This is a genomic window from Acidaminococcus nyctereutis, assembly GCF_052216985.1.
Classification (GTDB): domain Bacteria; phylum Bacillota; class Negativicutes; order Acidaminococcales; family Acidaminococcaceae; genus Acidaminococcus; species Acidaminococcus fermentans_A.
Window position 1 is genome coordinate 227,845 of the sequence record NZ_JBQOUY010000001.1, and the last position, 57,671, is coordinate 285,515.

Consider the following 57,671-nt stretch of genomic DNA (forward strand, 5'->3'; position numbering starts at 1 on the left):
ATTTTACATTCCACTCTTTATTATCGTTATATAGGTTTCTCTTTGCTTGCCTTACTTGTGCTAATTGTTCGTTTTTACCATCTATATTAGTCACGCTCCCAGAAGGTACAATCTGCAAAGTGTTGGCAACATCTTCCGCCGTTGTCTTTTTCCCCTGCCGGGTCCACTCTTCCGCCAGACGCTGGCACATACGAGCATTTCAATCCACGCCCCCTTGCGGGGGCGACCTGACAAACGAGTCAGCTTGATTTTCTCTTGCTTTCCCGTATTTTTTCGCGAAGGTAGCCTTATCGCTCTCATACACCACAATTTCTTGTGCTGTTTCTTTCTGTTTGCTTCCCCTTCGCGCTTACAGCACCATGGGCTTCGGGATCATAGGTCCTTTTGCCCCCCAGATGCTGGATTTTATTCTGATACGTGTTTCCCAGGTTGTAGAACCGCAAACTGTCGTGGTCTTTGTCGATGAGGGCCTCCAGTTCTCCTTTCAGAAGAATGAACTGGGCCTGGTCCAGCAGGCATTCGAACACGGAATTCTGCACCCGCTGTCCGTGGACCACGCAGCATTTGGCCACTTTCCGCAGCCGAGCTCTCCCAGCCGGAGTTTCGGTATTTACATCAACTGTATAAAAGAGCCGAACAGGAAAAATGCCGGACCAGCGCCTCCAGACTCCGGAGCACCGGAGTCATATAATTCACAGGGAACATCTGGACCACGTCAAACAGCAGCACACTGTTGGCCATATTGTAGAGCTTCCGGCACCGGGAAGATCGATTGGCAAACAGAGATGCAAAGAACTGGACATTGGTGGTGACAAGCACCGGGGCGTCCCAGTTTTCCGTAGCCAGCCGTCGGGTATCCATCTTTTCGTCCGTGTCTTCATACTCTACCTGGCTGTGGTGTTCAATGACGTTTTCCTCTCCCAGGTAGGACCGAAGGATGTCCGCTGTCTGTTCAATGATGGACGTATAAGAAATCACATAAATGATGTGACATTTCCCACAGATTTTGGCCTTTTCCAGCGCCCAGGCAAAGACGGAAAGGGTCTTGCCCCCGCCGGTGGGAACGGTCAGGGTATAGATCCGGTTTTCCTTATTCTTCCCCATCTGGATGCACCACCGAAGGATTTCGCACCGCTTCCGATTCAGATCATTTTGCGGATGGAAGAATCCCTTTTCCTTCAAGGCGGAAAAGAACCGTTCATGGAGCTGTTCCAGAGAAGCAAAACCGCCCCTCTTCACCGCGCCCCTCTGCATATAGGCTTCTGTGTCCAAAAAGTCTCCATCCACCAGACAGGAATAGAGCATCCGCAACCAAAGCACTTGTCCAATGGCATCGGGCTTCCCATCGTTCTGATAATGTTGGGCCACCTGCTCGATGGCTTTGACCGGTTTCGGTGCTTCCAGCTCCTGTTCCCAAGCAAAATAATCAGGAACTTTTTTCTTCAATCGGGCCGAAAGAGTATTTCCTCCCGGCAAATCTGCCTGTGATCCAAAATCCGGCAATTCTGCATGATGTCCGGCAATACAGAAAGCTTCCATTACAGATGTAGAGGTTCCATTTTTGCCAAAAGCTGGACCCCCGCCGTAGAATGGTCCACTCGGCCATGTGTCTGCCCCAAAAGGTATTTCTGGAAGTCCGCACTGTACTTACCTGCGTCATGGTACAGCCCGCACTGCCGGGCCGCTTCCTTCATTTCCGGAGTAGGAGCAAACTCCTCCGCCAGCCGGGCCACCTGCTGGAGATGGTCCAGCAGGAGCTGAGGCGGCCGTTTTCCCTCTGGATCCAGATGGGCCAAATATGGTTTTCTATCCAACATTGCCTGTTGCAACTCCATCCCCTCCTTCTGTTCTTTTTACTATACCATATCCTGTGGGTAAAAAACTCCCCGATGCACACCATCCAGCAAATGATGGACCCTTCGTCCTCTTCCTCCTCTGCAAAAAAGCTGCGGCCTCACCTTCCCCTTCCAGGACGGTATGATCCGCAGCTCTTTTCTTGTTTACCGGTTCCGTTCTTTCATGGCCCGGTCGATATCCCGTTTAGCAGCCCGGTCCGCCATGGCCTGGCGCTTGTCGTAGAGTTTTTTCCCGGTGGCCAGGGCCAGTTTGCATTTCACCAATCCGTGGCTGAAATACAGCTGGAGGGGGACCAGGGTGAATCCTTTTTCTTTGGTCTTTCCGATCAGCTTCTGGATTTCCCTTTTGTGCATCAGCAGCTTCCGGTCCCGGAGAGGATCTACATTGAACCGGTTCCCCTGTTCGTAAGGACTGATGTGGAGGTTGTAGATGTATACTTCACTGCTCTTGGTCACGGCTGCATAGGAATCCTTCAGGTTGGCCTTCCCCTGGCGGAGGGATTTCACTTCCGTCCCGGTAAGGACCATGCCGGTTTCATAGGTTTCGTGGATGAAATAGTCATGCCTTGCTTTCCTGTTTTCTGCGATTACCTTCACTGGCTTTTCCATGTTTCCGATCCCTTCTTCTCCGCCGTCGGCGGTTGTTTTTCTTCTTTCCGCTTTTTTCTGCTCCTGCCGCAGTCCCCTGGGGCAGGAGCTGGCTCAGCCCGGCCCCGTTTTGTTTCTGGGACCCGCTCTTTTTCTTTTTCCTGCGGCCGCTCTTCTTCCCGGTCTCTTTCCGACCTTCGCTCTTCCGGCCAGTGGTCTCATTCCGCAGTCTTCCCGTAGCAATGCCGGTCTTGGTCTTCTTTTGCCGTCCCAATTCCCGGCGCATCTGGTCTGCCGCTTCCGGTGCCAGGCCGGCCAGGACGAAATCGATCTTCCGCTCGGAGACGTCCACCTGGAGGACCTGGATTTCCACCTGGTCACCCAGCCGGTACCGATGGCCTAGATGCTGGCCGATCAGAGCATACTGGCCGTCCACATAATCATAGTAATCATCCGTAAGGCTGGAGATGTGGACCAGCCCTTCCACTCCATTTTCCAGTTCCACAAAGAAGCCAAAGGAAGAGACTCCGGAAATGGTCCCGGCAAATTCCTGCCCCACGAACTGGAGCATGTATTCAGCCATCTTCAGATCCACCGTCTGCCGTTCCGCATCGATGGCAGCCCGTTCCCGGATGGAACAGTGGGAGGCCACCAGGCTCAGCCGCTGGGTCCTCTCTTCCGCCTGCTGCCGGCTCAGCCGTTCACCCTCCAGCTGCCGGCGCAGGAGCCGGTGGACCATCAGGTCCGGATAACGGCGGATAGGAGAAGTGAAATGGGTATAGAAGTGTGCCGCCAGACCGAAATGGCCGATATTCTCCGTCTGGTAGAGGGCCTGACGCATGCTCCGGAGCGCTACGGTAGAAATCAGCTTTTCTTCCGGCTTCCCAGACACTTTGTCCAGGGCCCGCTGGAGTTCCTTAGGACGCATCTTCTCTTCTATTTTCAGGGTGACTCCGAAGAGAGCCATCAGCTTGGCCAGGTTCTGGATCTTTTCTGGATCCGGCAGGTCGTGGACCCGGTAGATGAAGGGCCGTTTGTGTTTGGCCATAAAGCCGGCTACTGTTTCGTTGGCGGCCAGCATGAATTCTTCGATGAGCATCTCGGCCACGGACCGTTCCCGCTTCACGATGGCCACTGGATGTTTCTCTTCATCCAGGAGCACCTTTTGTTCCGGCAGTTCGAAATTGATGGCGCCCCGGCGTTCCCTCTTTTTATGGAGCACCTGCTGGAGCTGAGCCATATTTTCCAGCATGGGAACGATGTCCGCATATTTCTCCCGCAGGTCCTCATCCTGATCCACCAGGATGGCCCTCACATCAGGATAGTTCATCCGATGATGGTTGTTGATCACGCTGGGCGCGATGGTGAAGGAAATGATCCGGCCGGTCTTCCCGTCGATGAGCATCTCACAGGCCATGGTAAGCCGGTCTTCCCCTTCGTTCAGGCTGCAGATGCCATTGCTCAGTTCCACCGGCAGCATGGGCAGCACCCGGTCCACCAGGTAGACGCTGGTCCCCCGTTCATAAGCTTCCTGATCCAGCAGGGAATGAGGCTGCACATAGTAGCTCACATCGGCGATATAGACCCCCAGGAAGTAATTGTCTCCCTGTTTTTCCACATAGACGGCATCGTCAAGGTCCTTGGAATCCACCCCGTCGATGGTGATGATATTCCATTTCCGCCGATCCAGCCGGTTCTGGATTTCCTTCTTTTTGATTTTCTGTTCCACTTTCTCCGCAGCCGCCTGGACAGGTGCCGGGAATTTGGTGGGCAAGTCGTTGTCCTTGATGATGGAAAGGATTTCCAGGCCGATATCCCCGGGTTTCCCCAGGATCTCCACGATCTTTCCTTCCGCGTTCCGCCGTTCATCCGGCCAAGTAGTGATTTCCACCACGACTTTTTCTTTGTCACGGGCTCCGTTGAAATCTTTCCGGCGTACATAGATGTCCCGGCCCACTCGTTTGTTGTCCAGGATCACGAAGCCGAATTCTCCCGATTTGCTGAAGGTCCCCACCAGTTTATGATGGGCCCGGTCCAGGATCCGGATGATCTTCCCTTCCTGCCGGTCGTCGAAGCCGCTCTTCATCACCCGGGCCATGACTGTATCTCCGTCCATGGCGCCGCTGAGGCTGCTGGCCGGGATAAAGAGATCCCCGTCAGCCGTTTTCTCCTCCGGGATCACAAAGGCAAAGCCCTTGCTGGTCACCTGGCAGCGGCCTACCACCAGACCCATGGCCGCCGGCAGTCCATAGGTATTGAACCGGGTCTTTACCACCTGTCCCCGGTCTTCCAGGTCTTTCAGCACCTGCCAGAACAGCTTCAGGTCATCGCCTTCCAGCGCCAAGGCTTTCAGCAGTTCTTCCGCTCCCACAGGGGCCACCGGATGTTCCTTCATATATCCTAGGAGCCGTGTTTCCAATTCCGTATTCGTCATGCTTTCTCCTCATACATCAGCTTGCCGTCCGCTTCCGCTGCGATGCTCCCGTCCTCCCGGACCACCTGCCCGGTCATTTCCAGCAGCTGCCCTTTCCTCCGCTTCACTTTGGTGATCACTTCGATCCGTTCCCCGATGCGCACCGGCTGCCGAAAGCGGACTTCCAGCCGAGCCGTGTAGGCCACTTTGTGTTCATACATATAAGGATAATTCCCCATGGTCTCGTCCAGCAGGGTGGATATCAGTCCTCCGTGCATCCGGCCATCATAGCTTTGATGGACCGGCTGGGGCACGAAGCTGGTATAGCAGCCTTCCGCATCAGTGCGGAAATGCAGGTGGAGCCCCATAGGGTTGTCCTTCCCACAGCCGAAACACATGGTATCTCTCGTTCTTTCCATTTTCTCTATGCCTCCAAAAAAGCCTCTATGGCCGTATAAATGGTTTGTCGGCCTTTGTATAAAGTTATGACGTGACGGGCCTGAGGGATCCACAGCAGCTGTTTTTCCTGGGAAGCTGCTTGATCAGCAATGTATTGGGCGCTTTCCGGCCGTACCGTATGGTCTGTTTTGGACTGGATGATCAGCAGGGGCTGATCCACCTGGGACAGATATTTCCCTTTGACGGCCTTCAGCAGCCGGACCAACTGATGGACGGCTTTGATAGGCATACAGCGATAGGCCACATTGTACCGTTCCGGAGCATCGATGGTCCTCGGATGTTTGGGGATGACCCAGTAGGGCAGCCGGTCCGCCAGCCAGAGGAAATATACACGCCAGTCGTAGAGGTAGATGGGAGTGGAAATCACCACCAGCTTGTCCACATCCGTTACCGCCCCGGCATACAGGCTCAGCAGCCCTCCCATGGAAAGGCCGATGACCGTCACTTGGGAACAGCAGGCCCGGAGATGGGCCACTCCGTCCCGCACCTGTTTTTCCCATTGTTCTGCTTTTACATCCAGCAAATCATGGGGATCCGTCCCGTGGCCCGCCAGAAGCAGTCCTTCCACCGTATATCCCTTCCTTCTGAGCTGTTCTCCCAGTTCCCGCAGCTCAGAAGGACTGCCGGTGAAGCCATGGATCAGCAGGACCCCTTTATGGTTTCCACCTTGCCAAAAGAACGGTTCTGCTCCAGGCAGTACCATGGTCTCTCCCCCTTCCCCATAGCAAAAATGGCATTACCCGACCCAGGCAATGCCACTGTGAATTGTGTGAACGTTCTTCAATTGCTTACTGCAAGCGGGCGATTGCCACGTTGATGACAGCAAAGATCAGACCCAATACTACGGTGATCCGGGCCAATGCTTCATCCATATCGGTGGGTTTGCCACCGAACAGGGACTCGCCACCCCCCATTCCGCTGAAGCCGGCGCTCTTCCCGGACTGGAGCAGGATGGAACCGATCATCAGGATGCTCACGATCACATCAAGGACCATCAATATATCTAAAGCCACAGGTATTCCCTCCACATATCAGATTCTTTTATTTTACACCATACCATTGGATTTTGTCCAGAGTTTCCGGGACACTCATGGAATCCGACTGGCTGTCCGATTCGTTTTTTTATTCTTCAAATAAAAGGCCTGTCCAATCCAGGTAATTCCTTTTTTGATGGTTCATTCTTCTGCAGTTGGACTTCCCGCCCTCTCTAGCACCTCGCTGGCAGTCAGGGTCATCTGCAAATACTCCTCCGCCTCTATTTTTTTCTTTCCGTCCACAATCCGGGCATATTCCTCGAACTCTTCCACCATCCGGTTCCTCCGTTCCGGGGGAATCCAGCTTTGGATGTTCTCTTTCTTTTTTCCAGCACCAATGCTGAACTGATCCCGGTCCGGACCCTGGAGAAACCTCCAGACCAGCCTGTCCGGATGGATGGGTTTTCCTTCCACCTTCAGCCAGCCTTTTTCACCCTGGATCTGGAGAAAGGAAGGACTGTCCGAATCCTTAGCAGCAGTAAGCACCGCCTGGAACCCAGGATACTGGAGGAGCAGCACCCCGGAGGTGTCCACCCTGTTCCATCCCCGGTTGGGGGCATAGGCCACTTTTTCTGGCCGGCCGCACAGACCCACAGCAAAGGCGATGTTATACACATCCAGGTCGTACAGAGCCCCGCCGAAAGCCGCCGGATCAAAGGCTGGCAGCACTTCTTTCTGCAGGTACTGGTCGTACCGGCTGGAATACTGGGAATAATTGCACTGGATCAGCCGGATAGGCCCCAGTTTCGGCACCAGTTCCCGGATTTTCCGGAACAGAGCTCCGTGCCACAGGGGCATGGCTTCCAAAAGAAAAAGTCCCTGTTCCCGGGCCAGTTCCGCCAGGTCCTGCGCCTGGGCAAAAGAGGGGCAGAAGGGCTTTTCCAGGATCACGTTTTTCCCGGCCAGGAGGGCTGCCCGGGCGTATGCATAATGGACCTGGTTCACTAGGGCGATGTACACCGTATCCACGCCTCCCTCCCGGAACAGGGATTCCAGGTCCGTGAACACCTGGGAAATCCCATACTCCCGGGCCAGGGCTTCTCCCCGCTGCCGGCTGTATTCCCGGCACCACAGGGCCTTCACCCGGATCCCCGGCACCGCCTCCATGGACGCCAGGGCCACGGGAACAATGGCTCCGGACCCCAATACTCCCACGTCCATACCAATCGCCTCCCTGCTCCGTTAGAAAGTCACCCCGAAGGTGATCACGCCGTCCTTGTAATCCACCTGGATCTTCCCGCCCAGCAGCCGGGTGGCTTCTTCCGCCATGGAAAGGCCGATCCCGTACCCGGCCTTCTGGCTGTTGTGGCTTTCATCCCCCCGGTAGAACCGTTCAAAGAAATGGGAATAGTCCACCTGGGCACCGTTCTTGTAATCATTGGACACAAAGGCCCGGAAGCCCTGCTTCCCATGGGGTTCCAGCACTGCCCGGATGGTGCCGCCCTCATCACAGTATTTGGCCGCATTGTCCATGAAGATGGTGAAGATCTCGTAGAGATACTTGGGATCCGTCTCCCCCTGGAGATTCGGGTGGATTTCCTTCACCAGGGTTTTCTTTTCCCCTTCCACCACCGGAGCAAAGGACTGGACCGCTTCTTCGAAGGTCCGGCTGATGTCCACTGGTTCCCGTTTCAGCAGCTGCTGGTTCTTTTCCCCCATTTTGGCCAGCATGATCAGCTCGTTGATCAGACGGGTCACCCGTTTCACCTGGAACAGGATGTTGTCCGTCCACTGGCTTTTGCCGCTGATCAGTTCCAGAGCTTCCGCATTGGCGGAAATAATGGCAATGGGGGTCTTCAGCTCGTGACCGGCGTTGGTGATGAACCGTTTCTGGCTGGCCACGTTTTCCACAAAGGGCCGGATGGCATAATTGCTCAGGAACATGAGGATCATCATGTACAGCAGGATGCACACCAGGCCGAACCGGAGGGAATACCGCATAAAGGCATCCACGGCTCCCACATCCCGGGTGCAGTCCATGACCACCACCAGCCGGCCGCCCCCGGGCCGCTCCGTAACGCTGTAACAGTAGCTGGCCCGTTTGTTCTTGAACACGCCCTGGGCCTGGGGACCATCCGCCAGTGTCCGGGCGATTTCCAGAGCCTGGAGTTCGTTGAAGGCGGAAATGTTGGACAGGTTCAGCCGCTGGATCCGGCCGTCATGATCCAGGATTACGCTGAAATACCGGGTCTGGTGGGCAAATTCCGGAGTATCATTGTACCATTCCGGGTCGCTGAGCCAGCTTTCCGTACTGGTCCCCGGCTGATGGGAGGGCATGATTCCATCGTTCTGGACAATGGCAGTCAGCAGAGTGTCCACTTCCGACCGCATTTTCATATAGGTAATGCCGTTGATCAGCCCCAGGGCCCCGGCCAGGATGATCACCACGGCCACAAAAGCCAGCAGCAGGAATTTCCGCCGCAGACGATGGATCATATCCATAATGGACCTCTTTTAATTGGCCAGGGCCGGAGCCTGGAGCACAAAGGCCCCGTCCGGATGGCCGTCGATGGTAAGATTGCCGCCGATGGCCTTGAGCTTTTCCCGCAGGTAGGATACGTAGATCCACACGATTCCCTGATCTTCCTGCTTTTCGTCCTGCCAGATCCGGTCAAAGAGCATCCGGGTTTCGCAGGGTTTCCCCGGGTGCTGCATGAAGTACTTCATCAGCTGGGTTTCCTTGGGAGAAAGCCGGACACTGCTTTTGCTGGACAGCTCCCCTTCCGCACAGTTCAATGTCACCGTACCGGCCTGGAGGGTATTCCGGTTGAAATCTTCCTGCCGCCGGGTCAGGCTCCGGAGCCGGGCCAGCAGTTCCCCCATGGCAAAAGGTTTGGTCAGGTAATCATCGGCCCCTGCGTCCAGTCCCGTGATCCGGTCGTCCACTTCGGCCTTGGCCGTGAGCATGATCACCGGGGTCCGGTCCCCTTCCTGCCGGAGTTCCGTCAGGGCGGTGATCCCGTCCTTTACCGGCATCATGATATCGAAGATCATGGCATCGTAGATGTTCTGGCGTGCCTTGTCCACAGCAGCCTGTCCGTCATAGACCGGATCCACCTGGCAGCCGGAATGTTCCAGCACGGCGCACAGGGCCATGGACATGGCTTTTTCGTCTTCTGCAAGCAATACTTTCATGGATGATTGACTCCTTTCCCTGGGTCAGTGGTTCAGGTTTCCCGGATCAGTTTCCGGATGGTCTCCATGGACAGGTCGCAGGCGGCCAGCTCATCGGCGCACCGCTTCAGCTCCTGGCCGATCAGTTCCGGGTTCCGGATGGATTTTTTGTACTTCATCTCGTGTTCCAGGCTGGCCCAGGAATCCATGGCGATGGTCCGGAGCTGGACTTCCGCATAGAAGATTCCCGGGGTGTTCCCTTCCACATCCGGGAAGGGCTCCTCCAGCCGGAGGATCAGATGGTAGGACCGGTAGCCGTTGGGTTTCACATTGTGTACGTAGTCTTTTTCCTGGATGACCGTGCAGCCGGGAATGGCCCGGATCAGCCGGAGATTCCGGTCGATGTCGCTGAGGAAGCGGCACACGATCCGCAGGCCGATGGCATCGTAGACTCCATGGAGAGCCGATCGGGCATTGACGGTCAGGCCTTTCCGCTGGCACTTTTCCGCCATGCTTTGGGGGTCCTTGATACGGTAGATCAGGTGTTCATAGGCATTTTCTTTGGTTTCTTCCATTTCTTTCTGATTGTATTGTTGGATTTGTCGGACCAGCTGTGCCTGTACTTTTTCCAGTACCGGCCGCCAGTCCTCATAGCGGCTGCCCATGGTTTGGTTCAAGTTGATTCCTCCTTTATATCCGATTTTCTCACTCTTCTCTGATTATTGTATCACAGGAATATGGAATTTCTATGAAGATTGGAAAGAGAAAACCTCCTGCCCTGTCAGCGGGCAAGAGTCGGAGGCCCCGATACCAGCCAGTGGCGGAGCTTCACCTTCACCTGTTCCAGCTGACGGGCACTCTTCGGATTCACCGGCTGGAAGCCAAGCAGTTTGGCGAAATATCCCTGCCGGCAGATGATTTCCCGGCTGGGACCATAAGTGACATCAAACAACTGGCATAAGCATCCCGTAAAAAAGTCCAGGGCGGTCTTCTTATATTCAGTATGTACCAGTTTCCCCGCCAGGGCCTCTTCCAAAACTTTGGGAGAAATGGCTTGACTGACCAAATCCTCCAGGGACACCTGCCATACCTGTTCAGGGTGGTCCAGATACCCTGCATAGACTCGGAACAAGTCGATTTTATCTGCATCCCGAAGCAAAAGGGCAAAATCCCGGGCTCTTCCGGTGACCCCGGCCGGGACGGCATATCCGTTGTGCCACAGGATGGACAGCTCCAGGATCCGGTCCCGTTCCGGTTCCGGCTGGGGCAGGAAATCCCGGATGTGCCCTTGTTCAAAGAGATACCACACCCCGTACCGGGCGTGATCCATGGATTTATAATCGATGAAAGTATGGAACCGCCGGGCCTGCTCGAACCGGCCGATATCGTGGAGCAGCCCCATCACCCAGGCCAGCTCCTGTTCTCTTTCCGTCCATCCCAGTTCCCGGGCCAAATTCTCGCACAAGCCGCTGACGATCCGGGAATGGCGCTGCTTGCTGAGGATCCCCGGAGTATCCGGATCGAACTGGGAAACATATCGGTCAAAGGCCGCAGAAACAGATAATTTGTCAAGCATGTGTATTTCCTTTCGTAAAAAAGGTGTGCTGCACGCTCCATGCAGCACACCTTTTTGTCATCCGGCTGCTAACCGTTGACAGCTGAACCGTTGACAGCTTTTTATCTGATGTTGTAGAACACATCCATTCCGTTGTACTGGGCGGCGGCTCCCAAATCTTCTTCGATCCGCAGCAGCTGGTTGTACTTGGCCACCCGGTCAGTGCGGCAGGGTGCCCCGGATTTGATCTGTCCGGCGTTGGTGCCCACCACTACATCCGCAATGGTGGTGTCTTCCGTTTCACCGCTTCGGTGGGAAACGATGGCGGTATAGCCAGCCCGTTTGGCCATTTCAATGGCATCCAGGGTTTCGGTCAGGGTCCCGATCTGGTTCAGTTTGATCAGGATGGCATTGGCTACGCCCATTTCAATGCCCTTCTTCAACCGTTCCACGTTGGTGACGAACAGGTCATCCCCCACCAGCTGGACTTTTTTGCCCAAAACATCGGTGAGCTGTTTCCAGCCGTCCCAGTCATCTTCCGCCAAACCGTCTTCAATGGAGACGATGGGGTATTTTTCACACAGGGAAGCGTACCATTCCACCATTTCAGCGGAGGTCTTCACGACCCCTTCCCCTTTCAGGTTGTACTTGCCGTCTTCGAACAGCTCGCTGGCAGCGGTATCGATGGCCAGCCGTACCTGTTCACCGGGTTTGTAGCCGGCTTTTTCGATGGCTTCCACGATCACCTGCAGGGCTTCTTCGTTGCTTTCCAGGTTGGGAGCAAAGCCGCCTTCATCCCCTACAGCCGTAGCCAGCCCTTTGTCCTTCAGGACTTTCTTCAGGGCCTGGTAGATTTCCGCGTTGATCCGCAGGGCTTCGGCAAAGCTGTCAGCGCCTACCGGCATGATCATGAATTCCTGGATATCCACGTTGTTGTCCGCATGGGCACCGCCGTTCAGGATGTTCATCATGGGAACCGGCAGTTCTTTGGCGTTGACCCCGCCCAGATACTGGTACAGAGGCAGCCCGATGGACAGCGCTGCAGCCTTGGCCACAGCCAGGGATACCCCCAGGATGGCGTTGGCCCCCAGACGGCCCTTGTTGGGCGTACCGTCCAGACGGATCATGGCTTCATCGATTTCCACCTGGCGGGTGGGATCCAGACCGATGATGGCGTCGGCAATGGTGTCATTCACATTGTCCACAGCTTTGGAGACCCCTTTGCCGCCGAAACGGTCCTTGTCTCCGTCCCGCAGTTCCACCGCTTCGTGGACCCCGGTGGAAGCGCCGGAAGGGACAGCGGCCCGGCCTACGGTACCGTCATCCAGCAGTACATCCACTTCAACCGTGGGATTGCCCCGGGAATCCAGGATTTCTCTTGCGCACACATTTTCAATGATTGGCATTGTTTTCACCTCGTTATGGTTGAGCCTGGGGAATAGATTCCCCAGGCTGGTCACTAGTCTCTAGTCACTAGTCTCTAGCCGATGGAAATCAATTTTGGCAAATTGATTTTGCACAAGCAAAACAGCGTAAAAGCTTACTTCCGTATCAGCAGGGAATGGCCGGTCATGGCCTCGGGTTTGGGCAAATCCAGGAGCTCCAGCAGGGTGGGAGCGATATCGGAAAGGCCTCCATCTTCCACTTGGGTCCCCGGCTCCGCCCCCACTACCAGGAATGGCACCGGGTTGGTGGTATGGGCGGTCATTGGAGCATGGGTCACCGGATCTTCCATTTCTTCCAGGTTCCCATGGTCTGCGGTGATGCACAGGGCACCGCCTTTTTGCAGCACTTTGTCCGCCAGGCTGCCCACACATTCGTCCACAGCCTCCAGGGCCTTCACCGCTGCCTCCAGGGAACCAGTATGGCCCACCATGTCCGGATTGGCGAAGTTCAGGATCACCAGATCATACAGATCCTTATCCAGGGCCTCCTGGAGCTTTTCCGTCACCAGATAGGCGCTCATCTCCGGCTGCAGGTCATAGGTGGCCACTTTGGGAGAAGGCACCAGGATCCGGTCTTCGTTGGGGAAGGGCTGCTCCCGTCCTCCATTGAAGAAAAAGGTCACATGGGCATATTTTTCCGTTTCTGCAATGTGGAGCTGATGGAGTCCGGCTTTGGACACCACTTCCGCCAGGGTATCCCGAATTTCTTCCGGTGGGAATGCCACTGGTGCCTGGATGCTCTTTTCGTATTCCGTCATAGTGACGAAATGGACGGGCAGCTGGTCTTCTTTCCGGGGAAATCCCTGGAATTCCGTATCCGTAAAGGCATGGGTCAGCTCCCGGGCCCGGTCCGGACGGAAGTTGAAGAAAATCAGGCTGTCGCCTTGTTCCACGGTGCCGTCCACTCCAGACACCCGGAAGGGCACCACGAATTCGTCGGTCTGCCCAGCTGCATATGCGGCTTCCAGGCCTTCCGCCGCACTGGCAGCTTCCTGGCCTTCGCCTCCCGTCATGATGTCATACACCTTCTGGATCCGGTCCCACCGTTTGTCCCGGTCCATGGCATAATACCGGCCGGAAACTGTGGCGATCCGTCCCACCTCCAGCTCCTGACAGGCTTTTTCCACCTGTTCCAGGAAAGGCGCCGCACTTTGGGGCAGAGTATCCCGTCCATCCAGGAATGCATGGACATAGACTTTCTCCACACTCTGATTCTTGGCCATGGCCAAAAGGCCCAGCAGATGGTCAATATGGCTGTGGACCCCGCCGTCACTGAGCAGGCCCAGGAGATGGAGTTTCTTTCCGTTGTCCCGGGCTTCTTCCATGGCCTTCACCAGCACCGGATTGGTTTCCAGGCTGCCGTCTTTGACGGCCCGGGTGATCCGGGTCAGGCTCTGGTAGATGATCCGCCCGGACCCGATGGATAGATGCCCCACTTCCGAATTCCCCATCTGGCCATCCGGCAGACCCACCGCTTCTCCGGAACACTGGAGCTGGCTGTGGGGATACCGGTTGAAATAAAAGTCCAGATGAGGGGTCCGGGCCCGGGTCACCGCATTGGTGGGGCTGGAGGGAGCGATCCCCCAGCCGTCCAGGATCATCAGCATTACAGGTTTCTTTTTCATGACTGCCTCAGAACGTGTTGGCAATGGCGCAGAATTCCTGGGCAGACAGGCTGGCCCCGCCTACCAGTACGCCATCGATGCCGTCTTCATGGAAGGCATGGGCATTTTCGCTGGTCACACTGCCGCCGTAGAGGATCCGCACCCGGCGGGCCGCCTCTTTGCCGAATTTCTCCGCAACCGCTTTCCGGATCAGATCCGCAGCTGCCACCGCATCCCGCACTTCGGCGCTCTTGCCGCTACCGATGGCCCATACCGGTTCGTAAGCCACCAGCAGATGCTGGATCTGCCCATCAGTGAGCACGTTCAGTACTGGAGTCAGCTGGCTCAAGATCTTGTCCTTGGTAGAACCGTTTTCGTGTTCGTCGGCGTCTTCGCCCACGCACAGCACTGGATCCAGATCATTCCGGAAAGCAGCCAGGACCTTCTTCACCACGATATCGTTGGTTTCGTAGAAGAATTTCCGCCGTTCGCTGTGGCCTACCAGTACGTACCGGGACCCGATCTCTGCAATCATGGGGCCGGATACGGCGCCGGTGTAGGAACCTTCATCTTCATAGAAAATGTCCTGGGCCCCATAGCCGATGCCGTCTTCATCCACCATGGCCGCTACGCTTTCCAGAGCGGTGAACGGCGGGAACAGCACTACTTCGGCCCGGGCCATTTCCGTGCCATGGGCCACCTGGTGAGCCAGTTCCATGGCTTCTTCCACGGTCTTGTGGCATTTCCAGTTGCCGGCCACGATTGGGGTCCGGAGGTCATCCAGGGCAGCCAGACCCGGCAGCACTTTTCCTTCCAAGTATTCCAGGGAAGCACCGCCACCAGTGGACACATGGCTCATCTTATCGGCCAGGCCCATCTGTTTCACCGCAGCAGCACTATCACCGCCGCCTACGATGGTGATGCCGTCAGAAGCGGCCATGGCTTCCGCCACCCGCCGGGTCCCTTCTGCATAATTGGGCATTTCGAACACGCCCATGGGACCGTTCCAGACAATGGTCTTCATGCCGGCCAGGGTCTGGGCATACAGTTCCGCCGTCTTGGGGCCGATATCCAGGGCCATGTATTCCGGATTCAGGGCATCCAGGTCTTCCGCTTCATGGTCCGCTTCATTGGAGAAGCTAGCCGCCATGATCAGGTCCACTGGCAGCAGCATCTTGGTCTTCTGGGCCGCCGCTTCCGCTAACAGATCCTTAGCAATCCCCAGGCTTTCTTTTTCTACCAGGGATTTGCCCAGATCATAGCCCTTGGCAGCCAGGAAGGTATTGGCCATACCACCGCCGATGAGGATCACGTCGGCCTTTTTGATCAGGCTGCGGATGACAGCGATCTTGTCTGCCACTTTGGCCCCGCCGATGATGGCAGCAAAAGGACGCTGGGGTTTATCCACTGCATTGCCCAGATAGGCGATTTCCTTTTCCAGCAGGAAACCAGCCACGGCGGGCAGATAATGGGTGATCCCTTCCACGGAAGCATGGGCCCGGTGGGAAACCCCGAACCCGTCATTGACGAATACATCTCCCAAAGAAGCCAGTTCCTGGGCAAAATGGGGGTCGTTCTTTTCTTCTTCCGGATGGAACCGGAGATTTTCCAGCAGCAGGATGTCCCCGTTCCGCAGCTGGGCTGCTGCAGCTTGGGCTTCCTTCCCCACGCAGTCCGGGCAGAACTGCACCGGGCGGTGGATCAGCTGGCTCAGGGCTTCCGCCACAGGTTTCAGGCTGAACTTGGGGTTCACCTTGCCTTTGGGACGGCCCAGGTGGGCCAGGAGGATCACAGCGGCCCCCTGGTCCAGCAGGTAATGGAGAGTGGGCAGGGATGCTTCGATCCGGATGAAGTCCGTGATCTCTCCCTTGTCGTTCATGGGGACATTATAATCCACCCGGACCAACACTCGTTTGCCGGTCAGTTGGATGTCTTTGACAGTTCTCTTATCCATGGTTCCGCGCACTGCCTTTCTCTTACAGGCCTTTTTTAGCTACGAACAGAGCCAGTTCCACCAGACGGTTGGAATAACCCCATTCATTGTCGTACCAGGAAACCACTTTGGCCACGCGAGGGCCTACCATCATGGTGGACAGTCCGTCTACGATGGAGCTCAGAGGGCAGCCGCTGTAATCTTTAGAAACCAGGGGCAGTTCGTTATAGCCCAGGATCCCCTTCATGGTGGTTTCAGAAGCGATCTTCATGGCTTCGTTGATCTCTTCCTTGGTGGTGTCCTTCTTCAGGGTCACAACCAGGTCGGTGAGGGAGACATCGGGAGTCGGGACACGGATGGCCATGCCTTTCAGTTTCCCTTCCAACTGCGGCAGGACCAGACCGATGGCTTTGGCAGCCCCGGTAGTAGTGGGGATGATGGAGCAGGCACCGGCACGGGCACGGCGCAGATCTTTGTGGGCGGCATCCAGGATCTTCTGGTCATTGGTGTAGGAATGGACCGTAGTCATCATGCCGTTTTCAATGCCGAAATTGTCTTCCAGGACTTTGGTGAAAGGAGCCAGGCAGTTGGTAGTGCAGGATGCGTTGGAGATGATATGGTCCTTTTTCGGATCATACTTGTCTTCGTTGACCCCCAGCACGATGGTAATGTCTTCCCCTTTGGCCGGGCAGGCGATCAGTACTTTCTTGGCGCCGTTGTCCAGATGGGGCTGTACGGTTTCCCGGGTCTTGAACTTGCCGGTGGTCTCCAACACTACATCTACGCCCATGTCGCCCCAGGGGATTTCCTTCGGATCGGTGTACCGGGTGAATTTGATGGCTTTGCTGCCTACATGCATCACATCTCCGTCAACAGATACCTCTTCATCAAAAGTCCCATGGATGGAATCGTACTTCAGCAGATGGGCATAGGTATCGATGCCGGAACGGGCATTGACCGCTACCACTTCTACTTCCGGGTTCTTCACAGCGATACGCAGAGCGCAGCGTCCAATACGACCAAAACCATTGATACCAATTTTTACCATTTTTCATTCCTCCTAAAATTTTACCTGATGTTGAGAATCAGTTTGCAGACAATCGATGATTTCCCGGGCGGCGGCTTCGTCAGTCACCAGGATATCATCCTGGCCGCTGCGGAGCATGGAAAGGATGGCCTTTCCTTTGGAACGTCCTCCTGCAATGCCCATGACCGTGTGGATCTTTTCCAGATCGTTGACCATGAGCCCCAGGGTGTCAGTGCTGTAGACCACCCGGCCCTTCAGGTCGAAATACTGCCCCAGGGCTTCCCCTACGGCTCCGGCCTGTTCCAGGCGCTGCATCAGCTGGGGATCCATGCCCCGTTTTTCCGCCATCACCTGGGCCTGCCCCATACCATGGACCAGGATATCCGCGCTTTTGATGGTTTCCACCACCTGTTTCACCCGGGCATCTTCTTCCAGGATCTTTTGGAGCACATCTTCACTGACACTGTCCGGCACGTACAGCTGCAGGTAGCGGGTCTTGAGACGGCCGGCCAGCACAGTGGCAATGGTGTTGGCCTGGAGTTCCATCTTATCCCCCAATCCGCCCCGGGCCGGGACCACAATGGTCTCCGGTTCGTTGCCAAAGGTATTTTCTGCCATGGCAGCCACTGTCGTCCCTCCGGTGACAGCTACGATATGCTGCTGGTGATCCGCCAGGAGGCGCAGCAGGATACCGGCTGCCACACGGCCGATCTCTCGGGTGACCACTTTATCCTGGTCCGCATTCCCGGGAAGCACCACCACTTTCTGGAGATGGAGCTTTTCCTGGAGCAGGGTTTCCAGGCTGGAAAGTTTCTGGAGCCGGTTCACATAGTCCCGGAGTTCCTGGAGGAGCACAGCCCCCTCGTCGGTGATACTCATGCCGGTGAGGGTGAAATCCAAAAGGCCCGCTTCCTTGAGGAAATCCACATGAGAGCGGAGGATCCGTTCGCTGAGCCCCAGCTTCTTGGCCAGGGTCCGGCGTCCGATGGGCTGGTCATGGCTGATCTGCCGGAGCACCTTGTAGCGCTCGGTGATCAGGTCCACCATTTCCGGGACCAGTTTATTCTGCAGGTTGATGATTCGATCCAAGCTGATGTTGCACATTTTGTCCCTCGTGGTACTTTTTACGTCCCACCCTGTTCGAAAAAAATAGATTTACTACGTCTCCATTATAGCATAGATAAGAAAAAAAGGAAGGGGGGTCCAGACATCCTTTTGAACTGCGCCGGAGGTCCGCTTTCCCTCTTCCTTCCCGTTTACCCTCAGAACCGGTCCAACAGCAGATATCCTTTGCCCTTCAGGAAGGTTTCGGTTTCGGGTTCGTCGGTTTTCAGCACCACGATGGGGCTGGAAGTTTTCCGGTCGAAGGAGATGTACAGATACCGGACGAACACGTTGGCGTCTTTCAGATGGGTCAGGATCTTATCCAGGGTACCGGGCTGATCGCTGCCCATGTCCACAGCCAGCACATAGTCGATCCGGCATTGGTAACCAGCTTTTTGGAGGGCGTCCAGGGCCTTGTCCGGATTGTCCACGATCAGCCGGATGATGCCGAATTCGGCACTGTCCGTAGCCAGCATGGTATAGATGTTGATATTGTCTTTGGCCAGATCATTGGTGATCTTGCCCAAGGCTCCTTTGTGATTGGCCGCAAAAATTGAAATCTGTTTCAGCATGGTGCATCCTCCCTATTCTCAATAATCCACCCGGCCTGCCAGTTCCAGGATCAGGTCTTCGGTTTTCTGCCAGCCCAGGCAGGGATCGGTGATGGATTTCCCATAGACTCCTTCGCCGATTTTCTGGTTTCCGTCCTCGATATAGCTTTCGATCATCAAGCCTTTCACCATCTTCTTCAGGTCCGGGTTCATGTGGCGGCTGTAGAGCACATCATTGGAGATCCGGATCTGTTCCAGATACTTCTTCCCAGAGTTGGCATGGTTGGCATCGATGACCACCGCTGGATTCACCAGGTCCCGCTTGCCATATTCTTCATGGAGCCGGACCAGGTCTTCATAATGGTAGTTGGGCAGGCTCTTGCCGAACTTGTCCACATATCCCCGGAGGATGGCATGAGCCAGGGGGTTCCCCTTGGTCCGCACTTCCCATCCCCGGAACAGGAACTGCTGCTCATGCTGGGCGGCCGCGATGGAATTGAGCATGACAGAAATATCCCCGGATGTAGGGTTCTTCATTCCTACGGGAATCCCCACCCCGCTGGCGATCATCCGGTGGAGCTGATCTTCCACAGACCGGGCCCCGATAGCCGCGTAGGAGACCAGGTCGGACAAATAGCGGTGGTTTTCCGGATACAGGATCTCTTCGGCACAGGTGAAGCCAGTTTCCCGGATCACCCGGATGTGCATGTTCCGGCAGGCGATGATCCCAGCCAACATATCTTCCTTCCCTTCCGGGTCGGGCTGGTGGGCCATGCCCTTATATCCCACCCCGATGGTCCGGGGTTTATTGGTGTAGACCCGGGGAATGATATACAAAGTGTCTTTCACCTGTTCCTGGACTTTGGCCAGCCGATGGCAGTAGTCCACCACGGCGTCCTCATTGTCCGCGGAGCAGGGGCCGATGATCAGTAGGAAGCGGCTGTCCTTCCCGGTGAGGATGTCCCGGATCTCAGCGTCCCGGCGCCGCTTTGTTTCATAGATAGCCGGCTCCACAGGGTGATCAACCTTCAGTTCCTGGGGAGAGGGCATTTTGCGGATGAACTCCATTTCCAGTTCCATTGTATCCCTCCGTTAGGTGTAAATTGTGTTCATTATACCACAAAAACAAGATAAAGGGACTTCCCTTGTGTAAAAAACATACACAAGGGAAGTCCCTTTGTCACTGGTCACATGTCATTGGTCACTGGACGAAGGAAGGCAGCCGGGCTGCGGCTGCCTTCCTTTGTATGATGCTGGCTCGGACGCGCCTTTAGCTTGTCCTTGCTTCTCCAGAAATCATCCAGACAAACAACTGTTTAAAAGAAACGCATAGTCCTGTCTTTGCTTCAAAAGAACCCGTCAGCCACGGGTTCTTTTCATCGGCCTGTGACCAGTGCCCGGGGGTGTGAATTTTTTCACACCCCCTTCCACCGGAGTATGACCGCTTTTTACGCCTTGATCACCCGTTCAAAGAGCCCTTTGTTCTCTTCGATTTTCCCTTCGCCGCCTACCACGCACAGGTAACCATCGGAGAGCACGTCCCTGACCAGGGGCGCCAGGGCCCGGATGTCTTCTGGGGTACAGTCGATGATCTGATCCCGTTTCTTCTGGGCCAGGTCTTCCGAGGTCCCCTTCATCTGGGCGGTAATGGCCTTTTCCAGGTGCATGGCCGGGGTCAGGGGGGTGTCCACCAGGCTGATGGTACCGATCACGTACTTGGTCATTTCCCGGTCGGAAGCCTGGAATTTTTCCAGGTACTCCGGCAGATCCCGGTAGGCCTGGAGGCTTTCCGCCAGTTTGGGATCCCGGTAGCTGGACAGGTAGAAGGTGCCGGTGGCGTCGAACCGGGTGCCGGCCCCGTAGGCTCCGCCCTGGACCCGGATTTTGGTCCACAGGTAGCCGTAGCGGAGGATGGTTTCCAGCACTTTCATGGCCCCGGTATAGTGGTAGCCGTGGTCATGGAAGTTCCCCCCGGCCAGCACGTACTGGACCTTCCCGGAGGTGGTGATCCCTTCGTTCTTCCCGGGGGCTGCCAGTTCCGGCGCCAGTTTCCCTGCATAGGGAGAATGGGGCAGCTGGGAGATGAAGGCTTCCATCTTTGCCAGGGCCTCCTCTTCCATATCCCGGTCGCAGGACAGGGACTGGAGCTGTTCATCCTGATGGAAGAAGGCGGGCAACAGGGCTTTCAGATTGGCGGCCACTTCTTCGGCCCGCTCATCGAAATGGGCCCACAGATCCTGGAGGAACTGGTAATAGGTCAGCTGGTCATGTTCCAGGCTCCGGGCAGACTTGGAGAAGTAGCTCATGAGCCGCAGGGTGGCCACGGTCATCCCCCGGGCAAAGAAGTTGTTGTCCCAGTCGGTCTTCACTTCGCTGACGATTTCCTTCAGCCGCTTTCTGTCGTCCACATGGCTCCGGAGGGCGATGCTGCTGAGGATGGCGAACAGCTTGTCCTCGTTCTTTTCCAGCACCTTGGCGGATACCTTGAACACGTTCCGGTAGGTATTGGTATCGTTATACCAGGTATAGGGCTTCACTTCGAAATTCAATCCGCCCAGATACAGATCCGCCAGGGTGGTCAGTTCCTCATAGGAATAGTCGTCGGTGTCCACCTTGCCCAACACATCCGTCAGCAGGTAGGCATAGCACAGCTTGTCTTCCGGCAGGCCGGTAAGGTCGAAGCACCAGTCGAAATAGGCGATTTTGTTGGTGAACTGATGGAGCACCAGCCGGGTATGCTTCCCTTCTTCCGTCACCTGGGGATGTTCGAAATCGTTCTTCCGGGCAATATCGGACCGCTGGAGCAGGGGGATGGAGGCCAGGGCTTCCGAGGTATCGGAAGCCGCCTGCCGGGCATGTAGCTCATCGGCGATGGCCGCCACTTCTTCCAGCTGTTTCTGATCCATATGGCTCTTCTTTTCCGCCATGATTTCCGCAAACCGGGCAGCATCCCGGGCTTCCTTCCCGGGTTCCGGGGTCAGGGTCACCAGGCATTTGTGGGTGTTGTCCAGCAGCACGCTTTCGATGAGCTGTTCATAGTACTTCTTATCGATGGCGCTGCGGAGGAAATCCAGGCAGTCGGTAAACCGGAGGCAGGTGGTGGGGTCTCCCCCGTACAGCCAGGTTTCCATCACGTTCAGTCCGTAGATCAGGCCTTTGGGATAGATGTTGAAATCCGCTTCCCGCATCTTGAATTCTTCGGAATTCAGTTCTGCTTCCAGGAGCCGCCGGGGAATCCCGTTCCGGGACAGGTCCTGGAGGGTCCGGTAGAGCACCTTCACGAACTGGTCTTCCTTATCCGGGTCGGAGCCGCTGACTTCCACGGAGAACACGGGCTGGAGCTGGGAGCCGTTCAGGCTGCCGGATACGTCGCTGCCGATGCCTGCCCGAAGGAGCGCCAGCCGCAGGGGCGCATTGTTCCCGTCCAGGAGCACATGGGTCAAGAGCTTCAGGGCCATGATCCGCTTCTGGTCCAGGGCGGACCCCACCACGATGTTCATGGAAAGGTAGGTCTTGTGGGCGGTGTCATCCCCTTCGGGCACCGGGTAGGAGGCTTTCACTTCCCGGGTCTGGTCGAAGGGAGCCTGGAGGGGGATCTCCACCTTCAGGGTGCCGGTCTTGGGGAACCGGCTCAGGTATTCCCGGTCCATATAGTCCAGCCAGTCGTCGATGTCCACATCCCCGTACAGGTAGATATAGGCGTTTTCCGGGCTGTAGTATTTTTGGTGGAAGGCCACGAATCCTTCCTGGGTCAGCTGGGGAATGGCAGAAGGCAGGCCGCCGGATTCGAACCGGTAAGGGGAATCCGGGAACAGGGCCTTCATCACCTCATGTTCCTCGATGGCGTCCGGGGAGGAATAGACCCCCTTCATTTCGTTGTACACCACCCCGTTATACACCAGAGGTTTATCCTCTCCCTGGCCCAGTTCGTAATGCCAGCCTTCCTGGCGCAGGGTAAAGGGGTTTTCCCCGATCAGGGGATAGAATACCGCGTCCAGGTACACATCCGCCAGGTTCCGGAAGTCCTTGGCGTTCCGGCTGGCCACCGGGTACACGGTCTTATCCGTGTAGGTCATGGCATTCAGGAAAGTGTTCAGGGACCCTTTCACCAGTTCCACGAAGGGTTCCTTCAGCCGATATTTCCGGCTGCCGCAGAGGACGGAATGTTCGGTGATGTGGGCCACCCCGGTATCGTCCTGGCTGGGGGTACGGAACCCGATGGTGAACACTTTGTTGTCATCCTGGCTAGCCAGGTAGAACAGCCGGGCGCCGCTGACCTCATGGATCATTTCATAGGCCGTGGCTTCGATATCCGGCAGAGGGGTGATTTTTTGTACGGCAAAACCATGGAGTTTTGCCCCAACAGAAAGTTCCATGCAGAATCTTCTCCTTTAATGAATGATGCTTTCTTAATTCAAAAGCAATTAGCAAAAATTGCTTTCCAAAAGCGTATGACATATGACGTATGACCAAAGTCACACACAAAAGGGGTTGCCGCACATGCAGCAACCCCTTCCCTGTTTGATTACTTGAAGTACTGCACGCCGCCCAGGAACAGAGGCTGCAGTTTGTTCCCCGGGATGTTCTTCATGAGACCCTCGGTGAACCGTTCGGTGTGGCCCATCTTGCCCAGCACACGCCCGTCGGGGCTGGTGATGCTTTCGATGGCATACAGGGAGCCGTTGGGGTTGTAGGGGCTTTCCATGGTGGGATCCCCTGCCTGGTTCACATACTGGGTGGCCACCTGGCCGTTGGCGAAGAGTTTCTTGATCTCTTCTTCCGTGGCCACGAACCGGCCTTCCCCGTGGGATACGGCTACCGTGTGGATGTCACCGGGTTCGGTGAGTGCCAGCCACGGAGATTTGTTGGAAACCACTTTCGTTTCCACCATCCGGGAAATGTGCCGGCCGATGGTATTGAAGGTCAGGGTGGGAGAGGTTTCCGTGAGCGGACGGATGTCTCCATAGGGCACCAGACCCAGTTTAATCAAGGCCTGGAAGCCGTTGCAGATCCCCAGGGCCAGACCATCCCGGTTGTACAAGAGATCCAGCACCGCTTCCTTCAGGGCCGGATTCCGGAACATGGTGGCGATGAACTTGCCGGAGCCTTCCGGTTCGTCACTAGCGGAGAACCCGCCGGGGACGGCCAGGATCTGGGCTTCTTTGATCCGTCTGGCCATTTCTTCCACGCTTTCCTTGATGGCTTCCGGAGTCAGGTTCCGGATCACGCAGATATCGGCTCTGGCACCGGCTGTCTCAAAGGCGGCAGCGGTATCGTATTCGCAGTTCAGGCCCGGGAATACGGGAATGAACACCCGGGGCTGGGCCACGTTGTAAGGCGCAGTCAGCGGCAGGTCATTCCGGTAATAGGGCATCCGGCAGATTTCCTTGCCGGAATCCTTCACCACGGAGGGGAATACTCCTTCCAGGGTGCGGGTATAGGCTGCTTTGATTTCGTCCAGGGTGATGGCGGTGTCGTTGACGGTGACTTTGCCGTCATCGGTCAAGGAGCCCAGCACCAGGAAATCGTTGCCGGCGAAGACTTTGTCCGGATCGGTCCCCGGTGCCATTTCCACCAGGAACCCGCCGGGCTGCAGGGTGAACAGGCATTCCTCATGGAGGAAGGGTTTCACGAACCCGAAGCCCAGACCGTTGCCCAGGCACATGGAGGAGATGGCGGCTGCCACGCCCCCTTCTTTCACCACGCCGGCGGTGAGGATCCGTTTGCCCAGGATGGCTTTGTGGACGCTGTCCAGCAGGGTCCGCAGGGCGAGGTAATCCACCACTTCGTGTTCATCGCAGGGTACGGGGATGAACACCACGGTGTTGCCGGCCTGTTTGAATTCGTTGGAGATGGTATCCCGGCCGTCCATGACCCCTACGGCGAAGCAGATCAGGGAAGGCGGAACTTCCAGGTCCATGAAGGTGCCGCTCATGGAGTCCTTGCCGCCGATGGCCGGCAGTTCCAGTTCGCAGCAGGCTTTATAGGCACCTAGGAGAGCGGCGAAAGGCCGGCCCCAGGTATGTTCCGTATGGAGTTTGGGGAAGTATTCCTGCATGGAAAGACGCAGTTTCTTCGGGTCGGCCCCCATGGCCGCAGCCCGACACACGGCTTCCACCACGGCGTACATGGCCCCGTGGTACGGGCTCCAGCAGCACACGTTGGGATCATAGCCGCTGGCCATAATAGAGGTGGCATTGGTCTTGCCGTGGAGTACCGGCAGACGGGCCGCCATGCCTTCGGTGCGGGTCAGCTGGTTCCGGCCGCCGTAGGGCATGAGTACGCTGCCCCGGCCGATGGAGCCGTCGAACCGTTCGCCCAGTCCCTCTTCACTGCACACATTGAGCCGGTCCAGGTTGGCCAGCCAGGCTTCTTTGATGTCCTTTTTGCCTTCCACTTCTTCCGGGGTGCTGTTGAAGGGAGAGGTTTCTTCCACTCCGTCCACCACCACATCGGATTTCTGGGGAATTCCGTTGGTATCCAGGAAAGCCCGGGACAGATCCACAATCTTTTCCCCTCTCCAGTACATCACCAGACGGGGATCTTCCGCCACTTCCGCCACCACCGTGGCTTCCAGGTTTTCCTTGGCGGCAGCGGCCATGAATTTCTCCAGGTCGCTGGCAGCGATGCACACTGCCATCCGCTCCTGGGATTCACTGATGGCCAGTTCCGTGCCGTCCAGGCCTTCGTATTTCTTGGGCACCTTGTCCAGGTTGATCACCAGGCCCGGTGCCAGTTCGCCGATGGCCACGGATACCCCGCCGGCCCCGAAGTCGTTGCACCGTTTGATCAACCGGGTCACTTTCGGATCCCGGAACAGCCGCTGGATCTTCCGTTCGTTAGGGGCATTCCCCTTCTGGACTTCCGCACCGCATTCGCTGAGGGATTGGGTGGTGTGTTCCTTGGAGGCACCGGTGGCGCCACCCATGCCGTCACGGCCGGTACGGCCGCCCAACAGCACGATCAGATCGCCCGCAGCCGGACGTTCCCGGACCACGGCGTCCCGGGGAGCAGCCCCGATGACGGCCCCCACTTCCATTCTTTTGGCCACAAATTTGGGATGGTAGTATTCTTCCACGGAACCGGTGGCCAAACCGATCTGGTTGCCGTAGGAGCTGTAGCCGGCTGCAGCGCCCAGGGTAATCTTCCGCTGGGGCAGCTTGCCTTTCAGGGTCTGTTCATAGGGGGTACGAGGATCGCCGGACCCGGTGACCCGCATGGCCTGGTACACATAGCTCCGGCCGCTGAGGGGATCCCGGATGGCCCCGCCCAGGCAGGTGGCGGCACCGCCGAAAGGTTCGATTTCGGTGGGATGGTTATGGGTCTCGTTCTTGAACATCACCAGCCAGTCTTCTTTTTTGCCGTCCACTTCAATGGGGGCTACGATGCTGCAGGCGTTGATTTCTTCCGAAGCATCCAGGTCGGGGATCTTCCCTTCCTTCTTCAATTTTTTAGTAGCCAGGCAGGCCATGTCCATCAGGGTGATGGGACGCTGGGTATCGGCACCGTAGACGAAATCCCGGTCTTTCTTGTACAGAGCATAGGCTTCCGCCACCGGCTGGGTGTACACGCCGTCGGTGATGGAAACGTTTTCCAGTTTGGTTTCAAAGGTGGTGTGCCGGCAGTGGTCGGACCAGTAGGTATCCAGCACCTTGATTTCGGTGATGGAGGGATCCCTGTCTTCCTTCTGGAAGTATTCCTGGATAAAGACCAGGTCTTCCAGGCTCATGGCCAGTTCCTGCTGGTTCAGGAAGTCTTCCAGGCCTTTCTTGTCCAGGCTCCGGAAACCGTCCAGCACGGCTACGGGTTTGGGCACATCCCAAGTCATATCCAAGGATTCGGGCTTTGCAATGGCCGCTTCCTGAGCTTCCACTGGGTTGATGCAGTATTTCTTGATTTTTTCAAAGTCGGCGTCGGACAGTTCCCCTTCCAGCAGGAACACCTTGGCGGCTGCCACAATGGGCCGCTGGCCCTGGGTGATGGCCTGGATGCACTGGGCGGCAAAATCTTCTCTCTGGTCGTACTGGCCGGGGAGCAGTTCCACAGCAAAGCTCCGGATGCCGGCAGGGATCTCTACTTCTTCATCCCGAACCACATCCACAGGTGCCTCACTGAGCACCAGACTCCTGGCCTGTTGATATTCTTCATCACTGAGTCCTTCCAGGTCGTACCGATTCAGGATCCGGACGCTTTTCAGGTTCTTCAGCCCCAGGGTCTGCTGCAGATCAGAACACAGACCTGCTGCTTCCACAGCATATGCTTTCTTCTTCTCCACAAATACTCTTCTAATCTTGTCGCTCATGACAGCCTCCCTTAAAAATACTCATTGATAAAATTATTCTCCCGGGGGAACAATTTGTCAAGGATTTCCAGCGCATTTTTACTGTCCACATAAATCATACCGGCCTGCTGGAGCTGGCAGGCACCATAAAGACCGAAGAACAGCTGGGTAAAGGTCCCCACATCCAGCAGGGCCTCAGGATCATCTAAGGTATTGAGCAGCTGGATGCCTTCTTCCTTGAACTGCAGCTTTACCAGCATGGTATTCAGGGCGATCTGTTCATCTTTCAGCCCCAGGACCAGGGTCTTCCCCAGCAATTCCTGAGGCACAGGAAGAGCTTTCAGACAGGCCGCCCCGTTGATCACCCGGCCCATCATGAAAGGAGCTTCCTTCGGGGCCAAGGCCTGATCCGGCAGTTGGAGGAAAGTCAGGTCATCCTCCGGTGCCAGCCAGTCCAGGTTCTTGTGGATTCCCGCCAGTCCCTTGAAGTACTGGAGCAGCCGGATCTTCGCCGGAGGATCCACCGCTGCCAGTTCCTGGACGGTCACTTTGTCACCCTCTCTATTATACAACGCGTAGGCTTTCGGCGCACCGTCATTCCGGAGAATCACCGTCTCAAAATTTTCCCGAGCAGCAGTAGTGAGGATATTGTCCCACACCCGCTGATCCCGGACCGCATATCCGTGGTACCGTTCCATGGCTTTGGCGTAAACCGGAGCCACCAGATCCCGGGCTTTTGCCGTATCCACCCGTTCCGGCTCATAACCATCCAGGGTACGGCCTGCCAGGTCCAGTCCGGCCAGGGGCAGGGTGTAATGCTTCCGGAGATGGGTCCAGGCAAAACCGTAGGGCTGGTAGATGCCTGCATAGATGGGCATGAGGATTACAAAAGGCACCTGCATGGCCCGCAGCATAGTAAAAGCTGTTTCCATCAGCTGCCCCATCACATGGTGTCCCCGGGCCACTGGATCCGTCGCTACCCCTACGATATACGGGACCTTCCAGGCTTTCCCCCTTACCTGGAGTCCATAGGGATTCAGGTGGAGCATGGTCTGGAGCTTCCCGTCCTGGAACCCGCCCAGGATCCGATTCTGTTTCAGGGCATACTCCCTGAAATACCATTCATAGAAAGGTGTCCCCTTCTTTTCGAAACAATAATCCCACAAGGACGCCGCCTGAGGCAGGGTATCCTCTTGGAGCAGCCGAAAATCCATGTTTTTCTCCCCTTTACCCGATGACTGTGTTGTACTTCTTCACCATGAAAGCCGGTTTATACGATTCCTTAGCTTCCCGGAGTCCCTCCTTGCCCATGTCTTCTTCCCGGTTGATGTAGGTCACATCGGGCCATTCGTGGGCGATATATTCCTTATTGATGGCAGTGTACAGGCCCCGGATGTCCGGATCCGCCTTTTCCACATGGATCACCGCCGAATTCCTGCCAGCCCGTTCCCCGAAGGTGAAGGCCTTTACCTGGCCGTCCAGGCGGATCAGCCCGCCCCGGATCTGGAGTTTGTCCAGATTGTTCAGTCCCTCCCGGATTGCGTCGTATTCAGCCACAATGGAAGGATCGGTCAGTTCCCGTTTTTCCACCCATTCTTTGCCATACGCAATACATTCATCCTTGTTTTCCATGGTGATGGGTTCGTATACAAAATCTGGATGATCCTTGATGAATTGATTGTAATGGTTCTTTTTGCCATGGAGTTTCCGGCCACTGAGGCTGGCCAGACTGGCACGTTGATATACGTAGTCCCAATTGTCCCGGTCCGGGATGAATGTATTCACCTGAGGCAGATATTTCTGGAACCGCTCGATGGTATGCTCATAGATGCCGTGCATTTCAAAAGGCTCCCCTTTGAAATATTGTTTCAGGGCACAGAGCACCTTGGGCAAGTCTTCATTGACGCCCCCAAAAGGAGGCAGGACAAAGGTGGTCCCGTTCACCGTGACCTTGATGATCAGACAGCCATGGCTGATGCCCCAGTAACTGTCATATTGCTTCCGCCAGATGAAAATAGAGCCGAAGCAACATTCTGAGGCGTGGTAATCTTCTTCTGTAAAATAATCATCAAAGATCGGCTTGTCGTCGATACTGATGTGCTTGAATTCTAAAATAAAAATCGCTCCCTCATTTGAAAGATATATATGTATCTATTATTATAACAGATGAGTCAAGAGGTAGAAACTGCCTGCGGCAGTTTGTCAGCTGTAAGGGCTGTCGCCAGGGAACAGCCCTTACAGCATCCCCATATCGTTCAGCTTATCCACCCGGAACCCGTAGTCCGGGGTCTGGACTACCTGTACGAAAGCCGTATTGGCCAGGCTCATCCGCCACATATTATCGATGGAGAAACCCAGGAGCCGGCACACCAAGAGACGGATCAGCCCGCCATGGCTGACACACAGGATGGTCCCATCAGGTTCCATCTGCTCCACCAGTCCTGTAAAGGTCTTCCATCCCCGTTCCTGAGAGGCCGCCAGATCTTCCTCTGCTGCCAGATCCACCTGTCCCGGTTTCAGGAAAATGTCCCGGAGAGTATCCGGATCCTGTTCCTGGATCTCCCGGAGATAATGGCCATCCCATTTGCCGAAAGAGATTTCCCGGAGTCCCGGCAGCACGGCCGGTTCCAGGCCACGGTCTGCCGCCAGAGGGGCCGCGGTTTCCTGGGTGCGGAGCAGATCGGACGTATACAGTGCGTCCAGCTTCACCCGGCCAGCCCGGGTCACTAGGGCCGCCGCCTGCTTCCGGCCGGTATCATCCAAAGGGTTGTTGGTCCACCCCTGGAGGATACCCTGCCGATTGGCCAGAGTCTCTCCATGACGGACCAGATAAATTGTCTTCATAAAATATTCCTTTTCTCCGTTTGCCAAATCCTGTGAGGAAGAGAAAGATACAAAACGGGGCTGTCCTGCGACAGCCCCCATTTTCTACTTCTTATGCTCTTGCAATGTAATCGCCGGTACGGGTATCGATTTGCAGGACATCCCCTTCGTTGATGAACAGAGGGACCTTGACCACGTAGCCGGTATCCATCTTGGCATTCTTGCTGCCGCCGGTGGCCGTATCCCCTTTGATCCCCGGTTCCGTTTCCACTACGGTCAGTTCCACCGTGTTGGGCAGTTCTACCCCCAGGATCCGATCTTTGAAAGTGATGACCTTGACATCCATGTTTTCTTTCAGGAAGTTCACGGCCTTGCCTAGCTGATCCTTGTTCAGTTCCAGCTGATCATAGGTTTCATTGTCCATGAATACGTAAGTGCCGTCGGCTTCATACAGATACTGCATGCCTTTTCTTTCCACAATGGCATTTTCCAGACGTTCAGCAGCGTTGAAAGTCCGTTCCACTACAGCGCCGGTGCACAGGTTGCGCATCTTGGCCCGTACGAAAGCTGCGCCCTTGCCAGGTTTTACATGCTGGAATTCAACGACCTGCCAAGCATCGCCGTCAATTTCAACCGTTACGCCAGTTTTAAAATCGTTCGTAGAAATCATGAAAACAACCTCCAAAATAGTAATTTCTAATTTATGAGAAGCAAAGTTCTACTAATTCTTTGGGGACGGAAGTGAGCCGTTCACAACCATCCTCGGTGACCAGTACCGTATCTTCGATCCGGACCCCGCCCCGGTCGGGCAGGTAGATGCCCGGTTCGATGGTCACCACGGCGCCAGCCGGCAGAGGCTGGTCATTGGCTTTGTTCAGCACCGGTTTCTCGTGGATATCCAGACCCACGCCGTGCCCCAGGCCATGGCCGAAATTCGGTCCATATCCTTTGGCTGTGATGTAATCACGCACGGCCCGATCCACCTGGATGCCGGTAAGCCCGGCCTTCAGGGTCTTTTCCCCCAACAGGTTGGCCGCAAGGACGATATCATAGATTTCCTTCTGCCAGGGCGCCGCTTTCCCCACCACCACCGTACGGGTTATATCGGAACAATATCCGTCATAGGTAGCACCGAAATCGAAGGTGATGAAATCCCCCTCTTCCACGACTTTTTCCGAGGCCACTCCATGGGGCAAAGCGCTCCGTTTGCCGGAAGCACAGATGGTTTCAAAAGAAGGCTTGGTGGACCCCAGTTTCCGCATGTTGTATTCCAGTTCTGCTGCCAGTTCGCTCTCCTTCCGGCCAGCCCGGATATGGGGCATCAGCTGGAGAAAGGCTTCATCAGAAATGGCCACCGCCTTGCGGATGCGCTGCATTTCTTCCGGAGTCTTCACGGCCCGGAGGCCCACCAGGTTCACATTTTTCCAATGGACAGCCGGCAGAGCTGCCGCCAGGGCACACTGTTCTGTATAGGAGAAATAATCTCCATCCAGGGCCAGGTTGTCTGACTGAGGCAATGTGGCCGCTTCCGGCCAGAAACCGTGCTGGTGTTCGACGAGTCCACATTCCGGGGCCTGCTGGCGCACCTGCAGTGTATACCGGGAATCGGTGATGATCACCGCCCGCTGGGTGTCTACATAGAGCAGGCTGTCCCCTCCTGTAAAGCCGGTGAAATACCGGATGGAGGAATCCCCCTTGATAAAGATGCCATCCACTTTTTCCTGTTCCAGGAAAGTCCGCAGCTTGTCCAACGCCTTCATCCTATCGTCTCCTCGTCCGTGGTCGAACAAAATCAATTCGACTAATCTATTTTACTCTTAAAACCCGTAAAAAAGCAAGGGTTTCTATATACTTTGTTACAAATTGTTTCGTGTCAGGCTTTCAGACGGCGCACCAAAGAGAACGCCTCCATCCGGGGGTCTCCCTTAGCGGTAAAGACCATCTGGGCATGGGGCGCTGCCTGGATGGGATTCCCATCTCCGTCCTCCATCTCTACCAAGGTCCAGGAAAAGATTTCTCCCTTGGGGGTCAGCACTTCCAACCGCTGGCCAGATTTCACATGGTTCCGCTGTTCCAGGGTCACCCGTCCGGAAACGGGATCGAAGTCCCGGACAAGAGCTACGAAATCCGCTGTCTGTTCGTAAGAACTGGTGGTGTAGACCTGGTCTTCCGGTCCGGTCTTATGAACGGCGAACCCGGTAGTATAGGGCCGATGGGATACCTTCTCCAGTTCCTCCTTAAGGCTGCATGGCACTACGAAATGGTCCGGATCCTGCCAACAAAGATCGATGGCCTTCCGGTAGGCACTGACTACGGAAGCCACATAATGGACGCTTTTCATCCGGCCTTCGATTTTCAGGCTGCTGACTCCTGCAGCCATCAGCTGGGGCAGGAAATCCATCAGGCAGAGATCTTTGGAATTCATGATGTAGGTGCCTCGTTCATCTTCTGCTATAGGGAAGACTTCCCCAGGCCGGTTCTTCTCTGTCAAGCCGAATTCCCAGCGACAGATCTGGGCACAGGCCCCCCGGTTGCTGTCTCTTCCAGTGAAATAGTTGCTCAACAAGCACCGTCCCGAATAGGAGATGCACATGGCTCCATGGACGAACACTTCCAGATCCGCTGTGATTTTTTCCCTGATCTCCCGGATTTCCTGAAGAGACAGTTCCCGGGCCAGGACGATCCTTTCGGCCCCCAGGTCTTCCCACACTTTCGCCGTAGCCCAGTTGGTCACATTGGCCTGGGTGCTCACATGGAGTCCCATATTGGGGACCACCTTCCTAGCTGTCATCCAGACACCCAGATCGGACACCAGGAGTGCATCCACCCCCGCTTCTTCCAGGTTCCGCAGATAGTCTGGCAGAGGGGGCAGATCACTATTGTGGGGATAGATATTCACAGTCACATAGACCTTTTTCCCTCGTGCATGGGCAAAAGCCGCTATTTCCCGGATTTCCTCCAGGGAAAAATTGGCGGCAAAAGCCCGGAGACCAAAAGCCTTTCCGCCCAAATAAACGGCATCGGCTCCATACAGCAGAGCCATACGGCCCTTTTCCAGGCTCCCAGCAGGAGCCAGCAGTTCCGGTTTCTGTTTCTTCACTGTGCTTCTCCTATAATCTCTCCTGGGTTCAGTTTCTGGATCATGGCAACATGTTCGTCATACGTTTTGGTGAAATGATGGTAGCCTTCCTTATCCGCCACAAAGTACAGATAATCGGTCATCACCGGATGGATCACAGCCCGGAGGGCATCCATGCTGGGATTCCCCACCGGTCCCGGAGGCAGTCCTTTGTTCAGGTAGGTATTATAAGGAGATTCCAGCTTCAGGTCGTCATAGGTGACTTCTTTTTTTTGGGCCCCGAAAATATACTGGATCGTAGTATCGGACTGGATGGGCATCCCCATTTGCATCCGTTTTTCGAAGACGCCGGCAATAAGGGGCATTTCCTCTTTATGGGTTGCTTCCCGTTCCACCATAGAAGCCAGGTTCACGATATCCCGCAGTGGCAGATAGCTTTTCCGGATATCCGCCTGCAAGTCCGGGGTCAGCTTCTTATCGAACTCCTTCACCATCATGGCCACCATATCACTGGCCTTGGCGTTTTCAGGAAAATCATAGGTGGCCGGGCAGAGGAACCCTTCCGCCTTGTAGATTACATCCGGATTGCTAGTCGCCATATAAGGATAGGGAGCATAATTCCGGCAGGCATCTTTGAATTCCTGGGCAGTTGTCAGGTGTTCCCGTTCCAGCTTCAAGGCCACTTCGTTGACGGTGGATCCTTCCGGCACCGCAAACCGGTTAGAATGGACCTTGCCTTTGGACAGGATGTTGATGATTTCCCCATCGCTCATACCAGCCGTGATTTCGTAGGTCCCGGCCTGGAGATGGTTTTCCAGCCCTTTGAGACGGGCGGCCATCCGGAAGGATTCCGGGGTCTGGATCAGTTTCTTGTCATGGAGCAGGGTAGCGATATCCCCTGTGGTCATTCCCTGGGTCACCGTGAACCGGACCTTTTCGCCTGTAGCCAAGCTGGTATTGGTATTAAAGTAGTCCAGGTACCAGCAGCCGCCTGCGAGCAGTGCCAGTACCAGGATGATTCCAATGGGTACGAGTTTTTTCCGCATGATGGACCGTCCTGTTACCGGGCATCCATCTCGTCCATGATTTCCTCATAGGCTTTGCGGACAGCTTCGAACTCCTCATCAGTGGGATCCAGGTAGACGGGCTCCCCGTTCTCATCAAAATCCACCCGGGCAATGATCACATTGTCTTCCTCGTCATCCGGATCCGTATCATCTTCTCCCGGGATCTGTGTCAGGAGGGCAAAATTCTTTTGATCCATGGGGATCACCATTTCTTCCAGATAATAGGTTTCGTTCCCCTCTGCGTCGGTGATCACCACCACAGCTTCCTGATCTTCTGTTTCCAGCAGCTTTTCGTCTTTTTTCTCCATTTTCATTGCCTCCTCGGGCTGTCCAGATAATTTTGCAGGATGACCACTGCGGCCATCATGTCGATGATTTTCTTCCGTTTCTTTCTCTGGAGATCCGCCTCAATCAGGACTTTTTCTGCTGCTACCGTAGAGAGCCGTTCATCCCACAGGACAACCGGGATGGACGGGAAGCGTTCCTCCAGGATGGTCTTGAATTCCTCACTGGCCCTGGCCCTGTCGCCGATGGACCCATTCATATTCTTAGGGTAGCCCAGGACGAACTGCCCCACTCCTTCTGCCGCCACCAATTCTTCCAGGCGCTTTAAATCGTTCTCCAGGCCTTTTCGGCGGATGGTCTCCACTCCTCGGGCCAGGAAGCCGGTTTCATCGCTGACGGACACCCCGATGGTCCGGGTGCCCAGATCCAAGCCCATGATCCTCATCAGCGTTCTGATTCCTCCAGATAGGCCTGGAGCAGGGCTTCGATCAATTCATATCTTTCGAAACGCCGGATCTTCAGCCGGGCATCCTTGTAGCTGGTCACGTAAGCCGGATCCCCGCTCAGGAGATAGCCCGCCAGCTGGTCGATAGGGTTATATCCCTTTTCCTTCAAGGCTTCTGCCACTTCCCGGATGGTATCCGACACACTTTTGCTCTCAGGGACCGGTTTGAACATGGTAGTTTCCTGTGTAGTACGAGACATGGTATCCCTCCTTTGGTAAAGAGGGGGCTGTTGCAGACGCAGCAGCCTCCCTCTTTCTCAATAAAAATACTGACTGATGACAAGGGGAATGGATTCCTGGAAGAGGACCAGCATCACCTCGATGGGGACTTCCATCCCTTCCTGGATCCAGCGCATGGTCATCTCTTCTCCCCCATAGATCACCATCTCCGTGGCGAACTGGATATGGGGATTCTGCAGATCGGCTCCCGCTTTTTTCAGCATCAGATGGTAAGCATCCCGGACGAACCGTCGGTTGGTATTCCGGATATCATCCACATCACAGCTGGTATACAGGTTCTGCAGGAATTTCAAGTTGGCCTCATACAGTTTGAATTTCTTGTACAGAGCTTCTGACCAGCACCGGCTCTTCAGGATTTCCCGTCCGTGCCGGGCCAGGATATGCAGATACACCCAGTGGGCCAGTTCCTTCTTATTTTTGCAGCACCGGTCAAAATCTTCTTGTTTCAGCCCTGCCGTATGGACGATTTCGTCCACCGTGATATCGTGGAGGTGTTTCTTCTCCAGCAGATGGTACAGGGCTTTTCCCAGTTTTTCCTTTGGATCCATTTCCACACCTTCTTGTCAAGCAATCCTATTCGTTTTACTGCATCTGGCCTTCCACCAGTTCCAGGGCTTTGGCCAGCCCTTCCTGGACCTTGGAGGCGTCCTTTCCCCCGGCCTGGGCCATATCCGGACGGCCGCCGCCGTTGCCGCCCATGGCCTGGGCCACAGCTTTGGCGATCTTCCCGGCATGGATGCCCTTCTTCACAGCTTCTTTAGAAGCCATCACCAGGATGTTCACTTTGTCCGCGCTCATGGGAGCTGCCAAGACCACTACCCCGCCTGTCTTGTCTCGGAGGGTGTCGCCCATCTTCCGCAGAGCATCCACATCCTGGACCTTCACTTCCTGAGCCAGGAAAGCCACGCCCTTCACATCTTTGGCGTCCGCCGTCACGCTGGCAGCCTGGGCAGCCACCAATTTCTTTTCCATTTCGTCCGCCCGGTGTTTTTCCGCCCGCAGGTCTTCCTGCAGAGCGCAGATCCGGGTCACCAGGTTGTTGGGACGGCTCTTCACCGCAGCGGCAGCTTCTCCAATCAGGTCTTCCAGTTCCCGGGTGTAGGCCAGTGCTCCCCGTCCGGTCACGGCTTCGATCCGCCGCACCCCGGCGCCCACACTGGATTCAGACAAGATCTTGAACAGCCCGATATGGCTGGTGTTGGACACATGGACACCGCCGCACAGTTCCATGCTGCAGCCGGGCACATTCACCACCCGGACGATCTTGCCGTATTTTTCCCCGAACAGGGCCATGGCACCCATTTCCTTGGCTTTTTCCAGTTCCTGCTGGGAGATTTCTACATCCACTGCATCCAGGATCTTTTCATTGACGATATCTTCCACCTGTGCCAGTTCTTCCTCCGTCAGAGGAGAGAAATGGGAGAAGTCGAACCGGAGACGGTCCGGCCCCACATAGCTGCCGGCCTGGTTCACATGGCTGCCCAGCACCTGTTTCAGGGCCGCATGGAGCAGATGGGTGGCCGTATGGTTCCGGGCAATATCTGCCCGCCGTTTCAGGTTCACTTCGAATTCCACTTCATCCCCAACGCTCAGGGTGCCCTGTTCCAGGGTCCCCAGCTGGATGGTGTAACCGTCCGGCAGCTTTTTGGTATCGGTCACATTGAAGATACCCTTGTCAGATACCAGCCGGCCGGTATCTCCCAGCTGGCCGCCCCCCTCTGCATGGAAGGCCGTATTGGTAAGGATCACCGCCAGTTCGTCCCCACTCTTGGCGTTCTGGATGGGCTGGGTGTCGTGGGCCGGGAAAATAGCCGCCACTTTCCCGTTCTTACTGGCTTCATCCACAGTCAGGGTCCCCAGCTTCAGATGGCGGGTTTCGTAGAGCACCGGTTTGCCTTCTTTGTCATTCCGGGCGGAACGGGCTCTTTCCCGCTGGGCTTCCATGGCCTTTTCAAAGCCTTCTTTATCCATGGTGAAACCCTGTTCTTCCAGGATCTCTTCCGTCAGTTCCCAGGGGAACCCGAAGGTGTCGTACAACTGGAAAGCGTCTTCCCCAGCCAGGACCGTACTGCCGGCTTTCCGCATGGCGTCGATCTTCTGGTTCAGCAGATCGGTGCCCTGTTCCAGGGTCTGGAGGAAGGAGTTTTCTTCCATGGCGATGACTTTTTCAATGTAGCTTTTCTTTTCCCGCAGGTCCGTATAGTGGTCCCCGTACATGTCGATGACCAGGTCAGCTGCTCCCACCAGGAATTCCTTCCGGATGCCCAGGAGGCGTCCGTGGCGGATGGCCCGGCGCAGCACCCGGCGCAGGATGTAGCCTCGGCCTTCATTGGAAGGCAGGATTCCATCCCCGATCATGAAGGTGACGGAGCGGGCATGGTCGGCGATGACCTTCAGGGACACGTCATCCTTGGGATCCGCGTTGTAGGTCTTCCCGGAAACCTTGCAGGCGTATTCGATGATGGGGAAGATCAGGTCCGTCTCGAAGTTGCTGGGTTTGTTCTGGAGCACGGAAGCCACCCGTTCCAGCCCCAGGCCGGTATCGATGTTCTTGTGCTGGAGCGGCGTGTAGCTGCCGTCCGGTTCTTTGTTGTACTGGGTGAACACCAGGTTCCACAGTTCCAGGAACCGTCCGCAGTCGCAGCCAGGCCCGCAGTCTGGGCTGCCGCAGCCCCGTTCTTCGCCCAGGTCGATGTGGATTTCGGAATCCGGACCGCAGGGACCGCCACTGGTGATTTCCCACCAGTTGTCTTCCAGTTTCACGATCCGTTCTGCCGGAACCCCGCACACATCGTGCCACAGGTCATAGGCTTCCTGATCCTTGGGATATACGGTGATCCACAGTTTATCTTTGGGGAGCTCCAGGACTTCCGTCAGGAATTCCCAAGCCCAGGGAATCACTTCTTTCTTGAAATAATCCCCAAAGGAGAAGTTCCCCAACATTTCGAAATACGTATGGTGCCGGGCCGTGCGCCCCACATTTTCAATATCCCCGGTACGGACACATTTCTGGCAGGTGGTGATCCGGGTCGCAGGCGGTTTCACCTTGCCGGTAAAGTACGGCTTGAACGGAGCCATGCCTGCGCCGATCAGAAGAAGCGTAGGGTCATCGTGGGGAATCAGGGAAGCACTGGGCAGTACCAAGTGTCCCCGTTCCTTAAAGAAATCAAGATACTTCTGTCGAATCTCGTTGCCACTTAAATATTTCATTACCAACTCTCCCAAATTTGCTCCAGCAAAAAGGAAAATCCCATCAGCCAGAAAAATATAATCTCTTTCGTATCCCATAAATTATATAAAAAGTATAGAGGGCTGTCAAATAAATACAGGGGGTGTTGCACAAAACATGCAACACCCCTATTCCCTGTACATCCCTACAATGGCTTCTTCCACGGTCCTGGCCTGGATCACGGTGACCCCTTTGGGCTCCTTGCCCTGGGGGAAGCTCCCTTTGGGGACGATGAACCGTTGGAACCCCAGCTGGGCAGCTTCTTTGATCCGCCGGTCCGTGAGGCCTACCCGGCGCAGTTCGCCGGTGAGCCCCACTTCCCCGACAGCCAGCACCCCCATGGGCACCGGCCGGTTCCGGTAGCTGGATACAAGCGCCCCCAAGATGGCCAGGTCCGCCGCCGGCTCCTTCACTTTCATGCCGCCAACGGCGCACACATAGGCATCCTGATCCCCGAAGTTCATGCCGCAGCGCTTTTCCAGCACTGCCAGCAGCATGTTCACCCGGTTGAAGTCCACCCCTACCACCGTCCGCCGGGGCAGACCGAAGGGAGTATGGGACACCAGGGCCTGGATTTCCGTCAAGATGGGCCGATTCCCTTCCATAGCCGCGGTGATCACCGAGCCGGAAACCGCCTCTTCTTTGGCTTCCAGGAACAAGCCGGAAGGATTGGCCACTTCCCGGAGTCCTTCCTCTTCCATAGAAAAGATCCCGCATTCACTGGTGGAGCCGAACCGGTTCTTCAATGCCCGGAGCACCCGATAAGTGTAGGACCGATCCCCTTCGAACTGGAGCACCACGTCCACCATATGTTCCAGCAGCCGGGGCCCGGCGATGTTCCCCTCTTTGGTCACATGGCCGATGATAATCACTGCAATCCCCGTCTCTTTGGCAAAGGTCAGCAGCTTGGCGGTACATTCCCGTACCTGGCCCACGCTGCCCGCCGCGCTTTCCAGTTCCTGATTGTACATGGTCTGGATGGAGTCGATGACCAGGAGTCGGGGTTTCACCTGACGGGCCTGGACCAGGATGGTCCCCAGTTCCGTCGCTGTCATGATTTGCAGGGCGTCCGTTGCCTGTCCCAGCCGCTCTGCCCGCATGGCCGTCTGGGCTTCACTTTCTTCTCCGGAAACGTAGAGCACCCGTTCTCCACTGGCTGCTGCCTTCATAGAAACATCCAGGGTGATGGTGGATTTTCCGATACCCGGAGCCCCGCCCAGAAGGATCAGGGAGCCAGGGACGATGCCTCCTCCCAAAACCCGGTCGAATTCATGGATCCCGGTGGTCATCCGCTGGACCTTTACCTTATCCACCTGCTTCAGGGTCTTGGGAGTCGGAGCCTCCGTTACCGCAAGATAAGACGGCCGCTGCCGGCTGGGAGCCGGAGCCGCCGTTTCTTCCACCAGCGTATCCCACTGACCGCATTCCGGGCATTTGCCCAGCCATTTGGGAGTGGAATACCCGCAGTTCTGACATACATAATGGGTCTGTGTCCTGGCCACTTACTCCTCCTCCTGGAGCAGCTGGAACGCCGTCCGCACGATTTGTTCCTTGTTCTCTTCGCTTACATGGTCCCCCAGTACATGGAGAAAATAATCCAGCAGCCGGGCCTCCCGGCTAGTAAGCAATTTATGGGACGCCAAAGCCTGGACCAGTTGATTGGAAGTCATGGTCCCCTTACCGACGGGCAGCTGAGGCTTGACTGCCGTCTGACGAGGCAGCCGGATGATCCGGATGAATCCCCCGTTCCCCCGTTTGGATTCCACTTCATAGCCCCGTTCCGGAGTGAAACGGGTCGTCAGGGTGTAGGTGATCTGGCTGGGAGCACAGGACAGCTTTTCTGCCAGCTGGCTCCGCTTCACATCCACCCGGTCCTGTTCGTTGGCGAACAGCTCACTGATGATGAATTGCTCTATGGCATCGGCTATATTGCGCATGATGATTACCTCCTATGGGAAAGACAGGTTCTCCCATGCTCTATTATATTTGACAATTTGACGTTTAGCAAGAGGGAAATGTGATGGGGTGCTGCACGTGTGTGGTTTTCACACGTGCAGCACCCCCTTCAAAAAATTCGCCCCCAGAAAGACCTGCAGCCCCAGGATCACCGGCACCCCGATGGTGAATTTCAGATGCTTCGTCTTGTGCCGGAACAGGAACATGGCCAACAGCGCTCCCCCACTGCCCCCCACCGCTGCCAAAAGAAGCAACCGGATTTCCGGTACCCGCCAGGCTCCCCGCCTGGCACAGGATTTGTCATAGCCGTAAACGGCAAACGTAATGAGATTGATCAATAAAAGCCCCCCAGTGAAAGGGGTAAAATGGATTGGCATGGATTCCTCCTTTGGGGTTCATCGTGAGTCGTTCATCGTTGGTCGTTTGGGATGCCAGATGCTGCGTGTTTGTCTCTGAACATATAGCCTTCCCGGCCCCCGTCTTTCCATATCCGCCCTTTTCAAGGGCGGGGGACCGTTGCGCTTGCGCAATGGTGGTGGGTTAGCATCCCCTGGGCTGCGTTTCCCTTCAACACCATCTGTCCCGGGCAAATGGTATCCATCGGCTAGAGACTAGTGACTAGGGACTGAACCGCAGAGCGGCCCGCTGATCCTTACCGGCGAGGCCCCGGTCTTTCCGTCCCTCTGTCTTTGGTCCACTCCGCAGCCAGCCAGGAAGACCCCAAAAAAAGCAGGGCTGCCAAAGCCACGATTTTCCGTTGTTTTTTCATGGTCGGCCTCCTTTTTCTTTTTATTGTAACACAGGGAAGCGAAGACGGGGTCCTTCATCGACGGTGCCAAAAGATATCTTCCAAAAACATATAAATAAACAAAGCAGGCCCCAAAAAACCGACAGCATAAAGGATACAAATAAAAACGAGGAACATACCACACCCCCCCTTTTTTACTCCTTCACCCGTGCCACCACGCCCCGGTCAGTGATCAATTCCACTCTGGCATGGGCTTTCTTGCCGATTTTATCATAGATCCGCCCAGCGCTGCAGGTATCCCCCAGCACAGTATGGGGGCTGTTGGCCACATAGCCCACTTTGCCGATGCCCGGCAGTTCCACCCGGATAGCTTCCTTATCATATTCGTTGTCCGGTTCCTTCCGCAGCACCAGTTCCATTTTCCGCCGGAAAACCCCATACCCTAGATAATGATTGCAGCCAGTAATCGTAATGAAAATCCTTTTCATGTTTCCCACCTTCCTTTTCTTACTTCCATTATAGAAGATCAGGTGGGTAAAATGGGGGACAGAAAAGACGCAAAAAGCGAGGCTAGCTCTTTTGCTCCGGTCTTTGTTTTCCTAAACCATTAAACCAGCTTTTTACAGCCGAATTCTTCCAATATTTGGTGTTCCCTCGATGTATTTTTAGCCCATCCTTTCTTTAGATATGAATGTCCTACCTTTGCCGTTTCTAATGGCAGAATCTTGAGCCGCTTGACGGCTTTTTATTTTAATTCTTCTGGTACATCGAGTTCTATATATGGGTTAAATTTTACATAAACATCGGGGATTCAGAAAACAACGATTTCAATTTCTGTTACGTCGACGTCAAAAACCATCCATTTTCCATTTCAAACATAATCATTTCTCCTGCAGAATGGAATAAAACCTTTTTGAATTTTCGCTTTCATCATCTTCTGCGACTTCTAAATTTCCAGACACTTCGCTAATCGATCTGTTTTCCCCTGCATACAGCACTTGCTATTTTTCCCCATCAAAATGTCTCCAGTCGCCACACTTTCTGCAAACCAGGGTGATGGATTTCCTGCCTTCCTGCAGGACAGTGATTTCTATATCCGTGCTTCCGCATCGCGGACAGGGAAGCACTATCCCTTCCGTGGTATAAGCAATGGCATTTTCCAACCAGGGGATATTTTTCCTTTTCTCCATTGTCCTTCCTTCTCTTGTTTCTATTATAAAACTTAATGCTAAAAAAAAACCGTAGGACCTTGCAAAAAATACTGCAGATTCCAAAGCTATTGAAAATGGAATCAGCATGACCGCTCCATTCGCATATATCATTAATGTTGGACTCATCCCCGCATGCGCGGGGTCCACATATTCGCTGGAATCGATATTTTTAATCACATAGGATCATCCCCGCATGCGCGGGGTCCACTTTACGTGAGCCGCATAGAATCGAGATGAACGAGGATCATCCCCGCATGCGCGGGGTCCACCATTTCCTGACTCTACGGGTTTCCTTCTTACCAGGATCATCCCCGCATGCGCGGGGTCCACGTCTGGAGTCTTCTCTGTCAAGCAGTTCCTGAAGGATCATCCCCGCATGCGCGGGGTCCACAGAGACCTGAAAGCGGCGCTCAGCCGGGCACAAGGATCATCCCCGCATGCGCGGGGTCCACTAGTCGGTCAAGCTGGCCACGGCGTCCTGGGCGGGATCATCCCCGCATGCGCGGGGTCCACCGATTTGTTCTCTGGTCATTTCGGTCTTCATGAGGATCATCCCCGCATGCGCGGGGTCCACCAGCCCCGATGTACTGGCTGCCGTTGACGTAGGGGATCATCCCCGCATGCGCGGGGTCCACCAAGATCAAAACGATTGAAAACAGTATAAGCAAGGATCATCCCCGCATGCGCGGGGTCCACGTGGTGCCTGCCCACAGCTGGTTAGGATTCTGAGGATCATCCCCGCATGCGCGGGGTCCACTCTGGCTTTTGAGATAAATAATGTGGTTTCTGAGGATCATCCCCGCATGCGCGGGGTCCACAAATACCTTTTAACTTCTTCATAGATGCTCCTGGGATCATCCCCGCATGCGCGGGGTCCACTAGCTGTAAAATTACCTAACGGAAAACTTCAAAGGATCATCCCCGCATGCGCGGGGTCCACAGTTTGGCCTTCCACCTGGTAGCAAGCACGATAGGATCATCCCCGCATGCGCGGGGTCCACTCGCCGTGATAGATTGCGTCGTCCATGTTCCAGGATCATCCCCGCATGCGCGGGGTCCACGAGGTCTTGAACAACATGAGAATGGAAATCTCAGGATCATCCCCGCATGCGCGGGGTCCACGTTTTCAGTTCTACCGGCTTCCCCAGCAGATAGGGATCATCCCCGCATGCGCGGGGTCCACTCGCCGTGATAGATTGCGTCGTCCATGTTCCAGGATCATCCCCGCATGCGCGGGGTCCACTGTCAGCCATCGGCGCAGCTCCTCTTCGAGAAAGGATCATCCCCGCATGCGCGGGGTCCACGAAGAAATTGCCAACGTGATTGATCGTTTACGAGGATCATCCCCGCATGCGCGGGGTCCACGACTGCATGACCGACACCGAAGCAGGGTTTTAAGGATCATCCCCGCATGCGCGGGGTCCACATATGTAGACGTAGCATCCCACACCGGGCATAAGGATCATCCCCGCATGCGCGGGGTCCACCGATGGTCAAAAACACCATGACCGGGTTTACCGGGATCATCCCCGCATGCGCGGGGTCCACCTGTCAATCTGTCTATTTGATTTTTCAATTTCAGGATCATCCCCGCATGCGCGGGGTCCACCGCTTGATAGGCTTCCGGAAGAGTTTGGAAGCGGGATCATCCCCGCATGCGCGGGGTCCACCGTTCGTGGCGTCTGGCGGATACTCCATTATCAGGATCATCCCCGCATGCGCGGGGTCCACGAGGCTGGCCAGTGCAAGCTGGCGCTGACAAAAGGATCATCCCCGCATGCGCGGGGTCCACTCAAATCGCAGCCTTTTGAGCTGTTTTAGTTGAGGATCATCCCCGCATGCGCGGGGTCCACCGTTCGTGGCGTCTGGCGGATACTCCATTATCAGGATCATCCCCGCATGCGCGGGGTCCACCTTCTTCAACCAGCTGTTTCAGCTCTTTCATCGGGATCATCCCCGCATGCGCGGGGTCCACAGACGGCTGTGACCGCTGCTGTCCAGGCCTACAGGATCATCCCCGCATGCGCGGGGTCCACCAGGTGGCAGTAAGAGCTATTTCGTGCCGGAGAGGATCATCCCCGCATGCGCGGGGTCCACTGCAGCAGGTTGGCATGGGCTTCGGCAGCCAGAGGATCATCCCCGCATGCGCGGGGTCCACAAGGTACGGTAATATTTCCGGCCTCTGAGTGTGGGATCATCCCCGCATGCGCGGGGTCCACCATGGCGTAGATCGTCTGGCGTCCCCGCTGGAAGGATCATCCCCGCATGCGCGGGGTCCACTACATCAGTGACCAAATATGGAATCAAGGCGAAGGATCATCCCCGCATGCGCGGGGTCCACTTTTTGCTCGGTGTCCAAAAAAATCGCCTCCTAGGATCATCCCCGCATGCGCGGGGTCCACGTAATTTTGGCGGAAATACATCTTCCAGTTTAAGGATCATCCCCGCATGCGCGGGGTCCACAAATCAGTGTGTTGCGATCGCGGGAAGTGTTGGGGATCATCCCCGCATGCGCGGGGTCCACCTTACCGCCTGGACAATCTTATTACTGTAAGCAGGATCATCCCCGCATGCGCGGGGTCCACACATCGTCAACCCGGAAGGCATCCAGGTCTTCGGGATCATCCCCGCATGCGCGGGGTCCACTCCAGAGAGGAATTGTCGAGGCTCCTGAAGATAGGATCATCCCCGCATGCGCGGGGTCCACATCCAATAAGGAGGTGATCATCAATGCACGAAGGGATCATCCCCGCATGCGCGGGGTCCACGATTTAGCAAAGAAAAACATAGAATATAAGAAAGGATCATCCCCGCATGCGCGGGGTCCACACTAAAAAAATGCCCAAAATACGCCATTTCTCATAGCACTACAATCCTATTTCATTTAACTTTAAAAATACCTGTTGTGTCAAGATGCAATCTGCCAATGCCCTGTGTTTCTGTTTATCCAGTCCAAAATGCTCCGCCAGGGTATTCAATTTATAATTGGACATCCCTATTAACTTTTTATGCGCCATTTTCAACACATCGATACACGGATTTTCCGGAACAGGTAAATCACAAATTCCGCAAGCCTGCACCAGAAATCCCATATCGAATGGAACATTATAAAACAGCAGTTGCTCCCCTTCTATGAATTCCAGGAATTCTATCAGACTTTCTTTTAAAGACTCTCCCTTTTGCAGAGCTAGCTCTGTCGTAATTCCTGTAATCTGAGAAATTACAGTTGGAACGTCTCCTGAAACGTGCACCAACTTTTCATACCGATCGATGATTTCCCCTTTTCGGACTTTTACCGCTCCGAATTCAAGAATTTCATTTTGCAGGGGATCCAATCCAGTAGTTTCTAAATCCACCACCGTATAATTGCGCAATGCTTCGAACCGATTCTGTTTAGCAGCCTTCCTTCGCAAAAAAATATGTAGCCCTGCGTTGCTTCTAACACGATTCTCATGAGAGTCATTCATCGGATTTCCCGGCAATGGATGTAGCATCAGTTTGATACCATCCAGGTCCACCGGCTTCCAGGTAGAATTCCAGGTATAGAAATCCATCCCCTGCTCATTGGCTGCATTGAAAACCATGGTTGCCTGCCCGTTCTTGAGATGCTGACAGATTCTTTTCCATAGTTCTTCACGCACTCTGGCTGAAACACGCCCTACATATACGCCCGTATTGATTTCACAGAGCCATTTTGTCAAATCACCCCGCAGGCTGGGCGGACAATTGGTAACAGTAACCACAATCATGATTTTTCTCCTGCCATCTCATGGTACTGTTTCCCATTGGCCACTTTGCCCAATCGGTTGTCCCACAGGTAGACTGCATCCTGGATTTTTTCCTCGCCAGTTTCCGTATCCTTCAAGAGCCACTGAATATCATGGACCATTCTTTCCAGAATATGGCCCTTTACCATCTCATCTCTTACCCGATGTCGAACAGTCCGTTCCAAATCATCCACATTTTGAGCAGCTGCTTCAAAGGCAACCGGAATGGTTATCTCTGCTTTATACAAATCAGCAATATCATAAACAAAGGAACAGTCATGTCCTACATGAACAAATCCCAGACCAGGAGAACATCCCAAAGCGGCTATCACTGCATGCGCTAATCCATAGAGACAGGCATGTCCCATGGAAAGAGCTTTGTTCACGGTATCACTGGCTTCAAAATTTTCCGGGTTATAATCTCTTCCATTCCATGGCACATTCCACTTCTTGGAACACTCCCGATACACATTTCGGATGCGGCTGCCTTCCCGACCACGAAGTTGCTGCAACGTTAGTGTGGACACATCTTCGTGAGGGAAGCGCAGCTGATACATTTTTCTCACCACCTCCAAATGAAGCCTCTGGTTGCTGACCCGTCTGGCCTGCTCCACCAACATTCCGGAACGGTGAGTCAGGGGATGGCCGCTGGCATAATAGCGCACCCCATGTTCCCCGGTCCAGACAACAGTGACACCGGCATCACCAATCAATTCCATGGCCCGATGAGAAACATCCGTGCCGGGTCCCAGGATCAATACAGAAACAGCAGCTGCTGGAAGATAAACGATGCCGTCTTTATCTGTTACAGTAATGGCTCCTTCTCGTCGATTGATGACCGCATGCTCCACATAAATGAAAGTCATACGGTCTCCAATCTGCGGAAGTGCGTTCAGTTCCGGCTGTTTAATACCAGGTATATCTGTCATTGGATTTTACCTGCGATAGTCATCATTCCCAGTCCATAGGCTTTACCCCGGCCGATACCTTCGGTTAATAATGCCCGGAACCTCCCCGGATCCGTGACCTGTAAGATTCCTTCAAAGGTCACAGACAGCAGGGATACTCTGTGTTTGGGTTCATAGGACTTTCGGAAAAAATATGATCGGTCCTGTACGACCTGGAATTCATCTTCATTCAGAGAAAAGCCATGTTTTTCGCTTCTGGACAGCAGCCATTTTTTCTGATATTCCGGAGTTACATGGGGATATACTTTACCCCTTTTACCCTGGGTATCCTTTCCCACCAGTACACTATGGGTCGGAAAAGCCACCAGCCGAAAATGCCAACGGCTGCCTTCGGTGACTTTCTCCAGAAAGCCATCATATTCTTTGGTTTCCCAACTGTTTCCTTCCTGCGGAAAGCCGAACTGTTCCACAGCATGCTGCAGCATGGGTCTCTGTTCACTGACCAGAAGAAGGTATATCTTACCTCCTAATGCATCGATTCGCCAAAGCGTCCGACCTGATTCCCCAGAAAAGGCATGTTCAATGGCTCCATGGAACAAATTGGGATCAGCCAGGGCAATCATGGTTTTCCGTTTGGTAGGATCCAGTCTCATCCTTGACATATAATACATTCGCACTCACTCCAATTCTCCAAATGCATCATGTTCCGTTTCCTGTTCCCTGGAACGTTCCACATATCCGCCTTCTTGAATATATCGATACTGATACTCACGCCGCTCCGGGTTGAAAGATACAGGTACATCTCTCAGTCGATGAAGGACTGCAGTCCCCTCCCCATCGTTTTCCAATACCAGGCGAAGTTTCCCGGACAGACGTTTCTGTCTCCATTCCTGTACCAGCCAGGGTTCCTGCTCCAACGCTTCCCGGAGGGAACAATTCCTGATGCCCAGCACCAGCGGATAAGAAGGTGGGCACGATCTGCGCCCCAGAAAAAGGGGATAAACAGGATGAAACAAAGCATCCTGGAGTTTTTCCAAAAAGACTTTATCTTGAAATTCCATTCCCACCAGGAATACGGCATCTGACAGATAATATCGTTTTGTTACTTCAGATTTCTCCGTTTTATCCTCCTTCCATCGAACAATTTGAAAATCATCCAAAAGAGCTCCAGGTTGATCAACTCGTATTCCCATTCTCAAATTCACTAAATCGATATTACTTTCATTTCTTGCTCTGCCTAATGCTGCTGCAAGCAATCCAATCACTCCACTTTTAGTGGGAATTTCATAAGTTCTGCGAGTACTAAATTTAGAATCATCTCCCCAGGATTGCAACGGAGCAGCAAGCCGTAAAAGGAGCGTGCTCATTTTTCATTCTCCAGCTTTCCCTGCAGATAATTTTCCAGGCCGTCCAGGACAGCCGGAACTACAGCCGTTTCAACCGGTTCAGGACAGCCATCCCCCATGCCAAACGCTTTTTCGGGAGCATTATCATATTGCTGATACAGGTTATCAGCATATGCGGCAAAAGCCTTCTCAGAAGCCTTGATATACCCTTCCTGTCCGGCTTGGACCGGTTTTTCGAAAGCACCGCACAGGTTCACGGGTTGATCTTTCCGTACTGCGATATAGATGTCATTGGGCAATGTCCGATTGGCAAACGTATTTTCCTTACCGGTAGGCATACTGTAGATAAAAGCTTCTACAAAATTCCGCACGGCCTTAGCCGTTTCTGTTCCGACAAATTTCGCCAATTGATTTACGTTTACCGTAGCAAAACGATACAAAGTAGCCGAGTTGAATTCCACTGTACCCAAATGGCCGGCTCCTGCATTATCTTCACTGGAGCAATCATCTAGAGCTGTAAAATAATCATACTCGTTGTGGACGGCATGGGTAGAGATACTATGCGCTACCTGAACAGTTGCATCATAATTTAGTTTAATTTTAGAACTTTCACCGGAATCTTCAGCAATCATACGACCAAACATAACAATATCAATTGCTGGTTTATCGCGTAATGCCATACGTAATTTCTTTTTATCAGTGATTCCTTCCAAAGCAAGTTTTGCAAGAGATTTTACTTGTTCTTCACTAATAAAGAATAAAGCATCCGTACCTTTATCAGCACTTTTGATTTTCAACCCTGCTTTTTCAAAGGTTTTACTTGCCAACGTTTGCGCCTCATCTTCAGATAGTTCAGGCTTTCTCTCACTTATCGCTTCTTGCAGCAGGGCAACAATATGCTTAGTTCTTTTACCCAACGTCTCATCAGGATAATTTTCGTGAAAATATTGCCGAATAGCATGTTTCCAGGCCTGTGAAGAAACCCGGGCACGAGTGGTTCCCCCATAGACGGCCGTTTTCGGGCTTCCCATATCATCCCGGTTCACACAGCTGGGCGGCACCGTTTGCAAAACATGGATATCTACGTACAGATTTTCAGTCATGATTTTCCTCCTTATTTTTCACCTGTTTGTTGTAATAATAATCTCGTCCCCATTTTAAGCGGACAGAATTTTGATAATCCATGATCTGATATTGAAATAAATCACTAGCCAAATCCACATAATCCAGTGGAATATTTTTAGCACGCAACAATTCAATAATGTTTCGCAGATGATAAGCTAATTCAATCATATCTGAAGAAGTAGCCATTTGATTAAAACGGCGAAGGATACGTTCTTCACCATCTTGATTTCCAGTGGAAACCAGCTCTTGGATAGCTTTGCCTAAAGTCATCCCCTTTTGATTCATTGATTGAGTCTGTCCCTGCTGATGCAAAGCATACAAAGTCAATGAAGTATAGACGGCCCATTCGGCTCGGGATGGATTCTTTCCTTTTCCTTGCAATTCTTCTGGTAACTGCTCTAGGAACATCCCCCATAGTAAAGGGTTTTGCCCGGGCTGTTTTCCTACCCCATGGCGAAGCAATGCCAGTTCGGCTTTTCTATTCCCCACGGATAGCCCAGCCTGCAAATATTTAATTCTTTGGTTAACATAGTTCTTCAAAAAATTAATTGTATTCACTTATCATCACCCACTTTTGGATATATAGTATGAAGCTTGTGATTAAAATTAAAATCCGCAATAGGAACCGAGAAAAACTTACTAATATTATTCTTTTTATTAATAAGAATTTTCCTCCCTTTATAAGCAAGTACATCTGCTTTTCTTTCAATCAGCTCAGCAATTTGATACGCAATTGTTTTTGATGTATTCTCCCATTTCTTATATAAGTTTTGCACCGCATCAGGATCTTGTAATATAGCGCCATGAAATTCTAACAACCAAAGACGGAATGGCTCATCAATAGCTTGATAATACATAATTTCCCCATCATCCAATTTCTTTTCTTTTTCTATATCTCCACCACTTGCGATATATATCGTTGCCATTAATTGATTCAGTCCCTTAGCAACTTCTCCACATTTACTAATTTGATTTTTTATTTCTTCTTGAATTGCCCACTCTTTATTCGATACAAGAATAGGATAAAAGGTTAGAAAATCGCTACTTAAATTCATGATAGCAGAAGGATTTGGCTTAGTGTATTCTATCGCAAAGGTACGAAATTGTACTGGCTTTGTATCATCAATCACATTTTCATTCTGAAGCAATTTATACCAACTCACTATACCGGGTAAATGAAGATTCAGTTTTGAGCCATTGCTTGATACAAAACAATTTCCAAAATCACGCCACATTTCTCTACCTGCATAAAATTTCTGCGGAGAATGCTTTTTCTTTTTTATTCTCCAAATGGTCATCTGTTCACAAAAAGCTCCATTTTCACCGACATTACTAAAATAATCTCCGCCCAAAAGGAGGAATCCTGTTACTCGACCATTTTTCCTTTGAAGTAATAATCTTCTCGATTGTAAAGTCAATATTGATGCAAGATTATCTGGTGCCGGAATTTCCGACCGTTCATCCGCTTTAGGCATATGTTCCCAATTCGGACTTGCTTTACCCGGCCAACTTTCTTCGCCGTCTTCCAATAATGGCATATTTAAAAGAATCGTTTCAAATAAATTTTTACCAACAGTTTCAATCATCCCAAGTTGTCCTACCCAGGAAACACCGACTGAATTTAATTTTTTACCTGCTTCTCTTGATTCTTTGGATTTTTTGCCAGAAGTATCATCAAAAGAGTTAATAAACAAGAGCCATCTTGCAGCTTCTGAATAAGACACGTATTCTTTTTCTTTTCCAGATCGATTACTAAAAATACGTAATTTATTTTCTCCTTCTGAAATATCCCCAATCAATTTACAACTTTTATAGGCAGTTCCCTTCAAATTAGGTACCTGTCCAAAAGGTCTTTTCGGATCGAACAGCCAAAATTCATCATGATGTTCTTTAAAATAGTCCAGCACCGGTTTTTCTGGGAATTTTTCATTATTCCACAGTGCACTCCAACGATCAATGGCTGCATCCTTTGCATCTTCTAGATCATCGATAGTTGCCAGATCGTCTTTTTCTCCGTTTTCATCGACACGAGAAAAAATCGTATAAGCAACAGCAATCAGGAGACGCAACACTGCAAAATTTTGAAGGGCGTTCTCTCCTCCCAGGTCCATATATTCCTGCCCATGAAGCATGACATCCTGTAAGGAAAGGGTATCCACCTGCAAATCAGGCCGCAGCACTTTGATCCAGGGCTCATCCAACAGATTGAATTCACGTTCTTCCATTCTCATTTCTCCTTTTCATAACTCAGTCCAAGGAATGAATCATATCGAATCGTATATCCAGCCAGTTCCGTTTTCCCTTCCTGGTTGAAAACCAGGAACAGTTCTCCCGATAAAAAAGGATTTTTAAGCCATAAGGGTACCCATTGTTTTGTAGTTTTTTCCAGTTCTTTGACCACATGCTCCCCAAATATTCCCTTTCCCATAAAAGCCGGAAGACGGACCTTTTGCCGATAGATTTGGCGCGCTTCGTCATCGCCGGGTTCCAAATCTCCATAGAATCTCACTTTTCGGCTGGCTACATCTACAAACACGCCGGGCTCTTCACATTGCTGGAGCAAGATTACTTCGATGCCTTCGTCTCCATCCCGTACACTGGCCTCTAATTGTTTTTCATTGAGATCCGGGGTAGCATCCAGCCATCCTTCCAACGTATTCCGGTTTTGATTGTGTTTGGATTTTCTTGGTAACTCCAGACAATGGGTTTGCGCTGCCTGTTCCTTATCTTTTAAAACCTTTTGGTATTGGGCAAATGCTTTCTCTTCAGCAGCTGGATTTATGATGAAATTTTCATCATAAACATTCTGTACATATTCTGAGATATCCAGCGGTAATGAAAATTGATCCGGAAGAAGTTCTCTGGTACGCATCAGCAGATATTCCCCGTACACCGCTTTGGCTCCTTCTTCCAAGCCATCTGCAGGGTCCGTACCCATTACAAGACAAGTTGGTTTCTGCAGTTTCTCCGGTCGATTCCTTGTGTGTCGATGCAGTCGCCCGATCCTCTGGAAAAGCAGATCCATCGGACATAAATCTGTGAATAACAAATCAAGGTCAATGTCCAGGGATTGCTCCATAACCTGAGTACCGATTACGATAAAATGATTCCTTTCTCTTTGGGATTTCTTACCAATCCGCTCCAGCAGTTTGTGTTCAATAGCAGCTTTCTGTTCCATGGTAAAGCCGGCATGGAACACCATAATTTCATCATCTGTCAGTTTTTGTTTCAGTTCTACGGCCAGTTGCTGTGCCCTTTTCACTGTATTCACGATGATACCGGCACAGCCTCCATCAGAAAGCTGATCCTGTAAAACAGGAATGATTTCATCATCATGGATTTTCCGGATTTTTACCTTTAGTTCAGATGTACCCAGAGAAACTTTCATCTGTTTTACATCAGGTCCATCCGTCCATGTCAATAATGGATAATCTTTACTGCACATCCAGGGTTCTTTTTTCTCTGCAGGGACAGTGGATCGCAAACCCTTATAGGAACGGACCATAGCCGTCCGTTTTGCATAAGGCAGAGTAGCTGACAGTAAAATGACCGGAACTCCATAGGTTCCCAGCCAATTTAAGGCTCGATATAAGAACTGATTCATATACGCATCATAAGCATGGCATTCATCCACAACGACCACTTTTCCTGCCAGCCCCAAATGGCGCAGCATAACGTGTTTCTGCTTTAAGGCAGCCATCAGCAGCTGATCTACCGTTCCAATGACAAAATCGGCCAGCAACGCCTGCTTTCTTCCTTCAAACCAAGGATGAACCAAAACCCCTTCCGTTTCCTCGTCTTCGTCCATCGTCGCCGTACCGTGGAACAGCTCCCGGTAATCGTCATTCATCTCTGAGGCCCCATGGGCCAGCCTGATGCCCAACACAGTTTCCTCTGCATGGGCTTCCTGTGAAGCCCATGCTTCGATTCTGGGAAAGATTCCATTGGAGGTTGCTTGTGTCGGAAGCCCAAAGAACAGTCCACCGCATTCAGCCCGGCTTCCCAATAAATCAGCTCCAGCCAGTGCCGCCTCAGTTTTCCCCACGCCCATTTGGGCTTCCAGGATAAAGATGCCTGGCTGAGCTGAACTTTGTACGGCAGAAATAACCGCTTTTTGAACAGCATTGGGCAAAAATCCAAACTTCTCCTGAAAGCGTGCATCGGACATGGTATACTCATCAGGGGTCCAGATATCTGGTAAATCCAACTTGCGCAGCCCTGTTTCAGCCCGTTCTGGATACTCCGCTTCACTGCCTGCAGAAGCCACGGAAATGAGCGGAAAATAATTCTCATTGCTGGCAATCCAGTCTGCCATGATTAGGAGCCCTGTCAGAAGCACTTGTGCCGGCATGGTAAGATTGGGAATGTCCTGCACAGAAAGCTGCGCCCACTGCAGCCCCTGCTTAATCAAAGCCCACCGTATTTCTTTCCACATGGCTCCCATTTCCCGTTCATCACTGTCATAATAATTCGCATACGTTTTGGAAAATGGAGAAATCTGATTCTCATCCCAATGTTTATCTTCCAGAGAATGAGGCTTGCCATGATGAGCCCCAATGATAGTAGCAAAATGCAGCGGAAACTGATACCGCAGCAAAACAGTTTCTCCCAGCAAAGCATGTGGGGAGCGGGACCGTTCTGGAAACCCACGATAGGAAGAAAGGGAAAGCCCATTTCGTTCCAGGCGATTCTCTACTTCTTCATCCAGGTGCTGTAAAAGCATGCTGCAGAATGCTGGAGAGGCCTTACCCAAATCATGGAGAAAACCCAGCAATACGGCTGTTTTCCTGAGTTTTTCTTCATCTCCATCAGGGAGGATGGCTTTTTGGGTAGCCTCCGGAAGCCAGGTATCAACAAGATATCCCATGACGTAAGCGGTATCCCTCAAGTGCATCCATAAAGGCAGCCAAAGAGTCTCATCATCCCGACTGGCTTTGGCCGGCAACCACTGTACCAGAAGTTGTTCCATACTCTGCTACCTTCCCCTCTGATCGAATCTAACATGTTCATATTAGCACATTTTTACATGTAAGCGACAATTCTGTTTCTATCATTGTCCTTTAGCTTCCTTCCATGCGTGTGCTGACCTCCCCTAAACCGTAAGTCTGTTTTGTAGGAGAATTGGTAAAGACATATTCCATATAACAATTACAGACGGTAATGGTAATGAAACTCTTTTCCATGATTTTCCCACCTTCCTTTTCTTGCTTCCATTATAGAAGATTAGGTGGGTAAAATGGGGGACAGATAATTTACCCCCTCCCCCCTGGCTCGGCGAACCATCTCCAGGCCTCCTCTTCCTTCAGATGAGTCCCGATCAGGGTCACCCGGGCCTCTTCCTGAGGGGTGAAACCAGTAATCAGCCACCGGTCCTGGACCAGGTCGAACCGGACCCATTCTTCTCCACAGGGCAGATACCCTTTGGCCCGGGGGATCCGGCCGAAGCAGCTTTTAGTCACCAGGTCCAGGAACCGCATCAGGTACAGGGGATGGGGCACGGACACCTGTGTCAGGGTCACCGTGGTCAGAGACTCTTCTCCGTGATGATGGTCATGGTCATGATGGTGGTGCTCCCCGCAGGGAACATGGTCCGCTCCTGCCGGGGTCTTGTCCGTTTTTTCCAGCAGGCTTCGGAACCAGTCTGCAGGCCGCTTTTTGTAATCTCCGGTGATGATCTCCGCCTCCGGAGCCAGTTTCTGGAGCGCCTGCCGGTAACCGACCGTTTCCTCAGAGGACAGCTGTTCCGATTTGGACAGGACCAGTACGGATCCATGACGGATCTGATCCAAACGCAGGTCACTGAAATCATCCTTTTCCCGGAAAAACGTCCCGGCATCCACCAGGGTTAGGGGCGGCAGCAGTTCCAGGGCATCGTACTTCAGCCCCTCGATGGCCCCCATCAAGGCACTGAGCCGGGCCGCTCCCGTAGGCTCTACAATGAGCACTTCCGGATCCAGGGCGGACAGGATGGTCATCAGATTGGTGAGAAAATCCGCCTTACCGGTGCAGCAAACGCAGTTTTCCGTCATTTCGTACACATTCAGGCTCCGGTCCCCATCCCGCAGGACCTTGGCGTCCAGGTCCGTTTCCCCGATTTCATTTTCAAAAATGGCAAAATCCACCTGGGGCAGGGTATCCGTCAGATGACGGATAAAGGTGGTTTTCCCGGCTCCCAGAAAGCCGGAGACAATGAGTATTTTCATGGCACTCCTCCCAGCAAAAAAAGAAAGGGGGCTGCTGCCCATCAAGCAGTGCCCCCTGTTTCAATTTTACCAGACAACCACTGGTTTGATCAGGTCGGCGGGTTTGTCCCGCATCATGAACAGAGCTTCTTCCACATGTTCCTTCCCCTGGAAGATATGGGTGACTTCCTTGTGAAGATCCAGACGCCCGCTGGTGGCCAGGCTGGAAAGTTTTTCCATGCGCAGACGGCCGCCCGGCATGAGCCCTCCGGCAATGGTCTTGTTGGCCATCCCGGCGCCCCATTCCACCCGGGGGATCTTCACATAGTCCCCAGAGCCCAGGTAGTTCACATTCCCGATCCGCCCGCCGGGTTTCAGACATTTGATGGCTTCGCTGAAGGTATCCACCGTACCCCCGGCAATACACACCCGGTCCACTCCGGCGCCACCGGTCCGGTCCAGCGCCTGCTGGAAGATGGGTCCTTCCTTGTAGCTGATAAATTCATCAGCTCCGTATTCTTTGGCCACCTGACGGCACACCGGCCGGGTCCCCACTGCGATGATCCGACTGGCTCCCCGGAGGGCACAGGCCCGGACGGCCATCAGCCCTACGGGACCGATGCCGATCACCAGGACCGTATCTCCGAACTGGACATCCGCCAGTTCCACGGCATGGAAGCCGGTGGGGACCATGTCGGACATGATGCAGGCATCCACCGGGTCCATTCCCTCCGGCAGATGGGCCAGGTTCCCGTCCGCATCGTTCACATGGAAGAAATCCGCAAACACCCCATCTTTGTAGTTGGAGAACTTCCAGCCACCCAGCATCCCGCCGGAATGCTGCTGCCATCCGGCCTGGGCCGCTTCAGAACTCCAGTCCGGAGTAATGGCAGGCACCAGGACACGGTCACCGGGTTTAAAATCCTTCACCAGGCTGCCCACTTCCACCACTTCGGCGCAGCATTCATGGCCCAGGATCATATTATGCCGTTCTCCGATGGCTCCGGCCCACAGGGTGTGGACGTCGGAGGAACAGATGGCTACCGCAATGGGACGGCAAATGGCATCCAGGGGCCCGCACACCGGCCGTTCCTTTTCAATCCATCCCGATTCCCCAATCTTCAGCATGGCATATCCTCTCATTGAAGCACCTCCTGATTGTTCTGGATTTCTGATAATTAAATATTTTTAACGTTTACTGTATATATTATCACAATTTTTTACTATTTCGTCAAGAATTTCCCAAGATATCCTCTCTTTTCAAGAGCTGCGTTTCCGTTCCAAACCACCAGGCATCGCAATGGATTTGCCGTGCCTGTCGTCCTTCTCTTCACTCTTTACTCTGCACTCTTCACTTTTCCCTCTTCACCCGTGCCACCACGCCCCGCTCAGTGATCAATTCCACTTTCCCACCTTCCTTTTCTTACTTCCATTATAGAAGATTAGGTGGGTAAAATGGCGGACAGATAAGGGGCATAAGAAAAAAAGTCAGCCCGGCCCTTGCGGGCCGCAAGGGAAGCGGACTGGGGAAACATTGACTCTTGTCCCCTTTTCCCTACAATAAAAGTATCTGTAGTATAAAAGAGCCTTACCTATGAAACCCCGCACACAAACCCTGGATTTTTTCTTTACCCCTGATGGTTTCCAGCTGGATTCCCCGGAACAGGAGGCCAGCCTGCTGGACGCCGTTCCCTTTGCCCCCGGCAGCACCTGGATTGACCCGGGCTGGCTCCATCACGCCTGGGAGCAGCTGAATCAGGTCTTTGCCCAGGATCTGGAAAATTTTTCCGGCACCCTGGAAGACTATCTAAAGACCCGGAGCGGTGGTCTCCGCCCTACCGACCGGATCTACTTCCACCTGGTGGAAAACAAAAGGAACGAAACGTATCCCTTCGCTTTCCTGGCCACCTATGCAACCTGTGATGCAAAGGGAGAGGCCCGTCACATGCCGCTTTCCTATGCGCTCCAGGAATACCGGGAAGACTGGGACAAGCTGCTGCAGCTGCTGTCCTCCCTGGAGAAGGAGGCTCAGGTATCCCCCTTCCATGGCCGCTTCATCTCCTCCGGAGAAATCTTCCACCCCTTTGGCTTGACACCTCCAGAAGCCTATGAGTTCCTGAAGACCATCCCTCAGATCGAAGACCTGGACATCCGCTGCCGGATCCCCAACTGGTGGCGCCAGGGGAAGCAGCAGATTGCTCTCTCCGTGAAAATCGGAGACCAGGAGAAGCCCCTG

51 protein-coding genes and 1 CRISPR repeat array (2 of these 52 only partly in view) are annotated in these 57,671 nt (G+C 53.8%); of the genes, 1 reads left to right on the plus strand and 50 read right to left on the minus strand.

The features are described from left to right. From ACTUHY_RS01165 to ACTUHY_RS01410, 50 genes are all read right to left on the minus strand, one after another. On the minus strand, positions 1–190 hold the 5' end (the start) of the coding sequence (locus ACTUHY_RS01165; protein ID WP_442826279.1) for a MuF-C-terminal domain-containing protein. Its footprint begins 500 nt before the window's first position; only the first 190 of its 690 coding nucleotides appear in the window; it begins with the start codon at positions 188–190; its stop codon lies off the left edge, out of view. Between the two features lie 106 nt (positions 191–296). Then, positions 297–647: a CRISPR-associated endonuclease Cas2 gene (gene cas2, locus ACTUHY_RS01170; protein ID WP_442826322.1), complete on the minus strand. Its 351-nt coding sequence runs from the start codon at positions 645–647 to the stop codon at positions 297–299. After that, positions 616–1,446, minus strand: coding sequence for a CRISPR-associated helicase/endonuclease Cas3 (locus tag ACTUHY_RS01175; RefSeq protein ID WP_442826280.1), 831 nt, complete (start codon positions 1,444–1,446; stop codon positions 616–618). The genes cas2 and ACTUHY_RS01175 overlap by 32 nt, the downstream gene beginning before the upstream one ends. A 92-nt stretch (positions 1,447–1,538) precedes the next feature. Then, complete coding sequence (locus ACTUHY_RS01180) at positions 1,539–1,814, minus strand: CRISPR-associated endonuclease Cas3'' (protein WP_442826281.1); 276 nt, start codon at positions 1,812–1,814, stop codon at positions 1,539–1,541. Positions 1,815–2,000: 186 nt separating this feature from the next. Next, entirely contained in the window at positions 2,001–2,465 is a 465-nt protein-coding gene (gene smpB / locus ACTUHY_RS01185; protein WP_075580444.1) for an SsrA-binding protein SmpB, read from the minus strand. Then, positions 2,416–4,878, minus strand: coding sequence for a ribonuclease R (gene rnr, locus ACTUHY_RS01190; protein WP_442826282.1), 2,463 nt, complete (start codon positions 4,876–4,878; stop codon positions 2,416–2,418). Before rnr ends, smpB begins: the two co-directional genes overlap by 50 nt. Continuing rightward, positions 4,875–5,276, minus strand: coding sequence for a PaaI family thioesterase (locus ACTUHY_RS01195; RefSeq protein ID WP_442826283.1), 402 nt, complete (start codon positions 5,274–5,276; stop codon positions 4,875–4,877). The genes rnr and ACTUHY_RS01195 overlap by 4 nt, the downstream gene beginning before the upstream one ends. Before the next feature lie 5 nt (positions 5,277–5,281). Further along, positions 5,282–6,019, minus strand: a complete 738-nt coding sequence (locus ACTUHY_RS01200; protein ID WP_442826284.1) for an alpha/beta hydrolase — start codon at positions 6,017–6,019, stop codon at positions 5,282–5,284. An 85-nt stretch (positions 6,020–6,104) separates the two neighbouring features. Beyond that, the gene (secG, locus tag ACTUHY_RS01205; protein ID WP_442826285.1) at positions 6,105–6,329 is read right to left on the minus strand and encodes a preprotein translocase subunit SecG; all 225 of its coding nucleotides are present in this window, start codon (positions 6,327–6,329) and stop codon (positions 6,105–6,107) included. A gap of 162 nt (positions 6,330–6,491) precedes the next feature. Next, entirely contained in the window at positions 6,492–7,511 is a 1,020-nt protein-coding gene (locus tag ACTUHY_RS01210) for a Gfo/Idh/MocA family protein (RefSeq protein WP_442826286.1), read from the minus strand. Between the two features lie 21 nt (positions 7,512–7,532). Then, on the minus strand, positions 7,533–8,792 hold the full coding sequence (locus ACTUHY_RS01215; RefSeq protein ID WP_442826287.1) for a sensor histidine kinase: 1,260 nt from the start codon (positions 8,790–8,792) through the stop codon (positions 7,533–7,535). Positions 8,793–8,804: 12 nt separating this feature from the next. Then, complete coding sequence (locus ACTUHY_RS01220; RefSeq protein ID WP_012938310.1) at positions 8,805–9,485, minus strand: response regulator transcription factor; 681 nt, start codon at positions 9,483–9,485, stop codon at positions 8,805–8,807. A gap of 32 nt (positions 9,486–9,517) precedes the next feature. Further along, positions 9,518–10,129: a GTP pyrophosphokinase gene (locus ACTUHY_RS01225; protein ID WP_442826323.1), complete on the minus strand. Its 612-nt coding sequence runs from the start codon at positions 10,127–10,129 to the stop codon at positions 9,518–9,520. Between the two features lie 116 nt (positions 10,130–10,245). Then, a complete protein-coding gene (locus tag ACTUHY_RS01230; protein ID WP_442826288.1) occupies positions 10,246–11,040 on the minus strand; it encodes an HD domain-containing protein in 795 nt (264 codons plus the stop codon). A 101-nt stretch (positions 11,041–11,141) separates the two neighbouring features. After that, positions 11,142–12,425: a phosphopyruvate hydratase gene (eno, locus tag ACTUHY_RS01235; protein ID WP_442826289.1), complete on the minus strand. Its 1,284-nt coding sequence runs from the start codon at positions 12,423–12,425 to the stop codon at positions 11,142–11,144. A 134-nt stretch (positions 12,426–12,559) separates the two neighbouring features. After that, positions 12,560–14,089 (minus strand): 2,3-bisphosphoglycerate-independent phosphoglycerate mutase, encoded by a 1,530-nt coding sequence (gene gpmI / locus ACTUHY_RS01240; protein ID WP_442826290.1) that lies wholly within the window; start codon positions 14,087–14,089, stop codon positions 12,560–12,562. 7 nt (positions 14,090–14,096) lie between these two features. Further along, the gene (gene tpiA / locus ACTUHY_RS01245) at positions 14,097–16,022 is read right to left on the minus strand and encodes a triose-phosphate isomerase (protein WP_442826291.1); all 1,926 of its coding nucleotides are present in this window, start codon (positions 16,020–16,022) and stop codon (positions 14,097–14,099) included. 22 nt (positions 16,023–16,044) lie between these two features. After that, positions 16,045–17,049, minus strand: a complete 1,005-nt coding sequence (gap, locus tag ACTUHY_RS01250; protein ID WP_278674200.1) for a type I glyceraldehyde-3-phosphate dehydrogenase — start codon at positions 17,047–17,049, stop codon at positions 16,045–16,047. Between the two features lie 12 nt (positions 17,050–17,061). Next, positions 17,062–18,132, minus strand: coding sequence for a sugar-binding transcriptional regulator (locus ACTUHY_RS01255; RefSeq protein WP_442826292.1), 1,071 nt, complete (start codon positions 18,130–18,132; stop codon positions 17,062–17,064). Between the two features lie 158 nt (positions 18,133–18,290). Continuing rightward, positions 18,291–18,704: an amino acid-binding protein gene (locus ACTUHY_RS01260; RefSeq protein WP_278674204.1), complete on the minus strand. Its 414-nt coding sequence runs from the start codon at positions 18,702–18,704 to the stop codon at positions 18,291–18,293. An 18-nt stretch (positions 18,705–18,722) separates the two neighbouring features. Further along, the gene (locus ACTUHY_RS01265) at positions 18,723–19,763 is read right to left on the minus strand and encodes a 3-deoxy-7-phosphoheptulonate synthase (RefSeq protein ID WP_442826293.1); all 1,041 of its coding nucleotides are present in this window, start codon (positions 19,761–19,763) and stop codon (positions 18,723–18,725) included. Between the two features lie 368 nt (positions 19,764–20,131). Then, a complete protein-coding gene (locus tag ACTUHY_RS01270) occupies positions 20,132–23,059 on the minus strand; it encodes an insulinase family protein (RefSeq protein WP_442826294.1) in 2,928 nt (975 codons plus the stop codon). 149 nt (positions 23,060–23,208) lie between these two features. Beyond that, on the minus strand, positions 23,209–26,985 hold the full coding sequence (locus ACTUHY_RS01275; protein ID WP_442826295.1) for a phosphoribosylformylglycinamidine synthase: 3,777 nt from the start codon (positions 26,983–26,985) through the stop codon (positions 23,209–23,211). A gap of 11 nt (positions 26,986–26,996) precedes the next feature. Further along, complete coding sequence (locus ACTUHY_RS01280; protein WP_442826296.1) at positions 26,997–28,178, minus strand: GNAT family N-acetyltransferase; 1,182 nt, start codon at positions 28,176–28,178, stop codon at positions 26,997–26,999. Positions 28,179–28,191: 13 nt separating this feature from the next. Next, complete coding sequence (locus ACTUHY_RS01285; RefSeq protein ID WP_442826324.1) at positions 28,192–29,115, minus strand: DUF2156 domain-containing protein; 924 nt, start codon at positions 29,113–29,115, stop codon at positions 28,192–28,194. Positions 29,116–29,199: 84 nt separating this feature from the next. Continuing rightward, on the minus strand, positions 29,200–29,808 hold the full coding sequence (locus ACTUHY_RS01290; protein ID WP_442826297.1) for a histidine phosphatase family protein: 609 nt from the start codon (positions 29,806–29,808) through the stop codon (positions 29,200–29,202). 91 nt (positions 29,809–29,899) lie between these two features. Beyond that, positions 29,900–30,457, minus strand: a complete 558-nt coding sequence (gene efp, locus ACTUHY_RS01295) for an elongation factor P (protein ID WP_022487620.1) — start codon at positions 30,455–30,457, stop codon at positions 29,900–29,902. A gap of 31 nt (positions 30,458–30,488) precedes the next feature. After that, a complete protein-coding gene (locus ACTUHY_RS01300) occupies positions 30,489–31,547 on the minus strand; it encodes a M24 family metallopeptidase (RefSeq protein ID WP_442826298.1) in 1,059 nt (352 codons plus the stop codon). A 113-nt stretch (positions 31,548–31,660) separates the two neighbouring features. Continuing rightward, a complete protein-coding gene (locus tag ACTUHY_RS01305) occupies positions 31,661–32,830 on the minus strand; it encodes a peptidase U32 family protein (RefSeq protein ID WP_442826325.1) in 1,170 nt (389 codons plus the stop codon). A 53-nt stretch (positions 32,831–32,883) separates the two neighbouring features. Next, entirely contained in the window at positions 32,884–33,912 is a 1,029-nt protein-coding gene (mltG, locus tag ACTUHY_RS01310) for an endolytic transglycosylase MltG (protein ID WP_442826299.1), read from the minus strand. Between the two features lie 14 nt (positions 33,913–33,926). Continuing rightward, positions 33,927–34,247: a DUF1292 domain-containing protein gene (locus tag ACTUHY_RS01315; protein WP_442826300.1), complete on the minus strand. Its 321-nt coding sequence runs from the start codon at positions 34,245–34,247 to the stop codon at positions 33,927–33,929. Then, positions 34,244–34,663: a Holliday junction resolvase RuvX gene (gene ruvX / locus ACTUHY_RS01320; protein ID WP_278674216.1), complete on the minus strand. Its 420-nt coding sequence runs from the start codon at positions 34,661–34,663 to the stop codon at positions 34,244–34,246. The genes ACTUHY_RS01315 and ruvX overlap by 4 nt, the downstream gene beginning before the upstream one ends. After that, entirely contained in the window at positions 34,663–34,923 is a 261-nt protein-coding gene (locus ACTUHY_RS01325; RefSeq protein ID WP_278674217.1) for an IreB family regulatory phosphoprotein, read from the minus strand. The genes ruvX and ACTUHY_RS01325 overlap by 1 nt, the downstream gene beginning before the upstream one ends. 57 nt (positions 34,924–34,980) lie before the next feature. After that, positions 34,981–35,511 carry a TetR-like C-terminal domain-containing protein gene (locus tag ACTUHY_RS01330; RefSeq protein WP_278674218.1) on the minus strand — a complete coding sequence of 177 codons (531 nt, stop codon included), beginning with the start codon at positions 35,509–35,511 and terminating at the stop codon, positions 34,981–34,983. 34 nt (positions 35,512–35,545) lie between these two features. Beyond that, the gene (alaS, locus tag ACTUHY_RS01335) at positions 35,546–38,173 is read right to left on the minus strand and encodes an alanine--tRNA ligase (protein WP_442826301.1); all 2,628 of its coding nucleotides are present in this window, start codon (positions 38,171–38,173) and stop codon (positions 35,546–35,548) included. Between the two features lie 147 nt (positions 38,174–38,320). After that, on the minus strand, positions 38,321–39,694 hold the full coding sequence (gene radA / locus ACTUHY_RS01340; RefSeq protein ID WP_442826302.1) for a DNA repair protein RadA: 1,374 nt from the start codon (positions 39,692–39,694) through the stop codon (positions 38,321–38,323). After that, entirely contained in the window at positions 39,695–40,129 is a 435-nt protein-coding gene (locus tag ACTUHY_RS01345) for a CtsR family transcriptional regulator (RefSeq protein WP_278676142.1), read from the minus strand. A 108-nt stretch (positions 40,130–40,237) separates the two neighbouring features. Further along, positions 40,238–40,525 (minus strand): DUF1294 domain-containing protein, encoded by a 288-nt coding sequence (locus ACTUHY_RS01350; RefSeq protein ID WP_442826303.1) that lies wholly within the window; start codon positions 40,523–40,525, stop codon positions 40,238–40,240. Positions 40,526–41,090: 565 nt separating this feature from the next. Then, positions 41,091–41,384 carry an HIRAN domain-containing protein gene (locus ACTUHY_RS01355; RefSeq protein WP_442826304.1) on the minus strand — a complete coding sequence of 98 codons (294 nt, stop codon included), beginning with the start codon at positions 41,382–41,384 and terminating at the stop codon, positions 41,091–41,093. A 513-nt stretch (positions 41,385–41,897) separates the two neighbouring features. Next, a complete protein-coding gene (locus ACTUHY_RS01360; RefSeq protein ID WP_442826305.1) occupies positions 41,898–42,194 on the minus strand; it encodes a hypothetical protein in 297 nt (98 codons plus the stop codon). Between the two features lie 32 nt (positions 42,195–42,226). After that, positions 42,227–44,936: a CRISPR direct-repeat array (repeat unit 28 nt; unit sequence GGATCATCCCCGCATGCGCGGGGTCCAC). A gap of 38 nt (positions 44,937–44,974) precedes the next feature. After that, a complete protein-coding gene (gene cas2e / locus ACTUHY_RS01365; RefSeq protein ID WP_442826306.1) occupies positions 44,975–45,856 on the minus strand; it encodes a type I-E CRISPR-associated endoribonuclease Cas2e in 882 nt (293 codons plus the stop codon). After that, entirely contained in the window at positions 45,853–46,803 is a 951-nt protein-coding gene (gene cas1e, locus ACTUHY_RS01370) for a type I-E CRISPR-associated endonuclease Cas1e (RefSeq protein WP_442826307.1), read from the minus strand. The genes cas2e and cas1e overlap by 4 nt, the downstream gene beginning before the upstream one ends. Beyond that, positions 46,800–47,435 (minus strand): type I-E CRISPR-associated protein Cas6/Cse3/CasE, encoded by a 636-nt coding sequence (cas6e, locus tag ACTUHY_RS01375; RefSeq protein ID WP_442826308.1) that lies wholly within the window; start codon positions 47,433–47,435, stop codon positions 46,800–46,802. The genes cas1e and cas6e overlap by 4 nt, the downstream gene beginning before the upstream one ends. A gap of 24 nt (positions 47,436–47,459) precedes the next feature. Continuing rightward, complete coding sequence (gene cas5e / locus ACTUHY_RS01380) at positions 47,460–48,149, minus strand: type I-E CRISPR-associated protein Cas5/CasD (protein ID WP_442826309.1); 690 nt, start codon at positions 48,147–48,149, stop codon at positions 47,460–47,462. Next, positions 48,146–49,231: a type I-E CRISPR-associated protein Cas7/Cse4/CasC gene (gene cas7e, locus ACTUHY_RS01385; protein ID WP_442826310.1), complete on the minus strand. Its 1,086-nt coding sequence runs from the start codon at positions 49,229–49,231 to the stop codon at positions 48,146–48,148. Before cas7e ends, cas5e begins: the two co-directional genes overlap by 4 nt. After that, positions 49,224–49,811: a type I-E CRISPR-associated protein Cse2/CasB gene (gene casB / locus ACTUHY_RS01390; RefSeq protein WP_442826311.1), complete on the minus strand. Its 588-nt coding sequence runs from the start codon at positions 49,809–49,811 to the stop codon at positions 49,224–49,226. Before casB ends, cas7e begins: the two co-directional genes overlap by 8 nt. Next, a complete protein-coding gene (gene casA / locus ACTUHY_RS01395; protein ID WP_442826312.1) occupies positions 49,808–51,478 on the minus strand; it encodes a type I-E CRISPR-associated protein Cse1/CasA in 1,671 nt (556 codons plus the stop codon). Before casA ends, casB begins: the two co-directional genes overlap by 4 nt. Before the next feature lie 2 nt (positions 51,479–51,480). Continuing rightward, complete coding sequence (gene cas3, locus ACTUHY_RS01400; RefSeq protein ID WP_442826313.1) at positions 51,481–54,222, minus strand: CRISPR-associated helicase Cas3'; 2,742 nt, start codon at positions 54,220–54,222, stop codon at positions 51,481–51,483. Positions 54,223–54,505: 283 nt separating this feature from the next. Then, a complete protein-coding gene (locus ACTUHY_RS01405; RefSeq protein ID WP_442826314.1) occupies positions 54,506–55,456 on the minus strand; it encodes a GTP-binding protein in 951 nt (316 codons plus the stop codon). Between the two features lie 66 nt (positions 55,457–55,522). Next, a complete protein-coding gene (locus tag ACTUHY_RS01410) occupies positions 55,523–56,578 on the minus strand; it encodes an NAD(P)-dependent alcohol dehydrogenase (protein ID WP_442826315.1) in 1,056 nt (351 codons plus the stop codon). Between the two features lie 451 nt (positions 56,579–57,029). Here ACTUHY_RS01410 and ACTUHY_RS01415 point away from each other — a divergent pair, with 451 nt between their 5' ends. Beyond that, positions 57,030–57,671, plus strand: the 5' portion of a protein-coding gene (locus ACTUHY_RS01415) for an SNF2 helicase-associated domain-containing protein (protein ID WP_442826316.1). The gene runs 375 nt beyond the window's last position; only the first 642 of its 1,017 coding nucleotides appear in the window; the start codon lies at positions 57,030–57,032; the stop codon falls past the right edge of the window.

What these genes read in the sequence shown, in the direction of transcription:
- smpB (WP_075580444.1), bottom strand. Translation starts at nt 2,465, where the DNA reads ATGGAAAAGCCAGTGAAGGTAATCGCAGAAAACAGGAAAGCAAGGCAT.
- rnr (WP_442826282.1), bottom strand. Translation starts at nt 4,878, where the DNA reads ATGACGAATACGGAATTGGAAACACGGCTCCTAGGATATATGAAGGAA.
- ACTUHY_RS01195 (WP_442826283.1), bottom strand. Translation starts at nt 5,276, where the DNA reads ATGGAAAGAACGAGAGATACCATGTGTTTCGGCTGTGGGAAGGACAAC.
- ACTUHY_RS01200 (WP_442826284.1), bottom strand. Translation starts at nt 6,019, where the DNA reads ATGGTACTGCCTGGAGCAGAACCGTTCTTTTGGCAAGGTGGAAACCAT.
- ACTUHY_RS01210 (WP_442826286.1), bottom strand. Translation starts at nt 7,511, where the DNA reads ATGGACGTGGGAGTATTGGGGTCCGGAGCCATTGTTCCCGTGGCCCTG.
- ACTUHY_RS01215 (WP_442826287.1), bottom strand. Translation starts at nt 8,792, where the DNA reads ATGGATATGATCCATCGTCTGCGGCGGAAATTCCTGCTGCTGGCTTTT.
- ACTUHY_RS01220 (WP_012938310.1), bottom strand. Translation starts at nt 9,485, where the DNA reads ATGAAAGTATTGCTTGCAGAAGACGAAAAAGCCATGTCCATGGCCCTG.
- ACTUHY_RS01225 (WP_442826323.1), bottom strand. Translation starts at nt 10,129, where the DNA reads ATGGGCAGCCGCTATGAGGACTGGCGGCCGGTACTGGAAAAAGTACAG.
- ACTUHY_RS01230 (WP_442826288.1), bottom strand. Translation starts at nt 11,040, where the DNA reads ATGCTTGACAAATTATCTGTTTCTGCGGCCTTTGACCGATATGTTTCC.
- eno (WP_442826289.1), bottom strand. Translation starts at nt 12,425, where the DNA reads ATGCCAATCATTGAAAATGTGTGCGCAAGAGAAATCCTGGATTCCCGG.
- gpmI (WP_442826290.1), bottom strand. Translation starts at nt 14,089, where the DNA reads ATGAAAAAGAAACCTGTAATGCTGATGATCCTGGACGGCTGGGGGATC.
- tpiA (WP_442826291.1), bottom strand. Translation starts at nt 16,022, where the DNA reads ATGGATAAGAGAACTGTCAAAGACATCCAACTGACCGGCAAACGAGTG.
- gap (WP_278674200.1), bottom strand. Translation starts at nt 17,049, where the DNA reads ATGGTAAAAATTGGTATCAATGGTTTTGGTCGTATTGGACGCTGCGCT.
- ACTUHY_RS01255 (WP_442826292.1), bottom strand. Translation starts at nt 18,132, where the DNA reads ATGTGCAACATCAGCTTGGATCGAATCATCAACCTGCAGAATAAACTG.
- ACTUHY_RS01260 (WP_278674204.1), bottom strand. Translation starts at nt 18,704, where the DNA reads ATGCTGAAACAGATTTCAATTTTTGCGGCCAATCACAAAGGAGCCTTG.
- ACTUHY_RS01265 (WP_442826293.1), bottom strand. Translation starts at nt 19,763, where the DNA reads ATGGAACTGGAAATGGAGTTCATCCGCAAAATGCCCTCTCCCCAGGAA.
- ACTUHY_RS01270 (WP_442826294.1), bottom strand. Translation starts at nt 23,059, where the DNA reads ATGGAACTTTCTGTTGGGGCAAAACTCCATGGTTTTGCCGTACAAAAA.
- ACTUHY_RS01275 (WP_442826295.1), bottom strand. Translation starts at nt 26,985, where the DNA reads ATGAGCGACAAGATTAGAAGAGTATTTGTGGAGAAGAAGAAAGCATAT.
- ACTUHY_RS01280 (WP_442826296.1), bottom strand. Translation starts at nt 28,178, where the DNA reads ATGGATTTTCGGCTGCTCCAAGAGGATACCCTGCCTCAGGCGGCGTCC.
- ACTUHY_RS01290 (WP_442826297.1), bottom strand. Translation starts at nt 29,808, where the DNA reads ATGAAGACAATTTATCTGGTCCGTCATGGAGAGACTCTGGCCAATCGG.
- efp (WP_022487620.1), bottom strand. Translation starts at nt 30,457, where the DNA reads ATGATTTCTACGAACGATTTTAAAACTGGCGTAACGGTTGAAATTGAC.
- ACTUHY_RS01300 (WP_442826298.1), bottom strand. Translation starts at nt 31,547, where the DNA reads ATGAAGGCGTTGGACAAGCTGCGGACTTTCCTGGAACAGGAAAAAGTG.
- ACTUHY_RS01305 (WP_442826325.1), bottom strand. Translation starts at nt 32,830, where the DNA reads ATGGCTCTGCTGTATGGAGCCGATGCCGTTTATTTGGGCGGAAAGGCT.
- mltG (WP_442826299.1), bottom strand. Translation starts at nt 33,912, where the DNA reads ATGCGGAAAAAACTCGTACCCATTGGAATCATCCTGGTACTGGCACTG.
- ACTUHY_RS01315 (WP_442826300.1), bottom strand. Translation starts at nt 34,247, where the DNA reads ATGAAAATGGAGAAAAAAGACGAAAAGCTGCTGGAAACAGAAGATCAG.
- ruvX (WP_278674216.1), bottom strand. Translation starts at nt 34,663, where the DNA reads ATGAGGATCATGGGCTTGGATCTGGGCACCCGGACCATCGGGGTGTCC.
- ACTUHY_RS01325 (WP_278674217.1), bottom strand. Translation starts at nt 34,923, where the DNA reads ATGTCTCGTACTACACAGGAAACTACCATGTTCAAACCGGTCCCTGAG.
- ACTUHY_RS01330 (WP_278674218.1), bottom strand. Translation starts at nt 35,511, where the DNA reads ATGGATCCAAAGGAAAAACTGGGAAAAGCCCTGTACCATCTGCTGGAG.
- alaS (WP_442826301.1), bottom strand. Translation starts at nt 38,173, where the DNA reads ATGAAATATTTAAGTGGCAACGAGATTCGACAGAAGTATCTTGATTTC.
- ACTUHY_RS01345 (WP_278676142.1), bottom strand. Translation starts at nt 40,129, where the DNA reads ATGCGCAATATAGCCGATGCCATAGAGCAATTCATCATCAGTGAGCTG.
- ACTUHY_RS01350 (WP_442826303.1), bottom strand. Translation starts at nt 40,525, where the DNA reads ATGCCAATCCATTTTACCCCTTTCACTGGGGGGCTTTTATTGATCAAT.
- ACTUHY_RS01355 (WP_442826304.1), bottom strand. Translation starts at nt 41,384, where the DNA reads ATGAAAAGGATTTTCATTACGATTACTGGCTGCAATCATTATCTAGGG.
- ACTUHY_RS01360 (WP_442826305.1), bottom strand. Translation starts at nt 42,194, where the DNA reads ATGCTGATTCCATTTTCAATAGCTTTGGAATCTGCAGTATTTTTTGCA.
- cas2e (WP_442826306.1), bottom strand. Translation starts at nt 45,856, where the DNA reads ATGATTGTGGTTACTGTTACCAATTGTCCGCCCAGCCTGCGGGGTGAT.
- cas1e (WP_442826307.1), bottom strand. Translation starts at nt 46,803, where the DNA reads ATGACAGATATACCTGGTATTAAACAGCCGGAACTGAACGCACTTCCG.
- cas6e (WP_442826308.1), bottom strand. Translation starts at nt 47,435, where the DNA reads ATGAGACTGGATCCTACCAAACGGAAAACCATGATTGCCCTGGCTGAT.
- cas5e (WP_442826309.1), bottom strand. Translation starts at nt 48,149, where the DNA reads ATGAGCACGCTCCTTTTACGGCTTGCTGCTCCGTTGCAATCCTGGGGA.
- cas7e (WP_442826310.1), bottom strand. Translation starts at nt 49,231, where the DNA reads ATGACTGAAAATCTGTACGTAGATATCCATGTTTTGCAAACGGTGCCG.
- casA (WP_442826312.1), bottom strand. Translation starts at nt 51,478, where the DNA reads ATGGAAGAACGTGAATTCAATCTGTTGGATGAGCCCTGGATCAAAGTG.
- cas3 (WP_442826313.1), bottom strand. Translation starts at nt 54,222, where the DNA reads ATGGAACAACTTCTGGTACAGTGGTTGCCGGCCAAAGCCAGTCGGGAT.
- ACTUHY_RS01405 (WP_442826314.1), bottom strand. Translation starts at nt 55,456, where the DNA reads ATGAAAATACTCATTGTCTCCGGCTTTCTGGGAGCCGGGAAAACCACC.
- ACTUHY_RS01410 (WP_442826315.1), bottom strand. Translation starts at nt 56,578, where the DNA reads ATGAGAGGATATGCCATGCTGAAGATTGGGGAATCGGGATGGATTGAA.